At 63.4% G+C, this 57,671-nt stretch carries 47 protein-coding genes (1 of these 47 running past the window's edge); 23 read left to right on the forward strand and 24 right to left on the reverse strand.

All coding sequences use genetic code 11. The features are described 5' to 3' along the window. Positions 1–20: 20 nt before the first annotated feature. Both APH34_RS23180 and ompR read right to left on the reverse strand, forming a co-directional pair. Positions 21–1,334, reverse strand: a complete 1,314-nt coding sequence (locus tag APH34_RS23180) for an ATP-binding protein (RefSeq protein WP_054903122.1) — start codon at positions 1,332–1,334, stop codon at positions 21–23. 13 nt (positions 1,335–1,347) lie between these two features. Then, entirely contained in the window at positions 1,348–2,088 is a 741-nt protein-coding gene (gene ompR / locus APH34_RS23185) for a two-component system response regulator OmpR (RefSeq protein ID WP_054903123.1), read from the reverse strand. Between the two features lie 227 nt (positions 2,089–2,315). On the opposite strand from ompR, the gene APH34_RS23190 reads away from it, so the two are divergent. The 5 genes from APH34_RS23190 (at position 2,316) to APH34_RS23210 (ending at position 12,652) form a co-directional block, all read left to right on the forward strand. After that, on the forward strand, positions 2,316–4,640 hold the full coding sequence (locus APH34_RS23190) for a Tex family protein (protein WP_054903124.1): 2,325 nt from the start codon (positions 2,316–2,318) through the stop codon (positions 4,638–4,640). Next, on the forward strand, positions 4,640–5,023 hold the full coding sequence (locus tag APH34_RS23195; protein WP_054903125.1) for a PaaI family thioesterase: 384 nt from the start codon (positions 4,640–4,642) through the stop codon (positions 5,021–5,023). Before APH34_RS23190 ends, APH34_RS23195 begins: the two co-directional genes overlap by 1 nt. Positions 5,024–5,177: 154 nt before the next feature. Further along, a complete protein-coding gene (gene gshA / locus APH34_RS23200) occupies positions 5,178–6,755 on the forward strand; it encodes a glutamate--cysteine ligase (protein WP_176515532.1) in 1,578 nt (525 codons plus the stop codon). Continuing rightward, positions 6,755–7,390, forward strand: a complete 636-nt coding sequence (locus tag APH34_RS23205; RefSeq protein ID WP_054903127.1) for a TetR/AcrR family transcriptional regulator — start codon at positions 6,755–6,757, stop codon at positions 7,388–7,390. Before gshA ends, APH34_RS23205 begins: the two co-directional genes overlap by 1 nt. Positions 7,391–7,477: 87 nt before the next feature. Then, positions 7,478–12,652, forward strand: a complete 5,175-nt coding sequence (locus APH34_RS23210) for a dermonecrotic toxin domain-containing protein (protein WP_054903128.1) — start codon at positions 7,478–7,480, stop codon at positions 12,650–12,652. 77 nt (positions 12,653–12,729) lie between these two features. Here the strand turns inward: APH34_RS23210 and APH34_RS23215 are convergent, their stop codons facing one another. The 8 genes from APH34_RS23215 to APH34_RS23250 form a co-directional block, all read right to left on the reverse strand. Beyond that, positions 12,730–12,945, reverse strand: coding sequence for a molybdopterin-binding protein (locus tag APH34_RS23215; protein WP_008095172.1), 216 nt, complete (start codon positions 12,943–12,945; stop codon positions 12,730–12,732). 31 nt (positions 12,946–12,976) lie between these two features. Next, positions 12,977–13,789 carry an aliphatic sulfonates ABC transporter ATP-binding protein gene (ssuB, locus tag APH34_RS23220; protein WP_054903129.1) on the reverse strand — a complete coding sequence of 271 codons (813 nt, stop codon included), beginning with the start codon at positions 13,787–13,789 and terminating at the stop codon, positions 12,977–12,979. Further along, entirely contained in the window at positions 13,786–14,583 is a 798-nt protein-coding gene (ssuC, locus tag APH34_RS23225) for an aliphatic sulfonate ABC transporter permease SsuC (protein WP_054903130.1), read from the reverse strand. The genes ssuB and ssuC overlap by 4 nt, the downstream gene beginning before the upstream one ends. A gap of 10 nt (positions 14,584–14,593) precedes the next feature. Beyond that, positions 14,594–15,742 (reverse strand): FMNH2-dependent alkanesulfonate monooxygenase, encoded by a 1,149-nt coding sequence (gene ssuD / locus APH34_RS23230; RefSeq protein ID WP_054903131.1) that lies wholly within the window; start codon positions 15,740–15,742, stop codon positions 14,594–14,596. Between the two features lie 60 nt (positions 15,743–15,802). Further along, positions 15,803–16,768: a sulfonate ABC transporter substrate-binding protein gene (locus APH34_RS23235; RefSeq protein ID WP_054903132.1), complete on the reverse strand. Its 966-nt coding sequence runs from the start codon at positions 16,766–16,768 to the stop codon at positions 15,803–15,805. Positions 16,769–16,853: 85 nt separating this feature from the next. Beyond that, the gene (gene ssuE, locus APH34_RS23240; RefSeq protein WP_054903133.1) at positions 16,854–17,447 is read right to left on the reverse strand and encodes an NADPH-dependent FMN reductase; all 594 of its coding nucleotides are present in this window, start codon (positions 17,445–17,447) and stop codon (positions 16,854–16,856) included. 233 nt (positions 17,448–17,680) lie between these two features. Continuing rightward, positions 17,681–18,319 (reverse strand): peroxiredoxin, encoded by a 639-nt coding sequence (locus APH34_RS23245; protein WP_054903134.1) that lies wholly within the window; start codon positions 18,317–18,319, stop codon positions 17,681–17,683. 167 nt (positions 18,320–18,486) lie between these two features. Next, positions 18,487–19,815, reverse strand: coding sequence for an OprD family porin (locus tag APH34_RS23250; protein WP_054903135.1), 1,329 nt, complete (start codon positions 19,813–19,815; stop codon positions 18,487–18,489). Between the two features lie 499 nt (positions 19,816–20,314). On the opposite strand from APH34_RS23250, the gene tauA reads away from it, so the two are divergent. Genes tauA through tauD form a run of 4 tightly spaced genes read left to right on the forward strand, consistent with a single transcriptional unit; the run spans position 20,315 to position 23,823 of the window. After that, positions 20,315–21,286, forward strand: a complete 972-nt coding sequence (gene tauA, locus APH34_RS23255) for a taurine ABC transporter substrate-binding protein (RefSeq protein WP_054903136.1) — start codon at positions 20,315–20,317, stop codon at positions 21,284–21,286. A gap of 31 nt (positions 21,287–21,317) precedes the next feature. Then, the gene (tauB, locus tag APH34_RS23260) at positions 21,318–22,106 is read left to right on the forward strand and encodes a taurine ABC transporter ATP-binding subunit (protein ID WP_054903137.1); all 789 of its coding nucleotides are present in this window, start codon (positions 21,318–21,320) and stop codon (positions 22,104–22,106) included. Further along, complete coding sequence (gene tauC, locus APH34_RS23265) at positions 22,103–22,942, forward strand: taurine ABC transporter permease TauC (RefSeq protein WP_054903138.1); 840 nt, start codon at positions 22,103–22,105, stop codon at positions 22,940–22,942. The genes tauB and tauC overlap by 4 nt, the downstream gene beginning before the upstream one ends. Before the next feature lie 47 nt (positions 22,943–22,989). Next, positions 22,990–23,823 (forward strand): taurine dioxygenase, encoded by an 834-nt coding sequence (gene tauD, locus APH34_RS23270; protein WP_054903139.1) that lies wholly within the window; start codon positions 22,990–22,992, stop codon positions 23,821–23,823. A gap of 48 nt (positions 23,824–23,871) precedes the next feature. Here tauD and betT read toward each other — a convergent pair whose 3' ends face one another. Further along, positions 23,872–25,833: a choline transporter BetT gene (gene betT / locus APH34_RS23275; protein WP_177337051.1), complete on the reverse strand. Its 1,962-nt coding sequence runs from the start codon at positions 25,831–25,833 to the stop codon at positions 23,872–23,874. A gap of 311 nt (positions 25,834–26,144) precedes the next feature. Then, entirely contained in the window at positions 26,145–27,077 is a 933-nt protein-coding gene (gene epsC / locus APH34_RS23280; RefSeq protein ID WP_054903169.1) for a serine O-acetyltransferase EpsC, read from the reverse strand. 270 nt (positions 27,078–27,347) lie between these two features. Here epsC and tcyJ point away from each other — a divergent pair, with 270 nt between their 5' ends. The 9 genes from tcyJ to APH34_RS23325 all read left to right on the forward strand — a co-directional run bounded on the left by tcyJ (position 27,348) and on the right by APH34_RS23325 (position 36,370). Continuing rightward, on the forward strand, positions 27,348–28,142 hold the full coding sequence (gene tcyJ / locus APH34_RS23285) for a cystine ABC transporter substrate-binding protein (RefSeq protein WP_054903141.1): 795 nt from the start codon (positions 27,348–27,350) through the stop codon (positions 28,140–28,142). Beyond that, the gene (gene tcyL, locus APH34_RS23290) at positions 28,139–28,807 is read left to right on the forward strand and encodes a cystine ABC transporter permease (RefSeq protein ID WP_054903142.1); all 669 of its coding nucleotides are present in this window, start codon (positions 28,139–28,141) and stop codon (positions 28,805–28,807) included. The genes tcyJ and tcyL overlap by 4 nt, the downstream gene beginning before the upstream one ends. Position 28,808: 1 nt before the next feature. Continuing rightward, the gene (tcyN, locus tag APH34_RS23295; protein ID WP_054903143.1) at positions 28,809–29,567 is read left to right on the forward strand and encodes an L-cystine ABC transporter ATP-binding protein TcyN; all 759 of its coding nucleotides are present in this window, start codon (positions 28,809–28,811) and stop codon (positions 29,565–29,567) included. A 297-nt stretch (positions 29,568–29,864) separates the two neighbouring features. After that, positions 29,865–31,106 (forward strand): SfnB family sulfur acquisition oxidoreductase, encoded by a 1,242-nt coding sequence (locus tag APH34_RS23300; RefSeq protein ID WP_054903144.1) that lies wholly within the window; start codon positions 29,865–29,867, stop codon positions 31,104–31,106. 153 nt (positions 31,107–31,259) lie between these two features. Next, on the forward strand, positions 31,260–32,441 hold the full coding sequence (locus APH34_RS23305; RefSeq protein ID WP_054903145.1) for an SfnB family sulfur acquisition oxidoreductase: 1,182 nt from the start codon (positions 31,260–31,262) through the stop codon (positions 32,439–32,441). Beyond that, positions 32,441–33,832, forward strand: a complete 1,392-nt coding sequence (locus tag APH34_RS23310; RefSeq protein ID WP_054903146.1) for an LLM class flavin-dependent oxidoreductase — start codon at positions 32,441–32,443, stop codon at positions 33,830–33,832. Before APH34_RS23305 ends, APH34_RS23310 begins: the two co-directional genes overlap by 1 nt. Next, the gene (locus tag APH34_RS23315; RefSeq protein WP_054903147.1) at positions 33,825–34,625 is read left to right on the forward strand and encodes a MetQ/NlpA family ABC transporter substrate-binding protein; all 801 of its coding nucleotides are present in this window, start codon (positions 33,825–33,827) and stop codon (positions 34,623–34,625) included. Before APH34_RS23310 ends, APH34_RS23315 begins: the two co-directional genes overlap by 8 nt. 1 nt (position 34,626) lies before the next feature. Next, positions 34,627–35,736, forward strand: coding sequence for a methionine ABC transporter ATP-binding protein (locus tag APH34_RS23320; protein ID WP_054903148.1), 1,110 nt, complete (start codon positions 34,627–34,629; stop codon positions 35,734–35,736). After that, positions 35,726–36,370, forward strand: coding sequence for a methionine ABC transporter permease (locus APH34_RS23325; RefSeq protein ID WP_054903149.1), 645 nt, complete (start codon positions 35,726–35,728; stop codon positions 36,368–36,370). The genes APH34_RS23320 and APH34_RS23325 overlap by 11 nt, the downstream gene beginning before the upstream one ends. A gap of 60 nt (positions 36,371–36,430) precedes the next feature. Here APH34_RS23325 and dibA read toward each other — a convergent pair whose 3' ends face one another. Continuing rightward, on the reverse strand, positions 36,431–38,326 hold the full coding sequence (gene dibA / locus APH34_RS23330) for a phosphodiesterase DibA (protein ID WP_054903150.1): 1,896 nt from the start codon (positions 38,324–38,326) through the stop codon (positions 36,431–36,433). A gap of 147 nt (positions 38,327–38,473) precedes the next feature. Between dibA and desA the strand changes: the two genes are divergently transcribed. Next, positions 38,474–39,658, forward strand: a complete 1,185-nt coding sequence (gene desA, locus APH34_RS23335) for a delta-9 fatty acid desaturase DesA (RefSeq protein WP_054903151.1) — start codon at positions 38,474–38,476, stop codon at positions 39,656–39,658. 141 nt (positions 39,659–39,799) lie between these two features. Continuing rightward, complete coding sequence (locus APH34_RS23340; protein ID WP_054903152.1) at positions 39,800–40,786, forward strand: sensor domain-containing diguanylate cyclase; 987 nt, start codon at positions 39,800–39,802, stop codon at positions 40,784–40,786. A gap of 16 nt (positions 40,787–40,802) precedes the next feature. On the opposite strand, the gene APH34_RS23345 is transcribed toward APH34_RS23340, so the two are convergent. The 5 genes from APH34_RS23345 to APH34_RS23365 form a co-directional block, all read right to left on the reverse strand. Then, entirely contained in the window at positions 40,803–42,098 is a 1,296-nt protein-coding gene (locus APH34_RS23345; protein WP_054903153.1) for a response regulator, read from the reverse strand. A 136-nt stretch (positions 42,099–42,234) separates the two neighbouring features. After that, entirely contained in the window at positions 42,235–43,512 is a 1,278-nt protein-coding gene (gene gabT, locus APH34_RS23350) for a 4-aminobutyrate--2-oxoglutarate transaminase (protein ID WP_054903154.1), read from the reverse strand. A gap of 178 nt (positions 43,513–43,690) precedes the next feature. Further along, a complete protein-coding gene (gabD, locus tag APH34_RS23355) occupies positions 43,691–45,133 on the reverse strand; it encodes an NADP-dependent succinate-semialdehyde dehydrogenase (protein ID WP_054903155.1) in 1,443 nt (480 codons plus the stop codon). A gap of 292 nt (positions 45,134–45,425) precedes the next feature. Beyond that, complete coding sequence (locus tag APH34_RS23360) at positions 45,426–47,102, reverse strand: aryl-sulfate sulfotransferase (protein WP_054903156.1); 1,677 nt, start codon at positions 47,100–47,102, stop codon at positions 45,426–45,428. Positions 47,103–47,119: 17 nt separating this feature from the next. Then, positions 47,120–49,456: a TonB-dependent receptor gene (locus tag APH34_RS23365; RefSeq protein WP_054903157.1), complete on the reverse strand. Its 2,337-nt coding sequence runs from the start codon at positions 49,454–49,456 to the stop codon at positions 47,120–47,122. A gap of 192 nt (positions 49,457–49,648) precedes the next feature. Here APH34_RS23365 and APH34_RS23370 point away from each other — a divergent pair, with 192 nt between their 5' ends. Next, the gene (locus tag APH34_RS23370) at positions 49,649–50,563 is read left to right on the forward strand and encodes a LysR family transcriptional regulator (RefSeq protein ID WP_054903158.1); all 915 of its coding nucleotides are present in this window, start codon (positions 49,649–49,651) and stop codon (positions 50,561–50,563) included. 107 nt (positions 50,564–50,670) lie between these two features. Here the strand turns inward: APH34_RS23370 and APH34_RS23375 are convergent, their stop codons facing one another. Continuing rightward, positions 50,671–51,576, reverse strand: a complete 906-nt coding sequence (locus APH34_RS23375) for a TauD/TfdA family dioxygenase (protein WP_054903159.1) — start codon at positions 51,574–51,576, stop codon at positions 50,671–50,673. 35 nt (positions 51,577–51,611) lie between these two features. Next, positions 51,612–52,655 (reverse strand): ABC transporter substrate-binding protein, encoded by a 1,044-nt coding sequence (locus tag APH34_RS23380; protein ID WP_054903160.1) that lies wholly within the window; start codon positions 52,653–52,655, stop codon positions 51,612–51,614. 299 nt (positions 52,656–52,954) lie between these two features. On the opposite strand from APH34_RS23380, the gene APH34_RS23385 reads away from it, so the two are divergent. Both APH34_RS23385 and APH34_RS23390 read left to right on the forward strand, forming a co-directional pair. Further along, complete coding sequence (locus APH34_RS23385; protein WP_256215890.1) at positions 52,955–54,553, forward strand: ABC transporter permease; 1,599 nt, start codon at positions 52,955–52,957, stop codon at positions 54,551–54,553. Next, positions 54,550–55,413: an ABC transporter ATP-binding protein gene (locus APH34_RS23390; protein WP_054903161.1), complete on the forward strand. Its 864-nt coding sequence runs from the start codon at positions 54,550–54,552 to the stop codon at positions 55,411–55,413. Before APH34_RS23385 ends, APH34_RS23390 begins: the two co-directional genes overlap by 4 nt. Before the next feature lie 43 nt (positions 55,414–55,456). Here APH34_RS23390 and APH34_RS23395 read toward each other — a convergent pair whose 3' ends face one another. The 4 genes in view from APH34_RS23395 to APH34_RS23410 are tightly spaced (each overlapping or abutting the next) and all read right to left on the reverse strand, a layout consistent with a single transcriptional unit that may run on beyond the window. Further along, positions 55,457–55,732: a gamma-butyrobetaine hydroxylase-like domain-containing protein gene (locus tag APH34_RS23395; protein WP_054903162.1), complete on the reverse strand. Its 276-nt coding sequence runs from the start codon at positions 55,730–55,732 to the stop codon at positions 55,457–55,459. After that, positions 55,732–56,697 (reverse strand): HEAT repeat domain-containing protein, encoded by a 966-nt coding sequence (locus tag APH34_RS23400; protein ID WP_054903163.1) that lies wholly within the window; start codon positions 56,695–56,697, stop codon positions 55,732–55,734. The genes APH34_RS23395 and APH34_RS23400 overlap by 1 nt, the downstream gene beginning before the upstream one ends. Continuing rightward, positions 56,694–57,551, reverse strand: coding sequence for an ABC transporter ATP-binding protein (locus APH34_RS23405; protein WP_054903164.1), 858 nt, complete (start codon positions 57,549–57,551; stop codon positions 56,694–56,696). Before APH34_RS23405 ends, APH34_RS23400 begins: the two co-directional genes overlap by 4 nt. Then, on the reverse strand, positions 57,551–57,671 hold the end of the coding sequence (locus tag APH34_RS23410; RefSeq protein ID WP_054903165.1) for an ABC transporter permease. 662 nt of this gene lie beyond the right edge of the window; 121 of the gene's 783 nt are visible here — the last part of the coding sequence; the start codon falls outside the window, past its right edge; it ends in the stop codon at positions 57,551–57,553. Before APH34_RS23410 ends, APH34_RS23405 begins: the two co-directional genes overlap by 1 nt.

The raw sequence follows: 57,671 nt of genomic DNA on the forward strand, positions 1-57,671 counted from the left end.
CCAGAAAATGCCGGTACAGATCAAACAGCGTTTCGCGGCAGTAAAAGCCCCAACGGCAAGCGCACCCGCGCCTCGATCCCACCGCCAGACCTGTTACGCAATTCCACATTCCCGCCATGTTGCGCTGCAATCCGCTTGACGATCGCCAGCCCCAAGCCAGTGCCTTTGCCACCTCGGGCACGGTCGCCGCGAATGAACGGGTTGAAGATGGTTTCCAGCTCCGACTCGTCGATCCCGGTGCCTCGGTCAAGCACGCTGAGCACCACATAGGGCGCACTCTCATCGCCCGAGACATAAGCAGCCACCTCGACCCCCTTGCCCGCATGATGCAGGGCATTGCCAATCAGGTTGCCCAGCATGCGCTTGAGCGAAACACGGCGCAGCGGGAACGGCGGGATTGGCTCCAGGCACAGGCGCACACGCTCGTCCGGTTGGTTGTACGGCGCCACCACCTCGCGCACCAGGTCAGCCAGGTCGACTTCTTCTACCGGTTCGTCGCGGCCATCGCGGATAAAGGCCAGGAACTGGTCGAGAATCGCGTCCATATCCTCGATGTCGCGCACCATGTCGTCGCTCAGCTCGCTGTCGCTGCCCAGCAATGACAACGACAGCCGCAGGCGTGTCAGCGGCGTGCGCAGGTCGTGGGAAACACCGGCCAGCATCAGCTCGCGCTCACGCCCGGCCTGCTCGACGTCCTCGGCCATCTGGTTGAACGCCCGATAGACCTCGGTCATCTCGCTCGGTGTATCACTGATCGGTAACCGCACGCTACGGCCCTGGCCTAACTGGCGGGCAGCGAATACCAGGCGCTTGAGCGGCTGGTTGAGTTGGCGAACGAAGATCCAGGCCGACGCGGTAGACAGCAGGCCAATAGCCAGGAACCAGCCGAGCACGTTCCAGATTTTCTGGCCACGCAGCGGGTGCGGGTACAGCGGCACTTTCAGCCAGCCAGGGCCAAGGCTGGGCGCATTCACCCACAATGCCGGCGGTGCATGGATGCGCAAGCGTACTTCAGTGTCTTCGCCCAGCTCGGCCTGCATCTGCCGCTGGTAGATTTCGCTGTAAGGCCAGTGTTGTTCGCCTTCCGGAACACCAGAGCCGGTCACCCGGATCAGGCCTGCGGCTTCGGCAATCTTGTCGCGGTTTTCTTCGTCCGCTGCCCAATAGGCACGCAGGGTCAGCGCGACACCATGGCTGTATTGCCGATCGACCAGCACGTCCTCGTTCATCAGCAGGTAGACCAGGGTCAGCGCCTTGGAGAACAGGACAACGATCAGCACCAGCCACAGCGTGCGGGCGAAGAAGCTTTGCGGGAACCAGAGCGGTGTTTTCATCGACGGCGCGGCATCATTTGCCGGCGTTTCCGTCTGGCACGAAGACATAGCCCACGCCCCAGACGGTCTGGATATAGCGCGGCTTGGAAGGGTCCGGTTCGATCATGCGGCGCAGGCGCGAGATCTGTACGTCGATGGAGCGCTCCAGGGCATCCCATTCACGACCACGGGCCAGGTTCATCAGCTTGTCGCGGGTCAGCGGCTCGCGGGCGTGCATTACCAGCGCCTTGAGCACCGCGAACTCGCCGGTGGTGAGCATGTGCACTTCATCGCCGCGCTTGAGCTCGCGGGTGGCCAGCGAAAGCTCGTAATCGCCGAACGTGACCGACTCGTCTTCGCTGCCCGGGGCACCCGGCACGCTCGGCGCCTGGCGGCGCAGCACGGCCTTGACCCGCGCCATCAGCTCGTCCGGGTTGAACGGCTTGCCCAGGTAGTCGTCGGCGCCCAGTTCCAGCCCCTTGATGCGGCTGAGCTCGTCGCCCTTGGCGGTGAGCATGATGATCGGGATCTGGTTGTTCGACTGGCGCAGGCGCTTGCACGCTGTCAGGCCATCTTCCCCTGGCAGCATCAGGTCGAGCACCACCAGGTTGAACACCTCGCGCTGCAGCAGGCGGTCCATCTGTTCGGTATTGGGCACCGCACGGGCACGGTAGCCCTTGCTGGTGAAGAAACGTTCCAGCAGGCTGCTGAGCCCCGGATCGTCGTCGACGATGAGAATCTTGTCACCTTCAGCGGTGTTTGCGGTGCCGGTCATGAATAACTCCTCTGATATCGCCGCGCATTATGGCGTAGCCACTGCCACGCGTGCCGTGAGCATTGTTAGCAGATTTTTCCCCCGACGCCAGTTCCCAGGCGGTTCCGCTGGCCTGGCGCCATCACCGCAAGCCGGCGCCGATGGGTATAATGCCCGGCTTTCCTCCAGCGCCGCTGGGCCAGACAGCACCTTGCGGCCCCCGTTTTCACAATTGTCAGGTGGTTTACATGGACAGCATCAACAGCCGTATCGCCGAGGAACTGGGCGTACGCCCACAACAGGTCGAGGCGGCCGTGGGCCTGTTGGACGAAGGCTCGACCGTGCCCTTCATCGCCCGTTACCGCAAGGAAGTGACCGGTAGCCTGGACGACACCCAGTTGCGCCACCTGGAAGAGCGCCTGCGCTACCTGCGCGAACTCGACGATCGCCGCGCCAGCATCCTCTCCAGCATCGAGGAACAAGGCAAGCTGACCCCTGAACTGGCCCGCGAAATCAAGCTGGCCGACACCAAGACCCGCCTCGAAGACCTCTACCTGCCCTATAAGCAGAAGCGCCGCACCAAAGGCCAGATTGCCCTCGAAGCCGGCCTCGGCGAGCTGGCCGACGGCTTGTTCAACGACCCGCAACGGGTTCCGGAAAGCGAAGCAGCGCGCTTCGTCGATGCCGAAAAAGGCGTCGCCGACGTCAAGGCTGCCCTGGAGGGCGCCAAGTACATCCTCATGGAGCGCTTCGCCGAAGACGCCGCCCTGCTCGACAAGCTGCGAGGTTTCCTCAAGCAGGAAGCGGTGCTCAGCGCCCGCGTGGTGGCAGGTAAAGAAGAAGAAGGCGCCAAGTTCCGTGATTACTTCGCCCATGACGAGTTGCTGCGCAGCGCACCGTCGCACCGCGCCCTGGCGATTTTCCGTGGCCGCAACGAAGGCGTGCTGAGCGCCTCGCTCAAGGTCGGCGAAGAGCTGCCGGGCACCCTGCACCCGTGCGAGGTGATGATCGGCAATCACTTCGGCCTGGAAAACCGCAACCGCCCGGCCGACAAGTGGCTGGCCGAAGTGGTGCGCTGGACCTGGAAGGTCAAGCTGTATACCCACCTGGAAACCGACCTGTTCGGCGAACTGCGTGACAACGCCGAAGGCGAGGCGATCAACGTCTTCGCCCACAACCTGCACGACCTGCTGCTGGCCGCCCCCGCCGGCCCGCGTGCCACCCTGGGCTTCGACCCGGGCCTGCGCACTGGCTGCAAGGTTGCGGTAGTCGATGCCACCGGCAAACTGCTGGATACCGCCACCGTCTACCCCCATGCGCCGAAAAACGACTGGGACCGCACGATCTCGGTACTTGCCGCCCTGTGCGCCAAGCATTCGGTAGAGCTGATCGCCATCGGCAACGGCACCGCCAGCCGCGAGAGCGACAAGTTGATCGCCGAACTGGTCAAAAAGTACCCTGCGCTGAAGATCACCAAGATCATGGTGTCCGAAGCCGGTGCTTCGGTGTATTCGGCGTCGGAACTGGCCGCCCGTGAATTCCCGGACCTGGACGTGTCGATCCGTGGCGCCGTGTCGATTGCCCGCCGCCTGCAGGACCCGCTCGCCGAACTGGTGAAGATCGACCCGAAATCCATCGGTGTCGGCCAGTACCAGCATGATGTCTCCCAGGTAAAACTGGCCCGTGGCCTGGACGCCGTGGTCGAGGACTGCGTGAACGCCGTGGGCGTAGACGTGAACACTGCCTCGGTGGCCCTGCTGACCCGCATCTCCGGCCTCAATGCCACCTTGGCGCAGAACATCGTCGCCCACCGCGATGCCAATGGCCCGTTCGCTACCCGTGCTGCGTTGAAAAAAGTCAGCCGCCTGGGCGAAAAAACCTTCGAGCAAGCCGCCGGCTTCCTGCGCGTGATGAACGGCGACAACCCGCTGGACGCCTCTGCCGTTCACCCCGAGGCCTACCCGCTGGTGCAGCGCATCGCCGCCGACACCGACCGTGACATCCGCTCGCTGATTGGCGACAGCGGCTTCCTCAAGCGCCTCGACCCGAAAAAGTTCACCGACGAGACCTTCGGCCTGCCGACCGTCACCGACATCCTGCAGGAACTGGACAAACCCGGCCGCGACCCGCGCCCCGAGTTCAAGACCGCAACCTTCCAGGACGGCGTCGAGGACCTCAAGGACCTGGAGCCCGGCATGATCCTCGAAGGCGTGGTCACCAACGTCACCAACTTCGGTGCCTTCGTCGACATCGGCGTACACCAGGACGGCCTGGTGCACATTTCGGCGTTGTCGGAGAAGTTCGTCAAGGACCCTCGCGAAGCGGTAAAGGCCGGTGACGTGGTCAAGGTCAAGGTCATGGAGGTGGACATCCCGCGCAAGCGCGTCGGCCTGTCCATGCGCATGAGCGACACGCCGGGCGAAAAGGTCGAGGGTAACCGTGGCGGCAACCGTGGCAACGGCGGCAACCGCCAGCAGCAGGCACCGCGCCAGCGTGAAACCGCCACCGCCGCCCCGGCCAACAACGCCATGGCTGCGCTGTTCGCCAACGCCAAGCAACTGAAGAAGAAGTGATGGACATCCCCAAGGAGCTCGTGGAAAGCGCCTACAGCCAGCTCCTCGGCTGCCGCCTGCAACGCCTGGACACAGGGGTAGCAGAGGTAGCCCTGGCGCTGGAGCCGCACCTGCGTAACCGTGGCCAGAAGCTGCACGGCGGGGCCATCTTCAGCCTGGTGGACATCGCCATGGGGCTGGCCTGCTCGGCCAGCCATGGCTTCGACCAGCAGAGCGTAACCATCGAATGCAAGATCAACTACATGCGTGCGATCAGCGACGGGGAGGTGCTGTGCACCGCCCGCGTTCTGCACGCTGGGCGCCGCACCCTGGTGGTCGACGCCGACGTAGTCCAAGGCGACAAGCTGGTGGCAAAAGCGCAAGGAACCTTTGCGGTTCTCTAGCTCACCAAGCGGTATCTGCGGTATTTTTCGGCAGTGCGCTGGCACTGCCGGAACCGCGTAAACCAGGCGACAACGCCAGTTCCTTTCTTCCTACCCTTGTAGACCGTCAACTCTACCCCCATATTGGGGCGACTGATGCGTGAAGGAATCCATCTTGAGCGACCTCCTCAACCGCCGCCTGAGCCTGCTCGGCGCCAATCTTCCCCTGCTCAAGCAGTGCCTGCACGGTATTGAGCGCGAATGCCTGCGCGTGACCGACGAAGGTCGCCTGGCCCAGACCCCGCATCCTGAAAACCTGGGTTCGGCGCTGACCAACGAGCAGATCACCACCGATTATTCCGAGTCGCTGCTGGAGTTCATCACCCCGGCGCTGCCCGACCCGGCCAAGGTGCTCGAAAACCTCGAGCAAACCCACCGCTTCGTCTACAGCAAGCTCGCCGACGAGTACCTGTGGAGCCCATCGATGCCGTGCACACTGCCGGCCGAGGAGGATATCCCGATCGCCGAGTACGGCACCTCGAACATCGGCAAGCTCAAGCACGTCTACCGCAAGGGCCTCGCCCTGCGCTACGGCCGCACCATGCAGTGCATTGCCGGCATCCACTACAACTTCTCGTTGCCAGAGGCGCTGTGGCCATTGCTGCGCGCCGCCGAAGGCAGTGAAGAAAGCGACCGCGACTTCCAGTCCTCGGCCTACATTGCCTTGATCCGCAACTTCCGCCGCTACAGCTGGCTGCTGATGTACCTGTTCGGCGCCTCGCCGGCACTGGACAAAGGCTTCCTGCGCGGCCGCCCGCACCAGCTCGAAGAACTGGACGCCGAAACCCTGTTCCTGCCCTACGCCACCAGCCTGCGCATGAGCGACCTGGGTTACCAGAGCAACGCCCAGGCCGGCCTCACACCTTGCTACAACAACCTGGCCAGCTATACCGACAGCCTGCGCAAGGCGGTGGGCACGCCCTACCCGCCGTATGTCGAGATCGGCACCCATGTTGACGGCGAGTGGGTGCAGCTGAACACCAACATCCTGCAGATCGAGAACGAGTACTACTCGAACATCCGTCCCAAGCGCGTCACCTATACCGGCGAACGGCCAATCCAGGCCCTGTCCTCGCGCGGCGTACAGTATGTCGAGGTGCGTTGCCTGGACATCAACCCGTTCCTGCCGGTAGGGATCGACCTGACCGAGGCACGCTTCCTCGATGCGTTCCTGCTGTTCTGCGCCCTGGAAGACAGCCCACAGCTGGACAACGGCGAATGTGGCCAGTGCACCAGCAACTTCCTTGCGGTGGTCAAGGAAGGTCGGCGCCCGGGCCTGCAGTTGCACCGCGACGGGCAGCCGGTTGCGCTCAAGGCCTGGGCCAGCGAACTGATTGGCCGCATCGGGCAACTGGCCGAGCTGCTCGACCAGGCCCACGGTGGCGAAGAACATGCCAAGGCCCTGGAGGCTCAGCAGGCCAAGGTCGACGATGCTTCGCTGACCCCTTCTGCCCAGGTGCTGGCACGTATGACCGAACATGACGAAAGCTTCGTCCAGTTCTCACTGCGCCAAAGCCGCATCCATGCCGAAACCTTCCGCGAGCAGCCGCTGCCAGCCGAGCGCCAGCAGGCCTACGAGGCCCTGGCCCGCGACTCGCTGGCAGAGCAGTCGCGCCTGGAGCAGCAGGAAGTCGGCGACTTCGACCTGTTCGTCGGTGCCTATCAGGCCAGCATCCTGGCGATCAGCAACTGATGAGCCGCACCGCCACCGCGCGCAAGCCACGCGCCAGCAGCCAGGCCAGGATCGACGCGATCCTGGCCGCAGCGCGCGAGCTATTGGCCGGGCAAGGGGTGGCAGCGTTGTCGATCTATAGCGTGGCCGAGCGGGCGCAGATTCCACCGTCGTCGGTGTACCACTTCTTCGCCAGCGTTCCGGCGCTGCTGGAGGCGCTGACGGCCGATGTGCACCGGGCGTTTCGCGAGGCATTGAGCGCGCCGATCGACAGCAGTGCATTCAACTCCTGGCATGAGCTTTCGCGGTTGATCGAGCAGCGCATGCTCGACATCTACAACGAGGATGCCGCCGCGCGGCAGTTGATTCTGGCGCAGCACGGCCTGAGCGAGGTGGTGCAGGCAGACCGTCTGCACGACATGGAGCTGGGCGAGCTGATGCACAGGCTGTTCGACCAGCACTTCCAACTGCCGATGATGCCGACCGATGTCGATGTATTTGCCTTGGCCATGGAGTTGAGCGACCGGGTGTATGCCCGCTCGATGCAGCTGCATGAACAAATCACCCCGCGTATGGCAGAGGAAGGCATGCGGGTATTCGAGGCGTATCTGGGGCTCTACCTGCCGCCGTTTCTGAATAAACGCCACAGACACTGAACGAGCAACATATAACGCAGTTCGCCTTCGGTCGGACGTTGAAATGGGCGCTCCTTTCCAGCTCTCAGCCCAACGTGGATCACGACCATGCCCCAATCCTTCGACTCGTCAGCCGACACGACGCCCATCGGCCTGGATGACCTCACCAGCCCCCTGCCCCTGCCAACGACCCCGTGGATTACCGCCGGGCGCGGGAATGCCCTCGGCCAGGCCGACCTGCGGCGACGCAAGGCGGTCAAGGCGCTGAACAGCGTTTTCAAACAAGCGTCGTTGCAGCCATCGCCCGGGCACGCCAGCTTCTGGGACGCACGCATGCCTGGGCAATCGATAGCACGCAGGGCTTTTGCCGAGAAGCAGTTGCAGGCGCATTTCCATAGCGCGCTGGACCTCAACTACGGGTTTGAGCGAATAGCTGCGAAAGCCTGGAACCTGGGTCAGCTGGGCAGCGACAGCCAGTATGCGCAGCTGCACTGGCATCAACCGGGCGTTCCCATAGGGGCCTGCCCCACTGCGCTGCTGATCACGCCCACTGACGATGACGAGCCCTGGCTGCTGTACCGGCCAGATGCCCACAATCCGGTACGCGCCTTCCCCAGCGAAGCGGCCTTGCTGCAATGGGCCCACAAGCATCGGAACCGCCTGTGGCGCACCCCGCCCGCCGCGCTCGCCAGCGACAGCGACAGCACGTTCATCACCGTCATCGCGCGCCCGGGGGATGGCTTCGCCGGCCTGCTGAACAGCATGCTGGCCCACGCGCAGCCAACCGACCTGGGTATACAACTGCACGTCGAGCTGCCCGACGCATTGAGCGAGGAGCTGGCTCAGCTGGTCAGTGCCGATGAAGCGTTGGCGCAGGACGAGGTGCATTTCGATTCGCTCGACGAACGTTTGCCGCTCGGCTGGCGCAAGCAGCGCATCGAGCGCCAGGAACAGCTGCTGGCAGCCTATCTGGGCGATGATGCAGAGCCCGGCTCTGCGCGCCTGGCCGAGCTGCAGACCCACCAAGCGAAGCTGGACGCCCAAGACAGCGCCCTGCAACAACTGCTGGCCGCAGTGCCGGAGACGGCCACCGCCGAAGCGTGGGGGCAGGCCGACGGCGATAGCAGCCGGTTCGAGCATCTCAGCCAGCACTTTGCCAAAGCCTTGCTACTGGAAGCCGAGTTCCAGCATCGCCTGGGCGACCTGAGCGAGCCACACCTGCAATGGGTTCGCCAGTTGGTGGAACAGCCCAACCTAAGCCTTGAGCGGCAAGTCGTACCCTGCGCGCTGAAACTGGTGGTGGGTACCCGCACCTGGGCCTTGACCGGCTTCATCACCCTCAGGACGATGCACCCTGACACTGCGGATGACGCCGACACTGCGGTGCTGCTCTACAAACCCGGGCACGACGGCGGCCTGGCCTGTTACCCGGACCAAGCCCAGCTGTTCGAGCGACTGCTGAACACGTTGCAAGGCGCCTGGCCAGAAGTGCTGCTGGAAAGCGCCTGGCCGCAGGACATCGATGCGCTTCTCACACTGATAGACAGCGGCGAGCATACGCCAGCCCTGGTCAGCGAACCCATCACCAGCCACGTTTTCGACTATTTGGCCTCAACCCACCTGGCCCTGCTGACCCAGGCCGAGCCTGCCTCGCAACTGCAACTGCGATGGAAACTGGGCGCCAGCAACAACGCTGCCAGGACCCAAGCGTTCGAACGGTTGGCCGAGCGTAACCGCACCGCCAACCTGCACACCCGGCTGCATTCACTGAGCCACCTTACTGCCCCCCAGCGCGACGCACTGGCGGCGCAGTTCGAAGCCTTGCGCGCCAGCATGCAGGCTTCGAGCAGCTTGCTGGCTAGAGACCTGCCTGAGCGCGGGCAGTTTTCCCGCAACCTGATGAACAGCCACCTGCGTCAAACGCTCAACCTGGAAACGGTGCCTCGAATCAAACTGGACATCGCCGACCGAACCGGCAAGCAACGTGTGCCGTTACCGGAGTCCGGTTTCCCCAATGCCTACAAAGAGGTCACGACGTTCAGTGCAGAACGCAGTCTTGTGCCCCTTGAGCAATTTCTGCTCTGGGCATTGAACGACGACCTGACCTTGCGCCTGGGCAACGCCAACATCGTGATCGAAAACGCCGCGGCGACGCCTGGCCTGCAGCAAACGCTCAATCACAGCTACATTGCCAACCTGGTGCAGACGCTGGATGCGGCAGGCGCCTACGAACAGCAGATACGCGATACCTTCAGGGGCAGCGCAGCTCAATCTGATTGGCAAGCACAATGGCGCCAGGAAATACTCCGTGCGCCCTTCGAGCATCAGCTCAATATCCTGCTACTGAGCCGGCCCCATACCCTGGATGCACACGGCATGGGTGTCTTCGAGCAGTTCTGCCGCGAACAGCAGGACACTACGCTTACCCGCACCATCGAGCACTGTGCACTCGACCTGCGGCCCGGCGTTGCTGCAGACGGTAGCAGCGACCGCGTGCCGCTATCGGGCATCTTTCTGCTAAAACCAGCGAGCGGGCCATGCCTGCTGCTATTGCCCGACGCACCCAATGGCAAGGTCATCACCCAGTACGAAGACAGCGAGCAGGCATGCCTGGCGCTCGCGGACATGGCCATCGACGAGGCCATGCGCACATACCTTGCCAGCCGCCCGTTGGAGGGCGACACAAGCACGCACCTGTCCTATATAAACCAGGCCTTGCTCACACCCTTCACCGGTTTTATCGGGGTGGGCACTGCCCGTTCAGAGCCGCTCGCCCAGGTGCGGGCCGACCAGCTGATGGGCCGGCTCATCCTCGAACACCGCGCCTCCTCGCGCAGCCAGATCGACCTGTACCTGGAGCGCGAGGCGATCCGCCACGGGCGGGTATACGACTACCTCAAACTGGCGCTGGGCTTCGTGCCTGGGGTAGGTGCCGCGATTGCCCTTTACGATGGCTGGAGCGCCGCCAACGCGAGCGTGGAGGCGTTCCTGCGGGGTAGCCCGGGCGAAGGGGTCGAGCACCTGAACAGCGTGTTCCTGTCGTTGGTCGATGCGCTCTTCGATGTGGTGCCTGCCGCAGTTGTGTCGCGCTCGTCCAGTGCACTGGCACGCAAGCGCACCCACTTGCGTCAGCGCTTGGACGGATTGCGGCCCACCACTGTGACACGCCGCGGGCGCCCCGACCCCTTCAGCGGTTATGAAACCGAAGCACCCTCAGGCCATTGGCACGACCACCCCGGGGTTCACGGCAAAGGTGTCTACCGACATGCCGAAACCGGAAACGAATTCATCGTTCGCCACGGGCTGCACTATCAGGTCGAGTGGGACACCACCTATCGCACCTGGCGCCTCAAAGAAGGCGCAGCACGCAGCTACAAGCAGCCTGTAAAACTCGACGAGTTGGGCACCTGGCAGCCCCACGGCAGCCTGAGCGGGCGTATCATCGACGGCGGGCTGGCCGGTGGCGGTGCCTACCTCAGCAGGCTGTACCAGCAGGGCTGGCAGCACCTGCGCGGCTACCTTGGCCGCCAACCCTCGCTGGCCTCGCCAAGGCAAGTGGTACTAGAGATCGACAATGGCCGCCGCGCCCACCAAGCCAAGCTCATCGAAAAAATCTCGGCCTGGAACACCGTACGCGGGGTGGGACCCAACGGCCCTCAAGGCACACCCGCTTCCCCCGGGACCATCAGGCGTGCGCTGCATGAGTCTGCCGAGCAGTTGGAGGCCTTTGTGACGTTTCATGAGCAAAGTCTGGAAAAATTGCGCAGGATCAGGCCAGAGTTGGGTCGTCATTATCAAGCCATGCACAACGAGCTGGCCTTCAACCTGGGCAGGCAGCACCCTAAGCTGATCCGGCAGCTTCAACTCCAGATGCAGGATGCGTTCACCCTGACCATGCGGCTCGAACGCGCCCTGGACGCCACCCCCACCTCTCCCCTGAAGCAACTGCAAGAGATACGTCATGTACAGGAGGGCCTGTGCCAGACGCTCGGCAAGCTCGAAGTCGAGTTCCAGCGGGTGACCAGGGTCACCCATCTGCTGCGCGGCAGCGAACTCACCGTCTACCAGCAAGCACTCCAACGGTTGGACATGCCAATGGACCCGAACGGGTACCGCGCTGTACGGCTTGCCATCGAAGCCGCCAGAATCGTCAGGGTGCTGGGTCAGCCAAGCTATGACTACCTGTTGATGCTACGCCAGGTGAACCAGCAAATCAGCGACCTGCGAAGCCTATTGTTCAGCCATCATGATCTGCCGAGCGCTGGCCTGAGCCGCGCCCAGGAACACCGCTTCCTACGCCAGCTCAAAGACGGCTATCAACGCTTTTACAATTACATGACCAGTTGGCAGGATGACTTTCCTCGCTACATCGACACGCAAACCACCCGGCGTATGCACCAGGCGCTGAGCACACTGATCGGCGAAGTCGAGGCCCAGATTTTGGCCTCCGCGCCGATCAAGCGAACGCCAACCGTCAAACACGGGCCGAGCAGGCCGCGTCTGTTCGAAACCGTGGACCAGCAGCTGTTGATCGGCCGTGAAGTTACCCTCGACGGCCAGCCGCAAATGCAAGTGGGCAACAGGCTGAACCAGGAAACACACATTACCTTTTCCCGCGCCGCCGATAACCTGTGGCAACCCCGCACCGCGCAGCCCGCATCACCTACCGCTGAGCTTACAGTGCTGGAGGCCAGTGCCAGGACGCGATTGGCAGAGGTGACTGCGCAGCAAGCCAAGCTGCAGCAGTACAAGGCATTGAACATGACCCCCGCCAGCCTGGAAGACTTGGCCAATGGTTATGCCACGACGCTGGAGGAATTGGCGCGGGACATCGCCCGCCGGGGAGAGGCCGCGTTGACCGAGGCGCAGCGCCAGCTCCCAGGTCGCCTGGAAAGCGCTGCAGCCCAGATGCGCAGGGTGGGCAGGCAATTACGCATCGATCAGGTCAAAGCCACGCAGCGCCCTGAGCCTGGTCATCTGGATTACCTGCAAAGCCAAGGGGAGGTGCGGATCAGCTGGTCACGGGTGCTGGAACCGGCCAGGAACAGGAAGGGGGAGCCTATTGAGTATCTGGAGGAGTACCGCATCGACGATGCGGCCACTGACAGCCCTCTCTGGTATGCGCACTTTCACTTCAAGCACCGGCCAGCACAAGGCTTTGCGCGGCTCGAGGCCGGTCACATCAAGCTTGCCCACGAACGCAACCTGGGCGCGGGCGCCTGGCGCGGCGCCCTTACGCAAAGCCAAGCCAACAGCCTCTTTGGCGGACTGCGACCCGCTTAGCACTTAAGGGTAGGGCCGCCTGGCGGCCCAATCGCGGTCAAGGCCCGCGGTTGGGTTGCCAGGCGCCGCCATTGCCATCACAGCTTGGCGATGGACACCTCGGTCGACTTCACGAAGGCAATCACTTCACTGCCCACCTGCAGCTCCAGCTCTTTTACCGAGCGCGTGGTAATCACCGAAGTGACGATACCGGAGGCGGTCTGTACGTCGATTTCCGACAGTACCGGGCCTTCGAGGATTTCTTTCACAGTGCCTTTGAACTGGTTGCGGACGTTGATCGCTTTGATAGTCATGACTTGATTCCTTCTCTTTGGCTTCTGGGGTTCAGTGCGCCCAACGCAATTGCGTGGGCAGAGGGGCTACAGGATCCGGTTCGGGCGGGGTGCCCGGGACCGACAGAACACGGTTGAGTACTTCGCTTTCCAGCGCGGCCAGGCGGTGCGAACCACGCGCCCTTGGTCGTGCCAGGTCAACGTTGAGGTCCAGGCCGACTTCGCCGTCCTCGATCAGGATCACCCGGTCGGCCACGGCGACGGCTTCATTGACGTCGTGCGTGACCAGCAGCACGGTGAAACCATGCTGACGCCACAGGCGTTCGATCAGCTGCTGCATCTCGATACGGGTCAGGGCGTCCAGGGCGCCGAGCGGTTCATCCAGCAGCAGTAAGCGCGGCTGGTGGATCAATGCCCGGGCCAGGGCGACACGCTGCTTCTGGCCACCGGACAACGCAGCCGGCCATTCATTGGCCCGGTCGGCCAGGCCAACCGCTTCCAGGGCATCCAGCGCCCGCTGGCGCCAGTCGCCTTTGAGGCCCAGGCCGACGTTGTCGATCACCTTTTTCCAGGGCAGCAAGCGCGCATCCTGGAACATCAGGCGGGTTTCTTCCCGCGCCTCGGCCAGCGGCGCGGCACCGGCCAGCAATTCACCGGCCGTGGGTTGGTCGAGCCCGGCCAGCAGGCGCAGCAAGGTGCTCTTGCCACAGCCGCTGCGGCCAACGATGGCGACAAACTGGCCGGCCGGAATGTGCAGGTCGATACCGCGCAGCACTTCGCGCTGGCCAAAGGTCTTGCGCAGGCCATTGGAGGCCAGCGGGATGCCGCGTAACAGGCGTGGTGGTTGTTCCTTGAGCACGGTCATGCGCCCTCCTTCTTGGCCACTTGGTAGGCCGGGTGCCAGCGCAACCAGACACGTTCCAGGCCGCGGGCGGCGAGGTCGGCGAGCTTGCCGAGCACGGCATACAGGACGATGGCCAGTACCACCACGTCGGTTTGCAGGAATTCACGGGCATTCATCGCCAGGTAGCCGATGCCGGCGTTGGCCGAAATGGTCTCGGCAACGATCAGGGTCAGCCACATGAAGCCCAGGGCGAAGCGCACACCGACCAGGATCGAAGGCAGTGCACCCGGCAGGATCACCTGGCGGAACAGGCCGAAACCGGACAGGCCATAGCTACGCGCCATCTCCACCAGCGCCGGGTCGACGTTGCGGATACCGTGGTAGGTGTTCAGGTAGATCGGGAACAGCGTGCCCAGCGCGACCAGGAAGATCTTCGCCGACTCGTCGATACCGAACCACAGGATCACCAGTGGGATCAGCGCCAGGTGAGGCACGTTGCGGATCATCTGCACCGAGCTGTCGAGCAGGCGTTCGCCCCAGTTCGACAGGCCGGTGATGAAGCCCAGCACCAGGCCGATGCTGCCGCCGATCAGAAAGCCCAGGCCGGCACGCCAGCCGCTGATGGCCAGGTGGGTCCAGATTTCACCACTGCGCACCAGCTCTACACCGGCACTGACCACCGCGCTAGGTGCCGGCAGGATGCGGGTCGAAAGCCAGCCAGCGCTGACTGCCAGTTGCCAGGCTGCCAGCAGCAGGACTGGCAGCGCCCACGGCGCCAGGCGCTGGGTCAGGGTGGAGGAAGTTGCACGACTCATGACCCGGCCCTCAGCTCTGCGACACGGACTTGGGCAGGATGTCGTTGGCTACCATCTCGCCGAAGGGGCTCACATAGCCGCCGGTCTTCGGTTGCTCCGGGCGCTGCACGTCGATGTGCGGGAACAGCAGCTCGGCCACGCGGTAGGACTCTTCCAGGTGTGGGTAACCCGAGAAGATGAAGGTATCGATACCCAGGTCCGCGTACTCCTTGACCCGGGCCGCGACGGTCGGGCCATCGCCGACCAGCGCGGTACCGGCACCACCACGCACCAGGCCGACACCCGCCCACAGGTTGGGGCTGACTTCCAGGTTGTCGCGGTTGCCACCATGCAGGGCAGCCATGCGCTGCTGGCCCACCGAGTCGAAGCGTGCCAGCGACGCCTGGGCACGGGCGATAGTGTCATCGTCCAGGTGCGAGATCAGGCGGTCAGCGGCAGCCCAGGCTTCTTCGTTGGTTTCCCGCACGATCACATGCAGGCGGATACCAAAGCGTACTTCCCGGCCTTGGGCAGCGGCCTTCTCGCGCACCTGGGCGATCTTTTCGGCAACGGCTGCCGGTGGCTCGCCCCAGGTCAGGTACAGCTCGACCTGCTCGGCGGCGAGGTCCTGGGCGGCTTCGGACGAGCCGCCGAAATACAGCGGCGGACGTGGTTGCTGGACCGGCGGATACAGCAGCTTGGCGCCTTTGACCTGAATGTGCTTGCCGTCGTAATCGACGTTTTCGCCTTCCAGTACCTTGCGCCAGATGCGGGTGAACTCGACCGAGGCTTCGTAGCGCTCCTGGTGGTTCAGGTGCAGGCCGTCGCCGGCCAGTTCGTCCGGGTCACCGCCGGTCACCAGGTTGAACAGCGCACGGCCGTTGGACAGGCGGTCCAGCGTGGCGGCCTGGCGCGCAGCCACGGTTGGCGAAATGATGCCTGGGCGCAGGGCCACCAGGAACTTCAGGCGTTCGGTAACCGGGATCAGCGACGCGGCCACCAGCCAGGAGTCCTCGCAGGAGCGCCCGGTGGGGATCAGCACACCGCCAAAACCAAGGCGGTCGGCAGCCTGGGCAATCTGCTGCAGGTAGCCGTGATCGACTGCGCGGGCGCCGTCGGAAGTGCCCAGGTACTTGCCGTCACCGTGGGTAGGGAGGAACCAGAAAATATTAAGGCTCATTGGAGTTGTCTCCTCAAGGGTGGCTCAAGCCGGAGCGGCGCCCCGGCGCAGGCGAATCGATCAAGGCGCGCTGGCGACCTTGGCTGGGGGTGTCCAGATCACGTCCTTGATGCTCAGCGGCTTGGGTATCAGCTTGAGCGCCTGGAAGGTGTCGGCGATTTTCTGTTGCGCGGCTACCACCTCGGGCGTCAGCGGCGCGGCTCCGTAGCCTTGGCGCTTGACCGAGGTCAGGGTGATGTCGGCGGGCAGGCCCAGCAGCGGCGCAACCTGGTCGGTCACTTGTTGCGGGTTGGCCTGGGACCATTCACCCACAGCACGGACTTCTTCGATCAGGGCGCTGATCACCGCAGGGTGCTGGGTGGCGTAGTTGCGCGTGGCCAGGTAGAACTGGTGGTTGTCGACCAGGCCCTGGCCGTCACGCAGGGTGCGTGCCTGCAGCTGCTGCTCGGCAGCCGCCTGGTACGGGTCCCAGATGACCCAGGCATCGACGCTGCCACGCTCGAAGGCGGCGCGGGCATCGGATGGGGGCAGGTAGACAGGCTGGATGTCGCTGTATTTCAGGCCAGCGTCTTCCAGCGCGCGCACCAGCAGGTAGTGCACGTTGGAACCTTTGTTCAAGGCGACCTTCTTGCCTTTGAGTTCCTTCACCGACTGAATCGGCGAACCCTTGGGCACCAGGATGGCTTCGCTGTGGGGCGCAGGTGGCTCGTAGGCGACGTAGAGCAGATCGGCGCCGGCCGCCTGGGCAAATACAGGGGGCGTCTCGCCGGTAACGCCAAAGTCGATCGAGCCGACGTTCAAGCCTTCAAGCAACTGCGGGCCGCCGGGAAACTCGGTCCACTGCACCTGTACACCCTGCTCGGCCAGGCGCTTTTCCAGCGTACCCTTGGCCTTGAGCAGCACCAGGGTGCCGTATTTCTGATAACCGATACGCAGGCTTTCTGCCTGGGCTTGGGTAATGGCGCCGAAAGATACAGCCGCCGCAAACAGGGCGACCAGACCGCGACGCAAGAAGACTGTGCGCATGGCGCTCTCCTGTGCGAATGGGGTTCGGGTTGCACCTGCTTGCCTCGTTGACGGGCGAGTAAGGTGGTACAGCGGTAAGGCCGGGTCAGATGCTCCAGCGGGCGCTGATCAGGCGTTCATTGAGTACACCAGGTGCCACGGGGCGCGGCCGACGGGCCAGGGCGACGTGGAATGTTTCCAGCGAATCGTGCAAGCGCTCTTCCAGAGCGGGTGCCAGCTGGGCTGGCTTCGCGCCTTCTCCGTAGGCGATCTGGCTGTCGTCGGCAAAGATCCCTTGCAGGGTCTCTTGGGCCTTGAGTGCCGACAGCACCGGCTTCAACGCGTAATCCACCGCCAGCATGTGGGCGATGCTGCCACCGGTGGCGATGGGCAGCACGATCTTGTGTTCCAGTGAGCGCTCGGGCAGCAGGTCGAGCAACGTCTTCAGGGCTCCGGCGAACGACGCCTTGTATACCGGGGTTGCCACCACCAGGCCGTCGGCCTGGGCTACCAGTTGCTGGAAGTGCTGCACCTGCGGGCTGTCGAAGCGCGCATGGAGCAAGTCCTCGGCTGGAAAGTCACGCACCTGGAAGCTCACCACCTCTACGCCACGGTCCTGCAGCCACTGGCGCGAACGCTCGAGCAGCACGCCGGAGCGTGAACGGGTACTGGGGCTACCACCGATTGAGACGACCAGCATTGGAGCGCTTCCTTGTGTTTTGTTGGGGTGACATTACCAGCCCGGTTATATATCTAGAAATCATATTTTTTCATTTGTTTATTCCATTTTGCTTTTATCGACAGATAGCACGCCTCACGTAAAAGCCGGCCTCTTCCACCGGCTGCGGACTAAAGCGTGCAGGCATAAAAAAGGGCCGTCGAAACGGCCCGAAAATCCCTGCTATGGCTAAGAGCAATGCAACGAGGAATGCGTTAACGGTTAGGTTGCGGGGTCAGCCGCAGATACGGTTTCACAGCGCGATAACCTTTGGGGAAGCGCTGCTTGATCTCTTCTTCGTCCTTGAGCGAAGGCACGATCACCACGTCGTCGCCGTCCTGCCAGTTACCTGGTGTGGCGACCTTGTGGTTGTCAGTGAGCTGCAGCGAGTCGATCACCCGCAGGATCTCGTTGAAGTTGCGCCCGGTACTGGCCGGATAGGTAATGGTCAGGCGCACCTTCTTGTTGGGGTCGATGACGAACAGCGAACGCACAGTCAGCGTGTCGTTGGCGTTGGGGTGGATCAGATCGTACAGCTCGGACACCTTGCGGTCGGCGTCGGCGATGATCGGGAAGTTGACCACGGTGTTCTGGGTCTCGTTGATGTCTTCGATCCAGCGATGGTGCGAGTCGACCGGGTCCACCGACAGGGCAATGGCCTTGACCCCGCGCTTGGCGAAGTCATCCTTGAGCTTGGCGGTCAGGCCCAGCTCAGTGGTGCACACCGGCGTGAAGTCGGCCGGGTGGGAGAACAGCACACCCCAGCTGTTGCCGAGCCATTCGTGGAAGCGGATCTTGCCTTCGCTGGAATCCTGTTCGAAGTCGGGGGCGATATCGCCGAGTTTGAGGCTCATGGGGTGCGGCTCCTGTGCTGTGTTCTGGCCTTGTGAGGTTCAATGTGCCTGCATCTGATTAAAAATAAAAAGAATAAATACTGATTTATTTATAACCATAAGGAACAAGAAATTGCAGGCATAAAAAAGCCTCGCACCAGGCGAGGCTCTTCTGCTGCAGCTACGGCTTACAGAAAGTTGTAAGTGTAGTTGAAGATCAGACGGGTCTGATCCTGGTCAGCCAGCGAGCTGGTGCCAGTGCCACGGTATACGCCGTGACGCAGGCTGGCGCCCAGGCCCTTGAAGGTGCCTTCCTGGATAACGTAGTCGACGCGAGCGTCACGTTCCCATTCGCTGAAGGTACCGTTGCCGTTGGCGTTCTTGCCGTCTTCGCCCTTGAGGTAGGCGATGGAGGCTTTCAGGCCTGGCACGCCCAGACGCGCGAAGTCATACGAGTACTGACCGAAGGTGGTGTTTTCACCGGCCTTGGCGAACTGGTTGATCATGCTGTCGGTGAACAGGTAGAAGCTCGAACCGCCGGCGCCTTCGTTGCGGCCGTTGCCGTCAACTACGCTGCCCTGGTTCAGCCAGACGAAACCACCGTCGTCGTTCACGCGCTGGTGACCGAGCATCAGCGCATGGCCACCCAGGGTGTAGGTGAACATCGCGGACCAGGTCTTGTTATCGACCTCGCCAGCGTTGCGGGCGTAGCCGCCGTTGTTGTTGAAGCGGTAGCCGGCGTCACCGTTCTTGCCATCGCTGCTGCTGTCGAAGTAGCGCAGGTCAGTCTTGAACGATTGGTCCTGATCGATCTGGAACACGTGGGTCAGGCCCAGGAAGTGCTGCTTGTAGTAGTCTTCCAGGTTCGAGTAGTAGTACTGCAGGGTCAGGTCTTTGGTGAGCTTGTAGTCCAGGCCGCCGTAACGGAATTTGTTGCTGTCCTGGGTACCGCCGTTGACCGACAGGCCGGTGCGGTTGCTCGAAGCACGGCCCATGGCGTGGGTCAGCTGACCGGCGTTGATGGTCAGGTTGTCGATTTCCTTCGACTGGATGGTGCCACCCTCGAAGGTCTGCGGCAGCAGACGACCATCGTTGGAAACCAGGATCGGCAGGTTCGGCGCCAGGGCGCTACCGTAGTGAACCTCGGTCTTGGAGAAACGTGCCTTGGCATTACCACCCACGCGCGCCCACTGGCTTACCGCAGAGCCGTCGGTGTCGCTCGGGAAGAAGGAGCTGTTGTCAGGGTGCTTGCCACGGCCGCCATCCAGGTGAATACCCCACAGGGCCTGGACGTCGACACCGAAGCCAACGGTGCCTTCGGTGAAACCGGACAGGTAGTCGAGCTTGAAGCCCTGACCCGATTCACGGTTGTCAGCGCCGCCGTCACGGTTGTCGTTGTTGAAGTACATGGTGCGCGAGCTGAGGGACAGCTTGCTGTCCTCTACAAAACCGGCAGCGCCTGCTTGTTGGGCGAGAACCCCCAGTGCCACGGCCAGAGCCAGGCTGGACTTGTACATGTTTTGCTCCTCTACGTTCTAATTCTTGTGTATCTCTGGCGGTGGGATCTACTGCCCCGCTCACCGTGGATTGGCGATTTAGTCCCAAACTGTGACCAATAAGTCAATCGTTACTGAACATTTCACGACTTTGGTCTAAGACGCCACCTGCGCTACAGGATAATGACAATCCTATAAATCCAAAATGACCGTTTTATGAATTTGTAAGATTTTTACGGAATATGTTCGGAACCATTACTGCCAAAAGCTGTATCGGCAGGGGCTTCTGATAACGTTAGGTTATTTGCAAACGATTGCTCATAACCTTATTCCTCATCGTTCTGTGAAGGGGCCAAGCCTAGCAGCCCACCGAAATTTCGCCATTGAGGTCGGGGCAACCCCTTCCACGCTTAAGGCATTTGGCTCCTAAGCTAATTCTAAAACGTTATTTATTTAACATTTCTTAGATCATTTAGTCTCTCGCCATCCACCCCACTGATTGCTGACGAGAGGTTCAACCATGATCCCGCACGCGCCCCTGCGCCTGTTCGCCGCCCTGACCCTCGCCGGCACCAGCTGGTTGGCACAGGCTGCCGACCTGACCGTTGCCTACCAGACCACCGTCGACCCAGCCAAGGTGGCTCAGGCCGACGGCGCCTATGAAAAAGCCAGCAAGGCGGATATCGCCTGGCGCAAGTTCGATAACGGTGCCGACGTGATCACCGCCGTTGCCAGCGGCGACGTGCAGATTGGTTACCTGGGCTCCAGCCCGTTGGCCGCTGCCGCGACCCGCAAGCTGCCGGTCGAGACCTTCCTGATCGCCACCCAGATTGGCGCTGGCGAGGCACTGGTCGCCCGCGACAGCATCAAGACCCCACAAGACCTGATCGGCAAGAAAGTCGCCGTACCGTTCGTTTCCACCGGCCATTACAGCCTGCTGGCAGCGCTCAAGAGCTGGAACATCGACCCATCCAAGGTGCAGATCCTCAACCTTGCACCCCCAGCGATCATTGCCGCCTGGAAGCGCGGCGACATCGATGCCACCTACGTCTGGGACCCAGCCCTGGGTGTGGCGAAGGAAAACGGCAAGGTGCTGATTACCTCCGGCGAGCTGGCCGAAAAAGGCGCACCGACCTTCGACGCATGGATCGTGCGCAAGGACTTTGCCCAGAAGCACCCCGACGTGGTCAAGGCCTTTGCCAAGGTCACCCTCGACGCCTACGCCGACTACCGCAAGGACCCAAAAGCCTGGCTGGCCGATCAGAACAACGTGACCAAGCTGGCCAAACTGTCCGGTGCCAAGGCCAGCGATATCCCGGTGCTGCTGGAAGGCAACGTCTACCCGCTGGTGGCCGACCAAGCCAACGCGCTGGGCGCACCAACCACCAAAGCGCTGACCGACACCGCCAACTTCCTCAAGCAACAAGGCAAGGTCGACGCCGTACTGCCGGACTACTCGCCGTACGTGAGCGCAAAATTCCTGCCCAATTGAATGTTCCTTCCTAATTGATCCGGAGCCTGTCATGGCCTTGCTCGAGCTGGAGCGCATCAGCGCACAGTACCCCGGCGCCAGCACCCCGGTGCTGGCCGACATCAACCTGAGCCTGGGCCCACGCCAGCTGCTGGTGGCCCTGGGGCCATCGGGCAGCGGCAAGACTTCGCTGCTCAACCTGATTGCCGGCTTCGTCGCCCCCAGCGGCGGGCGCATCACCCTCGACGGCGTGCCGGTGCAAGGCCCCGGTGCCGAACGCGGCGTGGTGTTTCAGGACGATGCCCTGCTGCCGTGGCAGAACGTACTGGGCAATGTCGCCTTCGGTCTTGAGCTGGCCGGCGTGCCACGCCCACAACGGGAAGCCAAGGCCCGTGAAATGCTCGCACTGGTCGACCTCGATGGGTTTGGCGAGCGGCGTATCTGGCAATTGTCCGGCGGCCAGAAGCAGCGCGTGGGCCTGGCCCGCGCACTGGCGGCCGACCCGAGGGTTCTGCTGATGGACGAACCCTTCGGTGCGCTTGATGCCTTTACCCGTGAGCAGATGCAGGAGCTGTTGCTGCAAGTCTGGCAGCGCACCGCCAAACCAGTGTTCCTGATTACCCACGACATCGAGGAAGCCGTGTTCCTCGCCAGTGAGCTGGTGCTGCTGGCGCCCAACCCCGGCCATGTGGTCGAGCGCCTGCAACTGGACTTCGGCCAGCGCTACGCCGCCGGTGAGTCGGCTCGGGCGATCAAGTCCGACCCACGTTTCATCGAAACCCGCGAGCATGTGCTGGCGCGGGTGTTCTCCCAACGCCAAAGCCTGCAGGAGCGCGCATGAGCAGCCTGGATCTGCCGGTCGCCGGCAAGCACGACACTCAACCCCGGCCAGCCGCAAAGGCCCGCCGTCAGCTGTCCACCCGCTGGATCAGCACCCTGACCCTGGCCAGCCTGTTGCTGGTCTGGTGGCTGGTGACCGCCGCCGGCTGGATCGAACCCCTGTTCCTGCCTTCGCCTGGCGACATCCTGGCCAGAGCCTGGACCTTGCTCACCCAAGGCTACATGGACGCCAGCCTGTGGCAGCACCTGGGTGCAAGCCTGGGCCGCATCGGCCTTGCCTTGGTCGCCGCCACCCTGACCGCCATCCCGGTCGGTATCGCGATCGGCTACAACCGCGTTGCCCGCGGCATCCTCGACCCGCTGATCGAGTTCTACCGGCCGATTCCGCCGCTGGCCTACCTGCCGCTGATTGTCATCTGGTGCGGTATCGGTGAGCTGTCCAAGGTGCTGCTGATCTACCTGGCAATCTTTGCGCCGATTGCCATCGCCACCGCCACCGGTGTGCGCACTGTCGACCCAGCCAAGCTGCGCGCCGCGCAGTCTCTGGGCGCCACCAAGGCGCAGTTGATCCGCCACGTGATCCTGCCCAGTGCCCTGCCCGACATCCTCACGGGCATTCGCATCGGCCTGGGTGTGGGCTGGTCGACACTGGTCGCGGCCGAGTTGATCGCCGCCACCAGCGGCCTGGGCTTCATGGTGCAATCGGCGGCGCAGTTCCTGGTCACCGATGTGGTGGTGCTGGGCATCCTGCTGATTGCCCTGATCGCCTTTGCCCTGGAGATGGGCCTGCGCGCCCTGCAGCGCAAACTGGTGCCCTGGCATGGGCAGAGCCACTGAATTCGACTGACCACGCCGGCAGACCGGCGCCTAGAACGAGAACCGACATGAGCCTGACCATCACCCCCCTCAGCCCGGCGCTTGGTGCCCAGATCAGCGGCGTGGACATCAGCCGTGAAATCACGCCCGAGCAGCGTGACGCCATCGAGCAGGCGCTGCTCCAGCATCAGGTGCTGTTCTTCCGCGACCAGCCGATCACACCTGAGCAGCAAGCGCGTTTCGCTGCCCGCTTCGGCGATCTGCACATTCACCCGATCTACCCGAACGTGCCAGAAACCCCACAGGTGCTGGTCCTCGACACGGCGGTCACCGACGTGCGCGACAACGCCGTGTGGCACACCGACGTGACCTTCCTGCCAACCCCGGCGCTGGGCGCAGTACTCAGTGCCAAGCAGCTACCGGCTTACGGTGGCGACACCTTATGGGCCAGTGGCATCGCGGCGCTCGAGGCCCTTTCGGCGCCGCTGCGGGCGATGCTCGACGGCCTGACCGCAACCCATGATTTCACCAAGTCGTTCCCGCTCGAGCGCTTCGGCACCACGCCAGAGGACCTCGCCCGCTGGGAGGCTACCCGGCGCAACAACCCGCCGCTGTCGCACCCGGTGGTCCGCACCCATCCGGTGAGCGGGCGCAAGGCGCTGTTCGTCAACGAAGGGTTCACCACACGGATCAACGAACTGAGCGAGCTGGAGAGCGAGGCCCTGCTCAAGCTGCTGTTCGCCCATGCGACACGGCCGGAGTTCAGCATTCGCTGGCGCTGGCAGGAAAATGACGTGGCGTTCTGGGACAACCGTGTGACCCAGCATTTTGCGGTGGATGATTACCGGCCGAACCGGCGGGTGATGCACCGGGCGACCATCCTTGGTGATGCGCCGTTCTGACAACGGCGGCCTAGCCGGCGAAAGGGCCGCAAAGCGGCCCCTGGCCCTCTACCTGACCAGATGCAGGAACTGCATGTGCCGCTCGTACTGGTCCAGGATGTCGTTGATGATCTGCTCCTTGCTGTAGCCCACCAGGTCGTAGTTCTGGCTGCCTTCGCTCAAGTGCACTTCCGCCCGATAGTAGCGGCGATTCTTCAACTCCTGCGTGCCCAGCCCACCCAATGCGAACGATGGGGTGAAGTAGCCACGCATCTGCACCTGGTAGATGAACGGCTGCTCTTCGCCATGGCCAACTTTCAGGCTGACGTTGTCATGGCTTGGGTCGTCCTGGGTCACCAGCACCAGGCCCTTCTGCTCGAACACTTCGCGGACGTCGGCAATCGCCGGGCGCACCACGTCATCCATGAAGCGGTATACCTCATCGCGTGAAGGGAAGTGCACGGCCTGGCTCAACCGTTGGCGCCAGCCTCCGCGCCCGCGCCTGGATTGCGCGAACGGCGCCAGCGAATGCATCTGCGCGATCTGCCGCTGGCCTTCAAGGTAGAACGCCTTGTGCAGCCCCCACATCATGCACAGCAGGATCAGCGAGAACGGCAGCGAGGTCAGCACCACCGCCGACTTCAATGAGTCGATGCTGCCCGCGAACAGCAAGCTGCTGGTAATCAGCGCGGTCATCGCCCCCCAGAAGATACGCAACCAGTTCGGCCCGTCTTCGTCAGCGTCACCGCCCTTGGCAGACAGGGTCGACAACACCACCGTGCCCGAGTCGGCCGAGGTGACGAAGAACACAAAGCTGATGAACACCGTGACGGCGATCACCGTCTTGCTCCACGGGTAGGTTTCCAGCAGCAAGTACAGGCTCCTGGACGGATCGTCCAGCGCCGACTGACCCAGTGCGGTCATGCCGTGGTTGATGACCTGGTCCAGTGCGCTGTTGCCGAAGATCGACATCCACGCCAGGGTGAAACCCAGCGGGATCAGCAGCACGCCGAAGACGAACTCACGAATGGTCCGACCGCGTGAAATACGGGCGATGAACAGCCCCACGAAGGGCGCCCAGGCAATCCACCAGGCCCAGTAGAACACTGTCCACCCACCCAGCCAGTCGCGGTTCTCACCGTAGGCGTAAACGTCGAAGCTCTTGCGCGGCAAGGCGCCGAGGTAATCGCCAAGGTTCTGGATCAGGGTGTTGAACAAATGCTGGGTCGGGCCTGCGAACAGCACGAACAACAGCAGGGCGCAGGCCAGGAACAGGTTGATGTCGCTCATCACCCGCACGCCCTTCTCGACCCCCGCCACCGCCACGGCCACCGCCGCGCCCATCATCAGGGCGATGAGGGTGACCTGCACCCACTGGCTATGGCTGATGCCGAACAGGTAGTCCAGGCCTGCGTTCAGGTGCAGTACCCCAAAGCCCATGTCGGCCCCCAGGCCGAACACTGTGGCGATGATACCGAAGCCGTCCACCGCATAACCGATCGGCCCATTGATGCGCTTGCCGATCAGGGGGTATAACGCCGAACGCAGGGCCAGCGGCAGGTTGTGGCGATAGGCGAAATAGGCCAGCGCCATGCCGACGAAGGCGAACACGCCCCATCCATGCAGGCCCCAGTGCAGGAACAGTATCTGCATCGCCTGGCGCCCAGCCTCGGCCGTGCCCCCCTCACCCTGCGGGGGCTGTAGCATGTGCGTAAGCGGCTCGGAAACACAGAAGAAGAACAGCGTGATACTGATGCCGGCGGCAAACAGCATGCCGGCCCAAGACAGGTAGCTGAACTCTGGTTCGTCGTGGTCGGCGCCAAGCTTGATCTTGCCGTAGCCGGACAAGGCGGTGACCACCACGAAGACCAGGTACAGGGTCATGGCCAGCATGTAGTACCAGCCGACCGTGTTGGCCGCCCAGTTCTGCGCTGCCAGGAGCCATTCACCCGCTGCTTGCGGTTGCGAGATGATCACCAGGCCGAAGATGAGGATGAAACTCGCCGCAAAATAGAACACCGGGGGGTTCATGCGGATCTTGCCATTGGCAAGGGAAGGGGTCGGTGCAGTCATGCTTCATGCACCTCGTCGAATGACGTGAGGTTCGGATTGAACGGGTTCAGCAAAGGAATCCTCCTGTTGAACACCGGCAGCGGACCAGCGTTTTTTCGTTGAACAAGCGTTCAAGTTAAACATGGATCGGCATTTGATGCGACCCGGGGTGCTGGCCGGTGCGCCATGTTCGCCCTATCACCGGCAAGCCAGCGCTCACACGCACGTTGGACTCGCTGCGGGAAGCGGCTTGCCGGCGACAGGGTCGGTATGGGCAAAAAACCCTCGGGTCAATGCTTGTCCTGGCAATCCAACTGTAGATTGGCCTGGGTGATGTTGCTCTGCGCCGGCACACTCCGGGTTAGCCACACATTGCCGCCAATGGTCGAACCCTTGCCAATGGTGATCCGCCCCAGGATGGTAGCGCCGGCGTAGATCACCACATCGTCCTCGACGATCGGGTGGCGGGCCAGGCCCTTGTGCAGCGTCCCCGACTCATCACTGGGGAAGCGCTTGGCGCCCAGGGTCACGGCCTGATAGATCCGCACGCCCTCGCCGATGATCGCCGTTTCGCCGATGACCACACCCGTACCATGGTCAATGAAGAAGCTCGGGCCAATTTGCGCACCGGGGTGGATGTCGATGCCAGTCGCCGAGTGCGCCAGCTCCGAGCTGATCCGCGCCAGCAGCGGCAGGCCCGCCTGGTACAAGTGGTGAGCCAGGCGGTGGTGGATGATCGCCAGGATGCCCGGGTAGCACAGCAGTACTTCATCGACGCTGCGCGCCGCCGGGTCGCCGTGATAGGCCGCCAGCACATCGGTGTCGAGTAGCACCCGCAGGCCCGGCAAGGCGGCGGCAAAATCCTGGATCAGGCGCAGCGCGTGGGCATCCACGGCGGCCAGGTCGGCCTTGCTCTGACGTGCCGCGTAACGCAATTCCAGGCGGGCCTGGGCAAGCAAGGCCGTCAACGCGGCATCGAGGGTGTGACCAACGTAGAAGTCTTCGCTCTCTTCGCGCAGATCGACCGGCCCCAGGCGCATCGGGAACAGCGCTCCGCAGAGCTGTTCGAGAATCTGCCGCATGGCCTCTCGCGAGGGCAACTCGCGCCCGCCCTGCTCGCCAATGCTTCGGCCATTGCGGCTGCGCCACTGCTCACGGGCGCCGCGCAAGCCGCTGACGATGCTCTGCAACTGCCAATGCGCGGATGATGGTTGTTCGCTCACGGTGATCTCCTGCCAGGGCCATTCAGTCATTTTGCAAACCACTTTACGGCAAATCAGCCCCTTGGAAAAAACAACGCTTTATTCCATCCTGCGCTAAGTCAGGCATAAGCAGCGATGACGGACCCGGCATCCTGGCCTACCCTTCAAAGCAGCAAGCGCCTGGGGAAAACATAAAAAGTAATAACAAAATAATTTTTTATTATTTCCTGGCCTAACAGGCCAACCCTATAGTCGCCACCCACCACTACCACAACAAGCGCGGGGCCTGACATGTCGAAATTCGCCAAACCGCTTCTCAATGCCAGCCTGGCCATTCTGCTGGGCGCGGGTCTGTTCAGCCACGCATTCGCAGGCGAACAACTCAAGACCATCCAGGAAAAGGGCGTGATCAACGTCGGCCTCGAAGGCACCTACCCGCCGTTCAGCTTCCAGGACGAAAATGGCAAGCTGACAGGCTTCGAGGTCGAACTGTCTGAGCTGCTGGCCAAGGAGCTGGGGGTCAAGGCCAAGGTCCAACCGACCAAGTGGGACGGCATCCTCGCCGCTCTGGAGTCCAAGCGCCTGGATGTGGTGATCAACCAGGTGACCATCTCTGAAGAGCGCAAGAAGAAGTACGACTTCTCCGAGCCCTACACCATCTCCGGCATCCAGGCGCTGATCCTGAAGAAGAAAGCCGCGGACCTGAACATCCACAAGGCCGAAGACCTGGCAGGCAAGAAGGTCGGTGTGGGCCTGGGCACCAACTACGAACAGTGGGTCAAGAAGGACGTGCCGCAAGCGGACGTGCGCACCTACGAGGATGACCCGAGCAAGTTCGCCGACCTGCGCAACGGCCGCATCGACGCCATCCTGATCGACCGTCTGGCTGCGCTGGAGTACGCGCAGAAAGCCAAGGACACCGAGCTGGCGGGCGATGCCTTCTCGCGTCTGGAAAGCGGCGTAGCCCTGCGCAAAGGCGAGCCTGAGCTGCTGGCTGCGATCAACAAGGCACTGGACAAGCTCAAAGCCGACGGCACGCTGGCCAAGCTGTCCGAGAAATACTTCGGTGCCGATGTCACTAAATGATCGCTGAAAGCCTGCAACTGGTTGTCGACTCCGCACCCTTCCTGCTCAAGGGTGCGGGTTACACCGTGCTGCTGAGTGTCGGCGGCATGTTCTTCGGCCTGGTGCTGGGCTTTGCCCTGGCACTGATGCGCCTGTCGAAGATCTTGCCGCTGAACTGGCTGGCACGCATCTACGTCTCGTTCTTCCGTGGCACGCCGCTGCTGGTGCAGCTGTTCGTGATCTACTTCGGCATGCCGCAGATCGGCATCGAGCTCGACCCGATCCCGGCATCGCTGATCGGCCTGTCGTTGAACATGGCCGCGTACATCTGCGAGATCCTGCGTTCGGCCATTTCCTCGATCGACCGGGGCCAGTGGGAAGCTGCCGCCAGCATCGGCATGACCCGCACCCAGGCGATGCGCCGGGCGATCCTGCCGCAGGCGTTGCGTACCGCACTGCCGCCCTTGGGTAACAGTTTCATCTCGCTGGTCAAGGACACCGCGCTGGCGGCGACCATCCAGGTGCCGGAGCTGTTCCGCCAGGCACAGCTGATTACCGCCCGCACGTTCGAGGTATTCACCATGTACCTGGCGGTGGCAGTGATCTACTGGATCCTCTGCAGCATCCTCGCGCACTTCCAGAACCGCATGGAAGCGCGGGTCAACCAGCACGACCAGGAGCAGTGAGATGATCGTAGTAGAAGGCCTGACCAAGCAGTTCAAGGGCCAGACCGTGCTCAACGGCATCGACCTGACCGTGCAGCCCGGCGAAGTGGTGGCCATTATCGGCCCCAGTGGCTCGGGCAAGACCACCTTCCTGCGCTGCCTCAACCTGCTGGAAACACCCGATGCCGGGCGTATCCAGATCGGCGACATCAGCATCGATGCGAACCGCCCGCTCGGTGGCCAGCAGAGTGCTATTCGCCGTTTGCGCCAGCAGGCCGGGTTCGTGTTCCAGAGCTTCAACCTGTTCCCCCACCGTACCGCGCTGGAAAACGTCATCGAAGGGCCGGTGATCGTCAAGAAAACCCCGCGCGCCCAGGCCATCGAACTGGGTCGCAAGCTGCTGGCCAAGGTCGGCCTGGCAGGCAAGGAAGACGCCTACCCCCGGCGCCTGTCCGGCGGGCAACAGCAGCGCGTGGCCATCGCCCGGGCACTGGCCATGGAGCCGGAGGTGATCCTGTTCGATGAACCCACCTCGGCGCTCGACCCAGAACTGGTCGGTGAAGTGCTGGCGACCATCCGCGGCCTGGCCGAGGAAAAACGCACCATGATCATCGTTACCCACGAAATGAGCTTCGCTCGCGATGTGGCGAACCGGGTGATCTTCTTCGACAAGGGCGTGATCGTGGAACAGGGCGAAGCCAAAGCGTTGTTCGCCAGCCCCAGGGAAGAACGAACGCGGCAGTTCTTGCGTAAGTTTCTCGGGACAGCGGCTTCCGAGTAGCCCAACCCCACACGCACACCACGGTTTTCAAGCACTGCGCAGCCGGTAGGGGCAAACTTGCCGGCGACAGGGCCAACCTCTGCGAAGCCGATCCCCGCTTCTATATATATTCCAAAGAGTTAGTTCATAAACTTTTGATAAGCCATTAGGGTATATAAACCGGACCACCGGACCAGCAAACGTCAGTCGCCATCAGCTGCAGCGACGCATCCACTTTGTGAGGTTAGGAATGGTCAGGATCACAATCACCCCAGTGCGTATCGCCAGGGCATTGAGTGCAGCCAAGGAGCGGTACTGATGTCCAGCCAGCCAAATACCCGCTTCCATAGCGATCTCGACAGCTCGCCCCTGCTGCTGCCGGCCAAGGTACTGCGCAACGATGCCGAAGCCCTGCAAGCGGCCCGCGAACTCGCAGACGCCGCCCGCGAACAGGCCGCGCGTCGCGACCAGCAACGCAAGTTACCCTGGGCCGAGATCGAACAGTTCACCCGCAGCGGCCTGGGCAGTATCAGCGTCCCCAAAGCCCATGGCGGCCCCGATGTTTCGTTCGAGACCATCGCCGAGGTGTTCCGCATCATCAGCGCTGCCGACCCGGCATTGGGGCAGATCCCGCAGAACCAGTTCGGCATGCTGCAGCTGCTGCGCCTGACTGCCACCGAGGCGCAGCAGGCGCTGATCTTCCGCAGCGTGCTGGACGGCTGGCGCATCGGCAATGCCGGGCCCGAGCGCGGCACCAAGGACACCCTGACCCTCAAGGCACGGATCACCCGCGACGGCGACAGCTATTGCATCAGCGGCGAGAAGTTCTACTCCACCGGCGCCCTGTTCGCCCACTGGGTGGCTGTCAAGGCGCTGGACGACGAAGGCCGGCAGCGCCTGGCGTTCGTGCGCCGGGGCTCCCCGGGGCTGCGCATCGTCGATGACTGGTCGGGCTTCGGCCAACGCACCACGGCCAGCGGCACCGTGTTGCTCGACCGGGTGCCGGTCGATGCCGACCTGGTGATCGACAACTGGCGCCAGCGCGACACGCCCAATATTCAAGGCGCAGGGTCGCAACTGATCCAGGCCGCCATCGATGCCGGCATCGCCGAGGCCGCGATCGAAGACACCATCCGCTTCGTGCGCGAGAAGTCGCGACCCTGGATCGAGGCCAAGGTCGAACGCGCCAGCGATGACCCTTACGTTATTGCCGACATCGGCCGCCTGAAACTCGAGCTGCACGCTGCCCAGGCGCTGCTGCGCCGGGCTGCGCGGGTCCTCGACGAAGTCAATGCCGCCCCCATCGATGCGGCCGCCGCGGCGCGCGCCTCGATTGCCGTGGCAGAGGCCAAGGTGCTCACCACTGAGATCTCGCTGCAAGCCAGCGAGAAGCTGTTCGAGCTGGCCGGCAGTCGCGCCACCCTTGCCGAGTTCAACCTCGACCGCCATTGGCGCAACGCCCGGGTGCACACGCTGCACGACCCCGTGCGCTGGAAGTACCACGCGGTGGGCGCTTACCACCTGAACGGCACCCTGCCTGCGCGGCATTCCTGGATCTGAATTTGGCCCTTGGGGTTGCTGTGCAGCCCATTCGCAGCTCAGGCCCGCGTCCACAGAGATCTCAAGAAACCTGAGGTCAACGCTGTACCTGTGGCAGCGGGCTTGCCCCGCGAATGGGCCGCACAGCGGTCCCCAGAGGCCCCGGAGAACACCATGACAACAACCGTTATCACCACAGACACCCAGGCCCTGGCCATCGCCGAGCAGGTCGCCGAGCAACTGCGCCGCGACAGCATCTTGCGCGACCGGGAGCGCCGCCTGCCCCACGCCGAGCTGGACCTGTTCACCCGCTCCGGCCTGTGGGCGATCAGCGTGCCCAAGGCCTTTGGCGGTGCCGGCGTGTCCAATGTCACCCTGGCCAAGGTCATTGCCCGCATTGCCCAGGCAGACGCCTCCTTGGGGCAGATACCGCAAAACCACTTCTATGCCCTGGAAGTGCTGCGCGTAAACGGCAGCCCCGAACAACAGCAACGCCTTTACGCCGAAGTGCTGGCCGGCCGACGCTTTGGCAACGCCCTGGCTGAGCTGGGTACCAAGACCGCCCATGACCGCACTACCCGCCTGACCCGCGACGGCGACGGCTACCGCATCAACGGCCGCAAGTTCTACGCCACCGGCGCCCTCTACGCCCAGCGCATCCCAACCTCGGTAGTGGACGAACACGGTGTGCAGCTGCTGGCCTTCGTACCCGCAGACAGCCACGGCCTGCAGGTGATCGACGACTGGAGCGGCTTTGGCCAGCGCACCACCGGCAGTGGCTCGGTGGTGTTCGACAACGTGTTTGTCCGCGCCGAGGACGTGGTGCCATTTCAATCGGCTTTCGAACGCCCTACCCCGGTCGGCCCGCTGGCGCAGATTCTTCACGCGGCCATCGACACCGGCATTGCTCGCGCAGCCTATGAAGATGCCCTGCACTTCGTCCGCACCCGTAGCCGGCCGTGGGTCGACTCAGGCCTGGACAAGGCCAGCGAAGACCCGCTGACCCTGAAGAGCTTCGGCCACCTGACGATCCGCCTGCACGCCGCCGAGGCGTTGCTCGAGCGGGCGGGCGAATACCTCGACCGTGCCCAGGCCGACAGTACTGCCGACACCCTTGCAGCGGCGTCCATTGCAGTGGCCGAAGCACGGGCGATCAGTACCGAGATCTCCCTCGCTGCCAGCACCACGCTGTTCGAGCTGGCCGGCAGCCAGGCCACCCTGGCTGAACACAACCTCGACCGCCACTGGCGCAACGCCCGGGTACACACCCTGCACGACCCGGTGCGCTGGAAGTACCACGCCATCGGCAACTACTACCTCAACGACGAAAACCCACCGCGCCGGGGGACCATCTGATGGCCAAGCAGATTTTGCTCAATGCCTTCAACATGAACTGTATCGGGCATATCAACCACGGTCTGTGGACCCATCCACGGGACAACTCCACCCAATACAAGTCCCTCAGCTACTGGACCGACCTGGCGCGCCTGCTGGAACGTGGGCTGTTCGACGGGCTGTTCATTGCCGATATCGTCGGCACCTACGATGTCTACGGCAAGTCGCTGGACGTGACACTCAAAGAGTCCATCCAGCTGCCGGTCAACGACCCTCTGCTCCTGGTCTCGGCCATGGCCGCCGCCACGCGCCACCTGGGCTTTGGCCTGACCGCCAACCTCACCTACGAGGCGCCGTACCTGTTCGCCCGGCGGCTTTCCACCCTTGACCACCTGAGCAATGGCCGGGTCGGCTGGAACATCGTCACCGGTTACCTAGACAGCGCCGCCCGCGCCATGGGCCTGGAGCACCAACCCGAGCACGACCGCCGCTACGACCAGGCCGATGAATACCTGCAAGTGCTGTACAAGCTGCTCGAAGGCAGCTGGGCTGACGATGCAGTGGTCGAAGACCGGCAGCGGCGGGTGTATGCCGAACCCGAAAAGGTGCGCAAGGTCAGCCATCTTGGCGAGTTCTACAAGGTCGAGGGCTACCACCTGTGCGAACCCTCCCCCCAGCGCACCCCGGTGCTGTTCCAGGCGGGCAGCTCGCCGCGTGGTCTGGCGTTCGCCGGCAACCATGCCGAATGCGTCTTCATCAGCGGCCAGGACAAAGCCGCCACCCGCGCCCAGGTCGACAAGGTACGCGCCGCTGCCCAGGCGGCGGGGCGCGACCCACAGGCGGTCAAGGTTTTCATGGGGATCACGGTGATCGTTGCCCCCACCGAGCAGCTGGCACAGGCCAAGTACGCAGAGTACCTGCGCCATGCCAGCCCCGAAGCCGGCGTGGCTCATTTCGCTGCCTCCACCGGCATCGACTTTGCCGCCTATGAACTGGATGAGCCGATCGGCGCCAGCAAGGGCAACGCCATCCAGTCGGCGACCCGCCAGTTACAGGAAAATGCCTGGACCCGCCGCCGCCTGCTGGAGCAGCACGCCCTGGGCGGGCGCTACGTGACCTTGGTCGGCTCACCCGAACAGGTCGCCGAACACCTGATCGCCTGGATCGATGAAACCGGCCTGGACGGTTTCAACCTGACCCGCACCGTCACCCCCGAAAGCTACGAGGACTTCATCGACCTGGTGGTCCCGCAACTGCAACAGCGCGGCCGCTACAAAACCGCCTACGCCGAAGGCACCCTGCGCGAAAAGCTGTTCCAGAGTGACCACCCGCACCTGCCTGTCGACCACCCCGGCTCGCGCTACCGCCACGCCGCCACCCCTGCCAAGACTGGAGTCCCGCATCATGCTTGAGAACCTGTTCCGGCCCGTCGCGGCCCTCGCCCTCACCCTTGGCCTGGCCGGCGTGGCCCTGGCTGCCGAGCCGCTGAAGGTGGGCACCACCGCTGCCTTCGCCATTCCGCTGGAAGCCGCAGTGGAAGAAGCCCACAAGCAGGGCCTTGAGGTGAAGCTGATCGAGTTCAGTGACTGGATCGCACCCAATGTCAGCCTCAACAGCGGCGACATCGACGTGAACTACTTCCAGCACATCCCCTTCCTGGAAAACGCCAAGGCCGCAGCTGGCTTCAACCTGGTGCCGTTCGCCCCCGGCATCATCAACAACGTCGGGCTCTACTCGAAGAAGTACAAAAGCTTCGCCGAACTGCCCGAAGGCGCCAGCGTGGCCATTGCCAACGACCCGATCAACAGTGGCCGCGGCTTGCAGCTGCTGGCCAAGGCTGGGTTGATCACGCTCAAGCCCGGGGTGGGCTACAAGGCCACCGAGGACGATATCGTCGCCAACCCCAAGAAGCTGAAAATCCTCCAGGTGGAAGCCGTGCAACTGGTGCGCGCCTATGACGATGCCGACCTGGTGCAGGGCTACCCGGCCTATATCCGCCTGGCCAACACCTTCGACGCCACCTCGGCACTGCTGTTCGACGGCCTGGAAAACAAGGAGTACGTGATCCAGTTCGTCATTCGCCCGCAAAGCAAGGACGACCCGCGCCTGGCCAAGTTCGTTGACATCTACCAGCATTCGCCAGCCGTGCGCGCAGCGCTGAACAAGGCCCATGGCAGCCTCTACCAAGCCGGCTGGGAAGGCTGACATGAGCCCGGCCAGCGCCCTCAGGGCGCCCACCGCTCAAACCGCGCCGCCACCGGCTCGGGAGCAGGCCTTGCGTCCAGAGGTCAACGAAGCCCATGTCCGCTTCGTTGGCTTCGGCAAGACCTACCCGGGCCAGGCGCAGCCAGCGTTGCAAGGCATCGACCTGAACATCCGCAAAGGGGAAATCTTCGGCATCATCGGCCGCAGCGGCGCAGGAAAATCGTCGCTGCTGCGCACCATCAATCGCCTGGAACAACCCAGCGAGGGCCGGGTACTGATCGACCAGGTCGACATCGGATCGTACGATGAAGACCGCCTGGTGGCGCTGCGCCGCCGCATCGGCATGATCTTCCAGCACTTCAACCTGATGTCGGCCAAGACCGTGTGGCAGAACGTCGAACTGCCGCTGAAAGTGGCCGGCGTGGCCAAGGCCGAACGCCAGCGCAAGGTGCGCGAGCTGCTCGAACTGGTCGGCCTGCAGGAAAAGCATCACGTCTATCCCGCGCAGTTGTCTGGCGGCCAGAAGCAGCGGGTCGGTATCGCCCGGGCGTTGGTGCATGACCCCGACATTCTCCTGTGCGACGAGGCCACCTCGGCACTGGACCCAGAAACCACGGCCTCGATCCTCGAGCTGCTGCGCGATATCAACCGGCGCCTGGGCCTCACGGTGGTTCTGATTACCCACGAAATGGCCGTGATTCGCGACATCTGCCACCGTGTCGTGGTGCTCGAACGCGGTGAAGTCGTCGAGCAGGGCGAGGTCTGGCGAGTGTTCGGCACGCCGCGTCATGAGGTCACCCGTACCCTGCTGGCACCGTTGCAGGCCAAGCTGCCTGCGGCGTTGCAGGCAAGCCTGCGCGCAAGCCCGGTGGGCCGTGACAGCGCGGTGGTGCTCAAACTTTCGGTGCTCGGTGAGCCCGCGCTGTCGGACCTGTTCAATGACCTGGGCGGCCGCGTGCGCCTGCTCCAGGGTGGCGTGGAAACCATCGGTGAGCATGCCCTAGGGCAACTGATCGTATCGGTCCAGGGTTCACCCCACGACACCCATCAATTGCTCGAACGTGCCCGCCGCTGGGCTGAAGACGTAGAGGTACTGGGCCATGTGGTTTGATCGTTTGCTCGAGGGCTTGCTCGACACCCTGTTGATGGTCGGCGTCTCTTCGCTGATTGCCCTGCTGGTGGGCGTGCCCATGGCAGTACTGCTGGTGACCAGCGACAAGGGCGGCATCTTCGAGGCACCGCTGTTGAACCGGGTGCTGGGTGCTTTCGTCAACCTGTTCCGCTCCATCCCGTTCCTGATCCTGATGGTCGCGCTGATCCCGTTCACCCGCCTGGTAGTCGGCACCACCTATGGCGTATGGGCCGCGGTCGTGCCACTGACCATCGCCGCCACGCCGTTCTTCGCACGCATTGCCGAGGTGAGCCTGCGTGAGGTTGACCATGGCCTGGTGGAAGCCGCCCAGGCCATGGGCTGCCGGCGCTGGCACATCGTTTGGCATGTGCTGCTGCCCGAGGCGCTGCCGGGGATCGTGGGTGGCTTCACCATCACCTTGGTGACCCTGATCAACTCGTCGGCGATGGCCGGGGCGATCGGTGCCGGGGGCTTGGGGGATATTGCCTATCGGTATGGGTATCAGCGCTTCGACAGCCAGATCATGCTGACCGTGATCGCCATGCTGGTGGCGTTGGTGGCGGTGATTCAGGTGGGGGGTGATCGGTTGGCGAAGGGCTTGAACAAGCGCTAGGCCAAGGGCCGCTTCGCGCCCCATCACGGCAAGTCGGTGAAGGGGCGCGAAGCAGCCTGCTCAATCCCAGTGCAGTTCCGCCGCCGGCACCGGCCGCCCAAACCAGTACCCCTGCCCCAGCTGGCACTGCTGCTCGAGCAGGAACCTGGCCTGCTCGGCTTGCTCGATGCCCTCGGCATGCACCTGCATGCCCATGCTTCGGGCCAGGGCGATAATCACCCGCACAATGGCGATGTCATCATCATCCAGTGGCAGCCCGGCGACGAAACCCTGGTCGATCTTCAGCTTCTGTACCGGCAGGCGCTTGAGCCGCAGCAGTGACGAATAACCGGTGCCGAAGTCATCGATGGCCAGGCTCAGGCCCAGCTCGCGCAACCGGTGCAACTGCTCCAGCGCGACTTCCGGGTCTTCCATCACCGCGCTTTCGGTCACTTCCAACTCCAGCAAGGCCGGATCCAGCCCAGTGTCATGCAGCACGTCGGCCACCTGCTGGTACAAGTCCCGCTGGCCGAACAGCCGGCTGGAGATGTTCACCGCGACGAACGTCAGCTCGCGCCCGTCAGCTTGCCACTGAACCATCTGCTGGCACGCCTGGCGCAGCACCCAGGCATCGATTTCGGCAATCAACCCGGACCGCTCGGCGATGGGGATGAACGCCCCGGGCGGCACCAGGCCACGCAACGGGTGCTGCCAGCGGACCAGCGCTTCCACCCCGACCATCCTCGACGTGAACAAGTCGTGTACCGGCTGGAAGAACACCCGCAGCTCATGCTGCGCCAGCGCCCGACGCAACTCGCCTGCCGTTTCCACACGGTGCTGGGCGTGGGCTGTCAGCTCTTCGGTGTACAACGCGTAACAGGCCCGGCCATTGGTCTTGGCCTTGAACAGCGCGGAGTCAGCGTTGCGCAGCAACTGCTCGGCGCTCAAGGCATCGCTTGGGAACAGGCTGATGCCCACGCTGACGCTGATGAACAGCCGATGCCCTTCGAATTCGAAGGGTTCGCGCATGCGTTCGATGAGGGTCTGGGCCAGCTTGCCGGCCTGGCCGACCTGTTGGCAGTTCTCTGCCAGCACGCCGAACTCATCGCCGCCCAGGCGTGCCAGGGTCACGCCGCTGCCCAGCTCCTCGTTCAGCCGCTCGCCTACCAGCTTGAGCAGTTGGTCGCCAATGGTATGGCCCAGCCCATCGTTGATGCTCTGGAAATGATCCAGGTCGAGCAGCAACAAGGCGCAGCCCCGCTTGTTGGCCTGCGCCGAGGCCAGGGCCTGCTCGAGGCGGTCGTTGAACAGCAAGCGGTTGGGCAGGCCGGTGAGCGGGTCGTGGTGGGCCAGGTAGGCCAGTTCCTGCTCGGTATGGCGGATGGCACTGATATCGCTGAACACGGCCACGTAATGGGTCAGTTCACCGCTGTCGTCACGGATGGCGCAGATCGTCTGCCACTGTGGATAGATTTCGCCGCTCTTGCGCCGGTTCCAGATCTCGCCGCTCCATTCGCCCTTCTCGGCCAGCGTGGCGAAGATCTGCTGATAGAACGGTGCGCCGTGGCGGCCGGACTTGAACTTGCTCGGGCGCTGGCCAAGCACTTCGTCCTGTTGATAGCCGGTGATACGCATGAACGCGCGGTTGACGTGCACGATCAGGCCCTGACGGTCGGTCACCAGTACGCCTTCAAGCGTGCTGTCAAATACTGCCGCGGCCATGCGCAGGCGCTCGCGATCCTCACTGCGCAGGCGCGCACCGACGCCGATGAAGTTGAGCAGGCGGGCGCGGGAAACGAAGATCAGCAGCGCACTGACCAGTACCCACACCACTACATTGATCTGCCGCCCCACGGTCAATGCCAGCGGGTCTTCAGACATACTGCGCAGTACCACCTCCGACAGCACCAACCAGAGGATCGAGAGCACCACATACAGCGCGGCCATGCGCAAGGCGTCGCGAACAGAAACAGACATGTCGGGGGAAAAAGCCCATGAAAAAGAATGGGGCATTATAAAGGCAGAAACATGCCGTGACGCCCTATCTGAACGGGTGACTGGTTTTATTTCCCCACCAAGGGATAATCACAACCTCCTCCTGTGTCTCCGAGGGTTTTTACACCTATGTGGTACAACGGTCTGCTCGACTTGTCGGCCTGGCAACTGGTTGGCGTTACCCTGCTCATGACGCACGTGACCATCGTCAGCGTCACCCTTTACCTGCACCGCTATTCCGCCCACCGTGCCCTGGAGCTCAATGGCGCGCTCAAGCATTTCTTCCGCTTCTGGCTGTGGCTGACCACGGCGCAGAACACCCGCGAGTGGACCGCTGTCCACCGCAAGCACCACGCCAAGTGCGAAACCCCCGATGACCCGCACAGCCCGGTGTACAAAGGCCTGGGCACGGTCCTGCGCAAAGGCGCCGAACTGTACCGCGAAGAGGCGCGCAACCCAGAAACGCTGCGCATCTACGGCAAGAACTGCCCCGATGACTGGATCGAGCGCAACGTCTATTCGCGTTACAAGTTTGGTGGTATCGCGCTGATGGCGGTGCTCGACCTGCTGTTGTTCGGCACTCTCGGCATCACCATCTGGGCGGTGCAGATGATGTGGATTCCATTCTGGGCTGCCGGCGTGGTCAATGGCCTGGGCCATGCGGTCGGCTACCGGAACTTCGAATGCCGTGACGCCGCCACCAACCTGGTGCCGTGGGGCATCGTCATCGGTGGCGAAGAGTTGCACAACAATCACCACACCTACCCCAACTCGGCCAAGCTGTCGGTCAAGCGCTGGGAATTCGACATGGGCTGGGCCTGGATCCGCCTGTTCTGCCTGTTGCGCCTGGCCAAGGTGCAGCGTGTCGCGCCCATCGCCCATCGTGTGGAGGGCAAGGCCAGCCTGGACATGGACACCGCCATGGCCATCCTCAACAACCGCTTCCAGATCATGGCCCAGTACCGCAAGCAGGTGATCGCTCCGCTGGTCACCCAGGAGCTGACCAAGGTCGACGCCTCGGTGCGCCATCGCTTCCGCCGCGCCAAGCGCCTGTTGTCGCGCGAAACCAGCTTGCTGGAAGACCGCCATCATGTGCGCATCGAGACCATGCTCGCCCACAGCCAGGCGCTGAAGACCATCTACGAAAAGCGCTTGGCCTTGCAGCAGATCTGGGCCCGTACCAGCGCCAACGGTCACGACATGCTGGCTGCCATGAAAGAGTGGGTACATGAGGCCGAGGCCAGCGGTATTCATGCCCTGCACGACTTTGCCGCACAGCTGAAAACCTACTCCCTGCGCCCCACCAACGCCTGATCGCCGTTGATCGGCACGCCCTGCAACGGGGCGTGCCCGCTGGAACTTCGCACCGTCCCCCTCACTCAAACCCGGCACATCGCCCGCGTGGCGGGCCGGTCCCTGGCCGCACGCTCACCCGTCGAGAACCGTTCCGTGCACATGGCCAAGAACAGCAATTCATCCTTGCCCGGCAAACTTCCTCCTGAATCCGCACAGACCTTGCTGGCCTTGCTGCATGCCCAGGGTGAAGTCGCGCGCCTGAGCGAGCGTGAACAGCTGTACAGCTCACTGCTGGACAGCGTCAATGCCGTGCTTTGGGCATTCGACTGGGAAACCCGCAAGGTGCTTTATGTCAGCCCCGCCTACGAGCGCATCTTCGGCCGCCCCACCAGCCTGGTCATGGCCGATTTCAACGAATGGCGGGACAGCATCTACCCAGACGACCGGGAGTACGCCGAGCGCAGCCTGGCCGAGGTGCTGCTCAAAGGAGCGGTGGAAGACCGTGAATACCGCATCCTTACCGCCAGCGGGCAGGTGCGCTGGCTCAGTGACAAGTGCTACATCAACCAGCAGCTCGATGGCGAGCGGGTCATCATCGTCGGCATCGCCGAGGACATCACCGAAAAAAAGCAGCTCGAAGGTGAACTCCATCACCTGGCGACCACCGACGTGCTCACCCAGAGCAGCAACCGCCGGCACTTCTTCGAATGCGCCCGTCAGGCTTTCGACAGCGCCCGCGAGGACGGCTGCCCACTGGCCTTCCTGCTGCTGGACATCGATGACTTCAAGCAGGTCAACGACAGCTTCGGCCACCAGGAAGGTGACCAGGTGCTGCAACGCATCGCCGACATCAGCAAGGCCGTGCTACGGCGCGGCGACCTGTTCGGGCGCATTGGTGGTGAAGAGTTCGCGGCGGTGTTTCCTGGCTGTAGCGCACAGGCTGCGGAACAGATCGCCGAGCGCCTGCAGCGAGAGATCGAGCGCCTGAGCTTCCGCCATGGCGGGCAGGCGTATGGGGTCACGGTGAGCCAGGGACTGACCGGCTTGACTGACGAGGACGGCTCGCTGGACAGCCTGTTTGCCCGCGCGGATGAAGCGATGTACCGGGCCAAGCGGCAGGGGAAAAATCAGATAGTACGTGGATGAGCAGGGCCCCACAGCCTCAGGTCGGAATCTGCGTTTCAGGCCCAGGTGGCTGCTCATCGCTGACTTCAACGACCGGAGCGTTCGCGTCATTCTGCGGCTTACCCACAGGGCCATCTACCTTGCGCAGCCGGCTCAACTGCGCCAGCCCGACCTTGAGCAACCGCGCAGTCTTGTTGTTGGCCACCTTCTCCAACCCTTGCTCCGCCGGCAACTGCGCCAGTTGCCCAGCCAGGTTCATGGCCAGGATCTCCCGCGAATACACCCCGCCGCCCAACTGATAGATTGCCGCGATCAGCTCACGCAGGCTCAGCGGCAAGCGCCAGCGGGTGCGCAATGCCGAGCCGAACGCCGCGCCGAATTCATTGAGTGACAACTGCACCTGGTCCTCGTCCAGCTCACCACCGGCCAGGCGCCACTCCTGCAGGCAGCGCAGCACGGCCAGGTCACCCAGGCAGTGCAACAGCCCTGCGCAATAGCAACGCTCTTCGTCCAGCTCAAGCATGCGCGCCAGCGAACGGGCATATTCGGCGGTGTGCAGCGACAGGTCCCAGAAATGCGCCGCGTGCCTGGCCAGCAAAGGATCGCTCAGGCGCGCACTGCGCTTGAGCGTGAGGCCCAGGATCAGGTTCATGCTCTGGGTGCTGCCAAGCTTGTTCAGCGCCTGCAACAACGTTTGCACTGGCGCATCGCGGTGCAGCGCAGCGCTGTTGGCGGCGGCGATCAGCACGGCGGTGATCTGGGGGTCGTTGCGCACTTCCTCTTCCAGTACCTTGAGGTTCAACCCCTGAGGGTTGAGCGCACGCTTGATCGCCACCTGCACGTCAGTGAACAACGGCCCCCCGTCGGCAGTGGCGCGGCGTTGCTCCAGGAACGCTGGCAGGCTGGCCCCAGGCTGCAGCGGCGGCACCGGGCAGGCGATCTGCTCGCCTACGGCCAGCAGCAACTCCTCCAGGCGCTTGCGCAGGTTATCCATGTTCAACGGCTTGCTCAGGTAAGCCGTAGGGTGCAACGGCAATGCCTCACGCACGCTGGCGCTGTCGCTGCGGTTACTCATGAGAATGAACGGCAGACCCGGCCCCTTGGCGCGCACTTTGCGCAACAGGTCCAGGCCATCGACGCCCGCCAATTCGCGGGCGGCGATGATAAGGTCGGGCTTGCTGGCCAATGCGGTGAGTGCCTGGGTGCCATCGGCACAAACCTGCAGCCGTGCATCACAGCGAACGCTGAGCAGCATCTCGCGCAACATGTCGCGCACCCAGGGGTCGCCCTCGACAATCAATACGCAAGGTGGGGTGGGGTCTGCAGCGCTCATGGCCAACTCCTGAATATCCTGACACGCAATCCGTTGCTGCTTCCAAGGCAAGTCCTCCCACAACCATAGCGTCATGGACCTTCATTGGGCATAAAAAAAACCCGCCTAGGCGGGTTTTTTTATGAAACGCGTCACATCAGGCCAGTTCAGCGAAGCACTCTTCGATGATTGCCAGGCCTTTGTCCAGCAGCGCGTCTTCGGCGGTCAGCGGTACCAGGATACGCAGGACGTTGCCGTAGGTGCCGCAGGACAGCAGGATCAGACCCTTGTCACGCGCCTTGGCAACCACTTGGGCAACGGCAGCAGCGTTCGGGGTGTGGGTGCCTTTTTCGAAGACTTCCACAGCGATCATCGAGCCCAGACCACGCACGTCACCGATGATCGGGTGCTTCTGCTGGATCTGGCGCAGGCCGGTGGTCAGGCGCTCACCCACAGCCTTGCTGCGGTCCAGCAGCTTCTCTTCCTCGAACACTTGGATAACGGCCAGGGCCGCGGCGCAAGCGATCGGCGAACCGGCGTAGGTACCGCCCAGGCCACCTGGCGCGATGGCGTCCATGTACTCGGCCTTGCCGCATACACCGGCCAGCGGGAAGCCGCCAGCGATGGACTTGGCGAAGGTGGTCAGGTCAGGCGTGACGCCCATCTGTTCCATGGCGAAGAAGGTGCCGGTACGGCCAGCGCCAGTCTGTACTTCGTCGGCGATCAGCAGAATACCGTGCTTGTCGCACAGCTCGCGCAGGCGCTTCATCAGCTCTTTTGGCGCTGGCAGGAAACCGCCTTCGCCTTGTACCGGCTCGAGGATGATCGCGGCAATGTCACGCGGCTCGGCGTCGTTCTTGAAGATGCGCTCGATCGAAGCGATGGCGTCGTCAACGCTCACACCGTGCAGTTCGCTCGGGAACAGGGCGCGGAAGATGCCGCCTGGCATCAGGCCCATGCCAGCGGAGTACGGTACGACCTTGCCGGTCAGGCCCAGGGTCATCATGGTACGGCCGTGGTAGCCGCCGGTGAAGGCGATGACGCCGGCGCGGCCAGTGGCAGCACGGGCGATCTTGATGGCGTTTTCAACGGCTTCGGAGCCGGAGGTGACCAGCAGGGTCTTCTTGTCGAAGTCGCCTGGGACCAGCTTGTTGATCTTCTCGCACAGCTCTACGTAAGGCTCGTAAGCCAGCACCTGGAAGCAGGTGTGGCTGACTTTAGTCAGCTGCTCTTGAACAGCGGCAACCACTTTCGGGTGCAGGTGGCCGGTATTCAGTACGGCGATGCCGCCCGCGAAGTCGATCAGTTCGCGGCCTTCAACGTCGATCACGGTCGAGTTCTTCGCGCTTTCTACGAAGATCGGGTGGATCTGGCCAACGCCACGTGGGACGGCGGCGACACGACGTTGCATCAAGGATTCGTTGGTCTTGCTCATAATGCCCTCATTTGCGCCGATCGGCGGCGCTTTTATTCGGGGGTGGCTGGGTAAGCCTTTGATCAGTATTCGTTGATCGACTGTCAAAGACGCCCTGGCCACCAGGTACCGCTATGTCAAAAAGGCCAGCGAGACGTCGCTCTCGCGCCCCGCTGGCAGAGGTAAAAGCGTTAGCGCATCACACGCTGATGCACAGGTACTTGATCTCGAGGTAGTCCTCGATACCGTACTTGGAACCTTCACGGCCCAGGCCCGAGGCCTTGATGCCGCCGAACGGCGCGACTTCGTTGGAAATCAGGCCAGTGTTGATGCCGACCATGCCGTATTCCAGGGCCTCGGCAACACGGAACACACGGCTCATGTCACGGGCGTAGAAGTACGAGGCCAGGCCGAATTCGGTGTCGTTGGACATGGCGATGACTTCAGCTTCGTCTTTGAAGCGGAACAGCGGCGCCAGTGGGCCGAAGGTCTCTTCTTTGGCGACAGCGGCAGTCTTCGGCACGTCGACCAGGATGGTCGGCTCGAAGAAGTTGCCTTCGATCAGCTTGCCGCCGGACAGTACCTTGGCGCCCTTGGATACGGCGTCCTCGATGTGTTCCTGGACCTTGGCGACAGCCTTGCCGTCGATCAGCGGGCCAGTGGTGGTGCCATCTTCCAGACCGTTGCCGATCTTGAGCTTGGCTACAGCGGCCTTGAGCTTCTCGGCGAAGGCATCGTAGACACCGTCCTGCACGTAGATGCGGTTGGCGCAGACGCAGGTCTGGCCGTTGTTGCGGTACTTGGAGATGATCGCGCCCTCGACCGCCTTGTCCAGGTCGGCGTCGTCGAACACGATGAACGGGGCGTTGCCACCCAGCTCCAGGGAAACCTTCTTGATGTCCTTGGCGCATTCCTGCATCAGCTGGCGACCGATTTCGGTCGAGCCGGTGAAGGACAGCTTGCGAACCAGGGCGTTGCCGGTCAGCTCGCCACCCACTTCGCCAGCGCTGCCGGTCACCACGCTCAGCACGCCGGCCGGGATACCGGCACGGTTAGCCAGCTCGACCAGGGCCAGGGCGGAATACGGGGTTTGCGAAGCAGGCTTGAGCACCATGGTGCAGCCAGCGGCCAGGGCCGGGCCGGCTTTACGGGTGATCATCGCCGCCGGGAAGTTCCACGGGGTGATGGCCGCGGTCACACCGATCGGCTGCTTGATGACGATCAGGCGCTTGTCTGGCTGGTGGCCTGGGATGGTGTCACCGTAGACGCGCTTGGCTTCTTCGGCGAACCACTCGATGAACGAGGCGGCGTAGGCGATTTCGCCCTTGGCTTCGGCCAGCGGCTTGCCTTGCTCGGTGGTCATCAGGCGAGCCAGGTCGTCCTGGTTCTCGATCATCAGTTCGAACCAGCGACGCAGCTTGGCCGAACGCTCTTTGGCGGTCAGTGCACGCCAGGCCGGCAGGGCCTTGTCGGCGGCTTCGATGGCGCGGCGGGTTTCCGCGGTGCCCATCTTCGGCACGGTACCGATGACTTCACCGGTGGCCGGGTTGGTCACCTTGATGGTCTGGCCGCTGTCCGCATCCAGCCACTCACCGTTGATGAAGGCTTGCTGGCGGAACAACTGAGCGTCTTTGAGCTGCATGTCGGCTTCCCGAATTGTTGATTGTTGAAAAGCGCCCAAGGCAGGGCATCGAGCGTTTGAAATCTCAAACGAATGCTAAGCGGCTGCTGGGGTATAGGACAATAGGCTGTTCGAAAAAAAGAACGAATGGTTGAACAGCCTGGCGAAATATCGTGATGAGTGGAGTTGCAATCGGCCCTATTGCCGGCAAGCCGGCGCCCATAGGCCCCCACGCTTGAGGGCCAGTACAGGGTAGACGATTGAGCTGAAAGAAATGTGAAGGGAGGACCGACGGCCCTCCCGAAGGGGACATTCAGAAGGCCTTGGCCAGGTCAATCACCAGCGCCCGGTACCCGACACTGCCCGGCTGTCGGCTATGCACCTTCAGCTCCACCAACACCTCCTGGGTCCCCCGGCGTACCTCATTGAGGACGGTGGTGGTGAGTTTTTCCGGTGTGAGGTAATTCACCGATGCCGAATAGATGAACTGGGTGTCGGTCTCGGGTCGGTAGGCCACCACCGACGTGATCGGGCTGTACCACTCATCGCCACGTTCCTTGCCGTATTCCCAGACCTGCTCGACCGTACCCTTGGCCTCGTCGATCCTGTATTCCACGGCACGGCTGTAATTGCCGGTGAGCTTGGTCGGCGCAAAGTCCCGCCCCCAGCCGTTGTCGAATACCGTCAGCGTGCCTTGGCCGGTAAGCCACGCGGTGTGTTGGGTCCAGGACCAGTCGAAGCCTTCGCCCACAACCGGTTTGAGCACCTTGTCCTGCAGCCGTTGTGGCCAGCCCTGCGGCGAGGCGAGAATCCACTTCACCGCCTTGTCGCGACCGATCTTCACCACACCTTGGTGGCGAGCTGAAACGATAATGCTGTCGTCATCGGCATCGTAGTCGATGGCATTGACGTGCGCCCAGTTGCGACCGGTGCCCACGCCCGGGGTGTCGCCGAACGGCAGGTCGCCTTCAGCCAGCTCATTGGCCAGGCGGTCATCCTGCTTCTCTACCCCATCGGGCAGTTGAATGGCGGCCTTGCCCAGGGTTTCCAGCAAATCGCCGCGATAGGGGTCGAGGATCTGGTTCAGGTCCCAGAAGTCCAGCACGTCCCCTGCCTCGTTGACCTCGATGATATGGTCGCGAATCGAACGCACGCGCTTGCCGTCCGGGCGGCGGTAATCGCTGGTGCCCACCCGCAGCAGGTAGGTACCCTGGGCCGTCTCGCGGATCTCGTGGGAGAAGTCGGCAAACTTGTCCGGCAGGCTGCGCTGCCAGATGCGCCGCCCCAGCAGGTCGTACTTGGAGTAGGTCTGGCCTTGCCCCCAGATCAGCTTGCCATCGCGGGTCTGCTGGAAGCCCATGGTGCCGCCCAGGCCGTCGCGGCGGTTGGAATCGTGGATCTGCTCGATATCCAGGTACCAGCGCACATCGCCGTTGCTGTCGGCAATCCAGTTGTTGCCCACCTGGTCCCATTCGGCAGCACCGCCCAGGCCATTCCACTTGAAGGCTCGGCCACCGGGGATGTCACCGAGCAGGTGGTTGAACAGGTAAAGGCGGTGCTCGAAGCCCGGTGCGACCTTGATTGGCTCGACCTGCGGCAACGCGGCGGTCTGTTTCGCCACCACCGGCAGACGCACGGCCGGGGCGTAGATCTGGTAGCGCTCGCGAACGCGTTCGCCATCGAGCTTGTAGGTCACTTCCACCTGGTTGACGTGGTCCGGGTACAGCCCGAACACCGGGATGCCGCCGTAGGTCCACAACGAACGGTCGGCCACGTCGTAAGCGATATCCACCCCCCGCTCGCCACGCCCCAGCACCCGCACATGGGCAGCGCTCAAGGTACGCCCGCCGTCGCGGATGATCGCCGTCAGCGGCGCCAGGCGGTACGGGTTGACCAGCACATCGCCGAGCAGCGCTTCGTCACGTGCGGGCACGCTGGCGGTCAGGCAGGCGCCCTCGGGCAGTGCAGGGGTTTCGGTCTTGGCATTCATGGCAAAGCTCCTTGTACTCAGAAGTCGTATCGGGCGGTGGCGCCGAAGGTGCGTGGGGTACCGAGCACGCCGGCATAACCGCCGTTGGCGGAGTTCCACAGGCTGGTGAAGTAGGTCTTGTCGCCGGCGTTCTTCACCCACAGCGACAGGTCGAGCACACCGTCGCCCTGGTCCAGGCGCACGCCGGTGGACAGGTTGACCAGCGCGTAGCTGGGGATCTGGCCGAAATCGGAATCGTCGATGGTGCCAACCGCCTTGGAACGGAAGGCATAGCTGGCGGTGACGTAGGGCTCGATGTGCTCGGCCAGCTGCCATTTGTATTGGCCGTTGAGGTTGGCGATGTACTTGGAAGCGCCGACCACTTGGTGGCCGGACAGGTCGCACGTGGCGCTGGCATTGGCCAGGCTCACCTCTGGCGGGCACGGTGCATCGTCGTACTCGGTGTAACGCACGTCGTTCCACGAGCCATTGAAGTTGAGGGTCAGGCCGCGGATCGGCAGCGCCGTGGCCTCGAACTCCAGCCCTCGGGAGCGCACGCGGCCGGCGTTGGCCAGGTACTGCACGCGGTTGATCTGGTCGTACACGTTGGCCTGGTAACCATGCACCTCGGCCCAGAACAGGTTGGTATTGAGCTGCAAGCGGTCGTCGAACAGGGTGCTCTTGAGGCCCACTTCGGCATTGTTGACCCGCTCGGTGCCCACCAGCAGCGAATCGGTGCCCAGCCTTGGCGCTGCGCCGACCGTGAGGTTGATGCCGCCGGACTTCTCGCCATGGGTCAGGGTCGCATAGCCCAGCAACTGCTCATTGAAGCGGTAGCTCAGCCCCAGCAGGCCTGAGGGGCTGAAGCTGTACTGGTTGAGGTCGCCCGAGTCGTATGCCCCCACCCTGCCCTGGCGCGCCGCAGCGGCAGCCCCCGTCACAGGCGCCCCGCCCGCTGGGGCATCACGGGTCACCCAGGCGCTCTTCTGCTCATAGGTGCCACGCACGCCAGCGGTGAAGTCCAGGCGGTCGGTGACGTGCCAGGTGCCTTGGGCAAACAGGGCATAGCTATCGGTATCGATGTGCCCGTTACCGACGGTGTTGACGTTGTTCAGCGCGCCGGCCGGGGTGAGGTTCCAGATGTCTGCCTGCGGGCCGTAATAAGTGAACGACTTGTTGTCCAGGTCCTGCTTGAAGTAGTAGGCCCCGAGCACGTAGTCGAACGCGCCTCCGGTCGGCGAGGCCAGGCGGATTTCCTGCGAGTACTGCTTGTCGCGCACCGACACACCGGCGCTGTAGAACACCGGTACGTTGAGGCCATCGTCGTTGCGTGGGGTGAAGTCCCACCAGCGGTAGGCGGTGATCGAGGTCAGGGTGAAGTCGTTGGGCAGGGTCCAGTTGGCTTCTACCGAGGTACCGCCCTGGAACACGGTAACCTGCTGGTCGGCATCGAAGTTGACTTTGCGGTCCTTGCCCGACACCAGTGTGGCGCCGGCCTGGGCGGCCAGGCTTTCGTAACGATTGACACCATTGAGGGTCGGCCCGGTGCTGTAGAGGCTGAGGATGCCGTTGTTGGAGTCCTCCTCGTTGTACTCACCGATCCAGCGTAGGTTGAAGGTTTCGCTCGGTTTGAACAGCAACTGGGTGCGAAAACCCTGGCGTTTGCCGCCATTGAGGTCGTCGCCGTTGTGGATGTTCTTGACGTAGCCGTCGTCTTGCGTGTGGTACGCGCTGATGCGGCCGGCCAGGGTGTCACTGATCGGCCCGGAGAAACTGCCTTGGGTCTGCAGGTAACCATCCTCGCCGATGGACTGCTGAACGCTGCCCTCGCGGTGGAAGGTGGGCTTGCGCGTTGTGATGTTCAGCACCCCCGCCGTGGTGTTCTTGCCAAACAGCGTGCCCTGCGGGCCGCGCAGCACTTCCAGTTGTTCCACATCGAGCAGGTCGAACACCGCCATGCCGGGGCGCCCCAGGTAGACGTTGTCCAGGTAGATGCCAACGCTGCCCTCCAGGCCATCGCTGGCCGGGTTGTTGCCCAGGCCACGGATCGAAATGCTCGACTGGCGTGCATGCACATAGGCGACGTTGGTGCTCGGTACCAACTGTTGCAGGTCCTGCACGCGGTAGATGCGCTGGGTTTCCAGGGTTTCGCTGTTGAGCACACTGATTGGCGTAGGCACGCTCTGCGCCGTTTCCTCACGGCGGCGTGCATTGACCGTGACAGTGCCAAGCTTGGCGTCCTGCTCCAGCGCAGGGGTGGCGGCAACGGGCTCGTCGGCAAAGCTGCCATTGGCAGCCGCCAGCAGCACGCCAGCTGCCAAGGGTTGCAGGGTGAACCGCGACGCGCGCGCCGGCCAACGGGAAAGTCGGGACATGCAAATGCTCCTTTAGGCATGGGCCCTGGCGAGCATTTCCGTTGGCGGAACCGAATCGCGGTCAGATGGGCTTATATTCTTTTAAGATATATAAATATTTGTAATTCATATTTTGTGGAATAAGTAGTTCCCTTTATAAGGGGGCACACCCTGTTCATCAATTGCATTCGACCGAAAGTTTTCATGTAGAAAATGCATATCGACCTCCGCCAGCTTCGCCACTTCATCGCCCTTGTCGAACACCGCAGTTTCGTTGCTGCGGCAGCGGCGGTGAACTTGTCGCAATCGGCCTTCAGCCGCAGCATCCAGACCCTGGAGCACAATGTCGGCTGCCGCCTGGTCGACCGCGCCAGCAAGGAGCTTGCACCCACCCGTCAGGGCTTGCTGGTGCTGGAACATTCGCGGCGCCTGGTCCATGGCGCGCACAACCTGGTCAACGAGATCCATCAGTTCAACGGTGCCACCACCGGGGTCGTGCGTTTCGGCTCAGGCCCTGCGCCGGCTGGCGGCCTGGTGCCACGTGCAGTGGCGCGCTTCGTCGCCGAATACCCGGCGGCGCGCACCTGCTTTCAGGTGGATAACTGGCAAGCGTTGAACCGCAAGCTGGTGGCCGAAGAGATCGAGTTCTTCGTGGCCGATACCCGTCAGTTCGAGTCCGACCCGGACTACCGCGTACACAAGCTGGCCCCCCAGCGCTGGCATTTCTGCTGCCGCGCGGGGCACCCGCTCACAGCGCGCAGCCAGGTGAATGCGCGGGATGTGTTCGATTACCCACTGGCAACCACCTTCCGCCCGCCGAACATCCGCAAGATCCTCAGCGACCTCAGCGGCAGGCAGGACTTTCTGCCCACGGTGGAGTGCGAGCATGGCTATGCACTGCTTAACGTGGTGATGCATTCGGACACCATCGGCATAGCCTGCAGTGCCAACCTGCGCCCCTATCAGGCGGGGCATGGGCTGGTGGGGCTGCAACTGGCAGACCTGGCGCCGGAACAGGAAGAATCGTTTTATACCCGCTATGGGGTGGTAAGCCGCGTGGGGTATGGGTTGTCGCCGTTGGCGCAAGGGATGGTGAGGCAGTTGATTGCCTGTGATACCGACGGCTAGTCGGCTGGGGTTCTGCCCCCCGAATCGGCAAGCTGGCTCCCCAGGTATCGCGCTGCCTCCGGGCTGAGCGCTGCACCTGGGGGAGCCGGCTTGCCGGCAAGCGGGTTTCAGCCTTTACGCGTAGTACGGCTCAGTTGGCCATCCACGCCCACCGGCACTTCACCGGCCAGCGTTACCCGGCGCACGATACGTGGCTGGGTCCCATAATCATCCACCGCGTAGTGCTGTGTCGCACGGTTATCCCAGATAGCCACATCGCCCGCCTCCCAGCGCCAGCGCACGGTGTTCTCAAGGCGCGTGACATGCCCTTGCAGCACCGCGAACAAGTGCTGCGAATCGGCCAGCGAATAGCCCTTGATGCGTTTGACGAAATGCCCCAGCTGCAGCGCCCGCTCACCGCTGATCGGGTGCACTCGCACCACCGGATGCTCGGTCTCATACACCGTCGAGGTGAACACCTTGCGATGACGCTCCAGTTTGGCAGGGTCGATATCGGGCTTGAGGCTGGCATAGTCGTACTCGTTGCTGTGCACCGCCCACAGCTTGTCGGCCAGCTCGCGCAGGGGCTCGGGCAACTCCTGATAGGCCGCAGCGGTATTGGCCCACACAGTATCGCCACCCGACGCAGGGGCCACCACACTGCGCAGGATCGAGGCCTTGGGGTAGGCCTCTACGAAGGTCACATCGGTGTGCCAGGAGTTGGCCCGCTGCCCTTCGGCGCCATCGAGCTGGAGCAGGTAGCGGGTACCGTCGACCACTGGCACGGTGGGGTGAGCGACCGGCTCGCCCAGCAGCTTGGCAAAACCTTCCTGGCTTTGATCGTCCAGGTGGGTCTGGCCACGGAAGAAGATGACCTTGTGCCGCACCAACGCAGCCTGGATGGCCTCGACTGTGGCGGCATCGAGGTCGGGGGACAGTTTGACCCCGCGTATTTCGGCGCCGATACGGCCGGCGACCGGGTGGACATCAAGTTCGAGGGCGTGCGGCGCGGTGGCCAGTGCAGCGTTGCTCATGGTCAGGGTCCTCATGGTTTTTGTCGGGGTGTCGGTTAGCGGGCAGCTTGTGTGGCGTGTTGCTGTTGCAAGGCGGTATCGAGGAAGCGCGGCTCTATCCAGTCGGCGACCTGGAAACCACGGCGGATCAGGCGTTCCTTGGCGGCAAGGTCGACGCCCTGCTGCAACTGGGCGACGAAGTCGGCGTCAAGGCGCGGGTCGAAGTAATGGGCCAGGTCTTCCTTGGCCAAATCGTCGCTGAGGATGTTGCGCGGCCAGTTGGCATTGCTCGCCACCAGGTCGACGTAGGCACTGCGGTTGTGTTCGTCGCGCAGCCAACGGCTGGCCTGCTCCTGGGCATTGACCAGTCGTTGCACCAGGTCCGGGTGCTGCCGGATGAACTCACCGGTCCCCAGCAGCACCGCCTGGGTGCTGCCGGCGCCCTGCAGGTCGCGCGAGTTGACCGGCAGTTCCACCAGGCCGCGCTCACGCAGCGAGAGCAGGCTCGACAGGCCCCAGGTGGCATCGATCTGTTTGGCGGCCAGTGCCGCGTTGGAGGCGTTGAAGTCCAGGTTGATCACTTTCAGGTCGCGCTCGGACAGCCCTTGGCTGGCCAGGGCGCTGGCAAAGGAAAGCTGGTTGGCAGTGCCGCGGAACACCGCCACGCGCTTGCCCTTGAGGTCGTGCAGGGTCTTGATGCCGGAGCCCGGCACTACGCCCAGGTAGCTCTTCACCCCCCGCACGCCGGCAGCCAGCACGCGGGTATCGAGGCCATTGGCCTTGCCGACGATCGCCGCCAGGTCGCCCAGGTAGGCGAAATCCGCCTGCCCGTTGGCCAAGGCTTCGTTGACCACAGGCCCGGCCCCCTTGAAGAAGTGCCATTCGATACGGATACCGTCCTTGGCAAACTCGTTTTCCAGCAGTTGCTGGTCACGCAGCACGTCAACCACACCGCCGGCGCTGTGCTTGCTGCCAGCGCTCAAATCGGGCACGGCAATGCGGATGCTCTCGGGCTTGGCCGATTCGGCTGCCTGGGCGCTGAGGGCAAGAAAACTGACCAGCCCAAGGGCGGTGATCAGGTGGCGCAACGGGGTTTTCATGGCAAGGCTCCTTGGCAGGCTGCCACCGGCGATGGCCGGCGCTGTGGCCAGAAGCTAGGCAGGTCTGGTTAGAACCTTCAAAGATCAAAACTTCATTTTTTAGTAACTGGAAGGAATAAATCAGGCACTGCGCGGCCCTGGGGCCGGCTTGCGCAAAACGCATAAAAGTTATGAGGAAAACGCAACGGCAACAGGCTTCCGTATACCTTGAACGCATGCTCTTATCTCTTGAAAGGCACATAGGCAATTTTTTAATTCCAGAAGTGCATAACCTACAAACGCTTCGAGAGATGCCGCCAATGAATGGAACGCTGAGCAAGGGATGGATAGGCCCAGGGGGCCTGTTGCGCGGCCTTTTCGCGACACAGGGCCGCTCCCGCATCGGCACTCGCGTACTGCCTTGGGTGCTGCCGACCCTCATAGCGCTACTGTGGGTGGTGGCAAGCCATCAGCACTGGATGAGCGAGCAGATCCTGCCGGCACCGTCGGTGGTGTGGCAAAGCGCTGTTGAGTTTGGCTCCGGCGAGCTCTGGGGGCACTTGTGGATAAGTGTGCAACGGTTGTTCTGGGGGCTGCTGATGGGGATTGCCAGCGGCCTGTTGCTGGGCACCTGGCTGGGCACCTCGCGCCGTGCGCAAACCCTGGTGTTGCCGACCTTCGTGGCGCTGGCGCAAATCCCGACCCTGGCGTGGATCCCCCTCTTCATGCTGTTCTTCGGCATCGGTGAACTGCTCAAGCTGGTGGTGATGGTGAAAGCCGTGGTGGTACCGGTCACCTTGCACACCTTGGTGGGGGTGCGCGATGCCCAGCCCAAACTGCGCGAAGCCGCCGCCGCGCTGCGCCTGCCGCGCCATCTGCTGTTCCTGCGCTTGCTGCTACCGGCGGCCCTGCCCGCCTTTCTCACCGGCGTACGCCTTGCCCTGGCCACCGGCTGGACATCGCTGCTGGCTGTGGAGCTGCTGGCCTCCAGCGAAGGCATCGGCTACCTGATGGTCTGGGGCCGGCAGCTGTTCATGCTCGACCTGGTGTTGCTGTGCATCCTGGTGATCGGCCTGGTTGGCGCACTGCTGGAAAAAGGTTTTTCGACCGTGGAAAAGCGCCTGCTGTACTGGCCACAACCGGCGACCGGCGAGCAGCAGCGCGGGCCCATCCCTCGGGGCTGGCAAAGCCTGCTGCTGCCAACGGCACTGCTTGGGCTGTGGCAGGCCAGCAGCAGCTTCGGCTGGGTCGACCAGAACATCCTGACCTCACCGCTCGAGGTGCTGCGCACACTGTTCAGCGGCCTGGCCGATGGATCGCTGCCAGAAGCCATGCTGCTGAGCCTGCAACGTACCCTGACCGGCCTGGTCCTGGGTGGTGGCGCAGGCTTGCTGGGGGGCCTGCTGCTTGGCCTGTCGCACCCCGCCGAGCGCGTGTTCGGGCCGAGCCTGTCGGCCTTGCGCCAAGTGGCGTTGTTCGCCTGGGTACCGCTGCTGACAGCCTGGTTCGGCCTGGGCGAAGGCGCCAAGACAGTGTTTGTCGCGCTGGCTGCGTTCTTCCCGCTGTTGATCGCCACCCAGCGCGGCATTGCCAGCCTCTCGCCGCAACTGGGCGAAGCTGCCCGCACGCTGCGCCTGAACCTGTGGCAGCGCCTGCGCCTGCTGGTGCTGCCCGGCGCTGCCCCGGCGATTTTCGCCGGCCTGCGCCTGTCGCTGATCTACGCCTGGCTGGGCACCATCGGCGCGGAATACTTCATGCCCTCGGGGGGCGGGATCGCCAGCCTGATGATCGGCGCACAACAGCTTTTCCGCATGGACCAGGTGATGGCCGCCATGCTCCTGATCGGCCTGGTCGGCGCCCTGCTCGGCACCTTCGGACAACGCCTCGAATCGCGCGCCACGCGCTGGAGAACCGCATGAACGCCTTCAACACCTCGCACCTGCTCGCGGCCAACCAGCCCGACACCACCCCACCGCTGGTCAGCTTTGAAGGCGTCGGCAAAGTGTTCACAGTCGATGGCCACCCGATGGAGGCCATTCGCAACTTCAACCTGTCGATCAACGAAGGGGAATTCATCGCTATCGTCGGTGCCTCCGGTTGTGGCAAGTCCACCCTGCTGCGCCTGCTGGTGGGCCTGGACACTGACTTCAGCGGCAGCATCCGCGTGGATGGCAAGGCTGTCAGCGGCATTGGTGGCGAACGTGGCATCGTCTTTCAAGAGCACCGCCTGTTCCCGTGGCTCACGGTGGAGCAGAACATTGCGCTGGGGTTGGTCAATGAACCCCTGACCCAGGGCGAGCGTGCCCGGCGCGTGCATGAGTTCGTGCTGCTGGTAGGCCTCGTCGGCTTCGAGTCGGCCTATCCACACCAGCTATCCGGCGGCATGGCCCAGCGTGTGGCGATTGCCCGCGGCCTGGTAGCCAGCCCACGTATCCTGTTGCTGGACGAGCCCTTTGGCGCACTGGATGCCTTGACCCGCCAGCAACTGCAGGACGAGCTGCTGGCCATCCGTGAACGGGCGGGCATCACCACGCTGCTGGTGACACACGATGCCGAGGAAGCCACCTACCTGGCGGATCGGGTAGTGGTGCTCGAACCCCGACCGGGGCGGATCAAGGCGGTGGTGGAAATAGACCTGCCACACCCGCGCCTGCGCACGGGGGTGGCGCTGCATGGGTTGCGCGAGAAGGTGCTGCACCAGATCACCGGCGATGGCGGTTACCTGCCACCGCCGGCGCGGCGGGTCGAGGGGTTGAGGCCAGAACTGATCGCCTTGTGAAAGCACGGGCCCTGTCGCTGGCAAGCGGCCAGGGCCCGTCGCTTCATCCAAGCTCGCGCAAATAGCCCCAGGGATAGATCCCGCGCTCATGCCCATCGCTGAACACCAGCTGTACCCCATAGCCTTGCGGCTCGATCCGCTCCACACGCACATCGTCGGGCACCACGCTGATAGCGCCTGACAAGCGCGCCGCACGGCATTGCGAGCAAGGGCAGGCACCGCGCAGGCGGGCATGGCTGAGCCTGTACTCGCCATCCTCCCACCGCAGTACCAGTTGCCCAGCCCCGCGCACGTTGCGGATTTCTCCCGGCGCGCTCATCACGCCGCCCCGCGCAGTTGCGCCAGGGCAATGCGCACCGCCTTGCGTACCTCGGGGTCACTGTCGGCCTCGGCGGCCTGCAGCACCGGCAAGGCCCGCGCCTGGCCCAACTCGCCAAGCGCCAGGGCGGCCTCTTTGCGCAGGTTGGCGATGCCATGCCCAAGCAATTGCCCAAGCGCGTCCAGGGCCGCGGCGTGACGCAGGCGGCCCAGGGAACGTGCCGCACGCAGGCGTACCTGCCAGAAGCCATCGGCAAGCGCCTCCACCAGTGCCGGGCCAGCCTGTGCCAACCCCACTTTGCCAAGGGTGGTGGCAGCCTCCTCGCGCACTTGCCAGGCGCCATCGTTCAACGCAGCCACCAACGCGGGCAGCACGGCAGCGTCGCGGGCCAGGCCCAATGCGCCAATGGCAGCACGACGCACCTCAGTGTCGGGCTCGACCTGCGCCAGCCGTGCCAATGCCGGCAAGGCCGGTTCGTGCTTGAGCCAGCCCAGAATGCCCACCGCCTCACGCCGCACCGCAGCGTCCGGGTCCTCCAGCGCCAGCAGCGCGGGCGCTGCGGCTTCCTCCAGGCGCAACTCGCGCAAGGCGCGCAGGGCGCTGGCCCGCACGAAGGCGTCGGCATGGTTGGCCCATGGCAAGATCAACAGGCCGGCATCCAGGCTCTTGAGCTCGCTCAGGCTCTGCGCAGCGGCCAGGCGTACCGACTCGGCGGCATCGGCCAGCGCCGCGCACAGGCCCTGCACCACTTCGGGCTCTTCCCAGGCTTCGAGTAGCCGCGCGGCTTCGGTGCGCACCTCGTCGGCGGCATCCACCAGCAGCGCATCGGTGAGCCAGGGCAAGGCATCCGGGTCTTCCAGGTCGGCCAGCTCGATCAGGGCGATGCGCCGCACGCCGGCATCGGCGGCCTCCAGACGTGGCAGCAAGGCAAGGATGTCGGGGTTATCAGTAGTTCGTCGAGTCATAGCGCGATCCGTAGCGGAGGATGGTCGCTGTCCGGCAGGCCCAATGGGGTCAGGCGCGGCAATTCACGACCCTCTTCATGGCGCAGCAATGCCAGGCAGTGACGCTTGAGATGAGTGAAGCCCGGGCTTGTCAGCAAGCTGGCACGACGCGGGCGCGGGAAATCCACACGCAGGTCCTCGATGAAACGCCCTGGGCGCGGGCTCATGACCAGAATGCGGTCAGCCAGGAACAGCGCCTCGTCGATGTCGTGGGTGACGAACACCACGGTGGTGCGGATGCGCGCCCAGATATCCAGCAGCAGCTCCTGCATCCGTGCGCGGGTTTGCGCATCGAGCGCGCCGAAGGGTTCGTCCATCAGCAACAGGCGCGGGCGGTTGATCAGTACCCGGGCGATTTCGGCACGCTGCTGCATGCCCCCGGACAGCTGGTTCGGCCAGCGGTCGGCAAAGTCGGCCAGGCCTACCAGTTGCAGCATTTCGCGGGCCTGGCGCTGCCGTTCGGCCTTGCCCAGGCCCTGCATCTTGAGGCCGAAGGCGACGTTGTCGAGCACCGTGCGCCAGGGCAGCAGCGTGTGATGCTGGAACACCATGCCGCGCTGCGGCGACGGCCCGTCGATCAGTTGGCTGTCCACGGTCAACTGGCCGGTGCTGGGCGTCAGGTGCCCGGCCAGCGCACCCAGCAAGGTGGACTTGCCGCAGCCAGAAGGCCCGAGGATGCACACGAACTCACCCCCACTGACCGCGAAGTCCAGGCGTTGCACGGCCTCGAACGCTTCAAGGCCCAGCCCCAGGCGGATCGACAGGCCACGCCCTTCGATTCGCCCCGGATCGGCGGCGTGCTGGTAGCTGCTCATCAGCTAGCCCTCCGCGTGCGGTACCACGGCGTGGCCAGTGCGCCAAGGCGCTTGACCAGGGCGCTACTGCCCATGCCGAGCAGGCCGATCAGCAGCATGCCGACGATGATGTCTGGGTAG

The organism is Pseudomonas sp. NBRC 111131 (assembly GCF_001320525.1).
Taxonomy (GTDB): domain Bacteria; phylum Pseudomonadota; class Gammaproteobacteria; order Pseudomonadales; family Pseudomonadaceae; genus Aquipseudomonas; species Aquipseudomonas ceruminis.

Bases quoted from the DNA above. Each gene is read 5' to 3' on its own strand.
- APH34_RS23180 (WP_054903122.1), bottom strand. From the start codon at position 1,334: ATGAAAACACCGCTCTGGTTCCCGCAAAGCTTCTTCGCCCGCACGCTG.
- ompR (WP_054903123.1), bottom strand. From the start codon at position 2,088: ATGACCGGCACCGCAAACACCGCTGAAGGTGACAAGATTCTCATCGTC.
- APH34_RS23190 (WP_054903124.1), top strand. From the start codon at position 2,316: ATGGACAGCATCAACAGCCGTATCGCCGAGGAACTGGGCGTACGCCCA.
- APH34_RS23195 (WP_054903125.1), top strand. From the start codon at position 4,640: ATGGACATCCCCAAGGAGCTCGTGGAAAGCGCCTACAGCCAGCTCCTC.
- APH34_RS23205 (WP_054903127.1), top strand. From the start codon at position 6,755: ATGAGCCGCACCGCCACCGCGCGCAAGCCACGCGCCAGCAGCCAGGCC.
- APH34_RS23210 (WP_054903128.1), top strand. From the start codon at position 7,478: ATGCCCCAATCCTTCGACTCGTCAGCCGACACGACGCCCATCGGCCTG.
- APH34_RS23215 (WP_008095172.1), bottom strand. From the start codon at position 12,945: ATGACTATCAAAGCGATCAACGTCCGCAACCAGTTCAAAGGCACTGTG.
- ssuB (WP_054903129.1), bottom strand. From the start codon at position 13,789: ATGACCGTGCTCAAGGAACAACCACCACGCCTGTTACGCGGCATCCCG.
- ssuC (WP_054903130.1), bottom strand. From the start codon at position 14,583: ATGAGTCGTGCAACTTCCTCCACCCTGACCCAGCGCCTGGCGCCGTGG.
- ssuD (WP_054903131.1), bottom strand. From the start codon at position 15,742: ATGAGCCTTAATATTTTCTGGTTCCTCCCTACCCACGGTGACGGCAAG.
- APH34_RS23235 (WP_054903132.1), bottom strand. From the start codon at position 16,768: ATGCGCACAGTCTTCTTGCGTCGCGGTCTGGTCGCCCTGTTTGCGGCG.
- ssuE (WP_054903133.1), bottom strand. From the start codon at position 17,447: ATGCTGGTCGTCTCAATCGGTGGTAGCCCCAGTACCCGTTCACGCTCC.
- APH34_RS23245 (WP_054903134.1), bottom strand. From the start codon at position 18,319: ATGAGCCTCAAACTCGGCGATATCGCCCCCGACTTCGAACAGGATTCC.
- APH34_RS23250 (WP_054903135.1), bottom strand. From the start codon at position 19,815: ATGTACAAGTCCAGCCTGGCTCTGGCCGTGGCACTGGGGGTTCTCGCC.
- tauA (WP_054903136.1), top strand. From the start codon at position 20,315: ATGATCCCGCACGCGCCCCTGCGCCTGTTCGCCGCCCTGACCCTCGCC.
- tauB (WP_054903137.1), top strand. From the start codon at position 21,318: ATGGCCTTGCTCGAGCTGGAGCGCATCAGCGCACAGTACCCCGGCGCC.
- tauC (WP_054903138.1), top strand. From the start codon at position 22,103: ATGAGCAGCCTGGATCTGCCGGTCGCCGGCAAGCACGACACTCAACCC.
- tauD (WP_054903139.1), top strand. From the start codon at position 22,990: ATGAGCCTGACCATCACCCCCCTCAGCCCGGCGCTTGGTGCCCAGATC.
- betT (WP_177337051.1), bottom strand. From the start codon at position 25,833: ATGAACCCCCCGGTGTTCTATTTTGCGGCGAGTTTCATCCTCATCTTC.
- tcyJ (WP_054903141.1), top strand. From the start codon at position 27,348: ATGTCGAAATTCGCCAAACCGCTTCTCAATGCCAGCCTGGCCATTCTG.
- tcyL (WP_054903142.1), top strand. From the start codon at position 28,139: ATGATCGCTGAAAGCCTGCAACTGGTTGTCGACTCCGCACCCTTCCTG.
- tcyN (WP_054903143.1), top strand. From the start codon at position 28,809: ATGATCGTAGTAGAAGGCCTGACCAAGCAGTTCAAGGGCCAGACCGTG.
- APH34_RS23300 (WP_054903144.1), top strand. From the start codon at position 29,865: ATGTCCAGCCAGCCAAATACCCGCTTCCATAGCGATCTCGACAGCTCG.
- APH34_RS23305 (WP_054903145.1), top strand. From the start codon at position 31,260: ATGACAACAACCGTTATCACCACAGACACCCAGGCCCTGGCCATCGCC.
- APH34_RS23310 (WP_054903146.1), top strand. From the start codon at position 32,441: ATGGCCAAGCAGATTTTGCTCAATGCCTTCAACATGAACTGTATCGGG.
- APH34_RS23315 (WP_054903147.1), top strand. From the start codon at position 33,825: ATGCTTGAGAACCTGTTCCGGCCCGTCGCGGCCCTCGCCCTCACCCTT.
- APH34_RS23320 (WP_054903148.1), top strand. From the start codon at position 34,627: ATGAGCCCGGCCAGCGCCCTCAGGGCGCCCACCGCTCAAACCGCGCCG.
- APH34_RS23325 (WP_054903149.1), top strand. From the start codon at position 35,726: ATGTGGTTTGATCGTTTGCTCGAGGGCTTGCTCGACACCCTGTTGATG.
- dibA (WP_054903150.1), bottom strand. From the start codon at position 38,326: ATGTCTGTTTCTGTTCGCGACGCCTTGCGCATGGCCGCGCTGTATGTG.
- desA (WP_054903151.1), top strand. From the start codon at position 38,474: ATGTGGTACAACGGTCTGCTCGACTTGTCGGCCTGGCAACTGGTTGGC.
- APH34_RS23340 (WP_054903152.1), top strand. From the start codon at position 39,800: ATGGCCAAGAACAGCAATTCATCCTTGCCCGGCAAACTTCCTCCTGAA.
- APH34_RS23345 (WP_054903153.1), bottom strand. From the start codon at position 42,098: ATGAGCGCTGCAGACCCCACCCCACCTTGCGTATTGATTGTCGAGGGC.
- gabT (WP_054903154.1), bottom strand. From the start codon at position 43,512: ATGAGCAAGACCAACGAATCCTTGATGCAACGTCGTGTCGCCGCCGTC.
- gabD (WP_054903155.1), bottom strand. From the start codon at position 45,133: ATGCAGCTCAAAGACGCTCAGTTGTTCCGCCAGCAAGCCTTCATCAAC.
- APH34_RS23360 (WP_054903156.1), bottom strand. From the start codon at position 47,102: ATGAATGCCAAGACCGAAACCCCTGCACTGCCCGAGGGCGCCTGCCTG.
- APH34_RS23365 (WP_054903157.1), bottom strand. From the start codon at position 49,456: ATGTCCCGACTTTCCCGTTGGCCGGCGCGCGCGTCGCGGTTCACCCTG.
- APH34_RS23370 (WP_054903158.1), top strand. From the start codon at position 49,649: ATGCATATCGACCTCCGCCAGCTTCGCCACTTCATCGCCCTTGTCGAA.
- APH34_RS23375 (WP_054903159.1), bottom strand. From the start codon at position 51,576: ATGAGCAACGCTGCACTGGCCACCGCGCCGCACGCCCTCGAACTTGAT.
- APH34_RS23380 (WP_054903160.1), bottom strand. From the start codon at position 52,655: ATGAAAACCCCGTTGCGCCACCTGATCACCGCCCTTGGGCTGGTCAGT.
- APH34_RS23385 (WP_256215890.1), top strand. From the start codon at position 52,955: ATGAATGGAACGCTGAGCAAGGGATGGATAGGCCCAGGGGGCCTGTTG.
- APH34_RS23390 (WP_054903161.1), top strand. From the start codon at position 54,550: ATGAACGCCTTCAACACCTCGCACCTGCTCGCGGCCAACCAGCCCGAC.
- APH34_RS23395 (WP_054903162.1), bottom strand. From the start codon at position 55,732: ATGAGCGCGCCGGGAGAAATCCGCAACGTGCGCGGGGCTGGGCAACTG.
- APH34_RS23400 (WP_054903163.1), bottom strand. From the start codon at position 56,697: ATGACTCGACGAACTACTGATAACCCCGACATCCTTGCCTTGCTGCCA.
- APH34_RS23405 (WP_054903164.1), bottom strand. From the start codon at position 57,551: ATGAGCAGCTACCAGCACGCCGCCGATCCGGGGCGAATCGAAGGGCGT.